The sequence below is a fragment of the Nostoc sp. genome (assembly GCF_036919895.1).
Lineage (GTDB): Bacteria > Cyanobacteriota > Cyanobacteriia > Cyanobacteriales > Nostocaceae > Nostoc.
In genome coordinates, this window is the sequence record NZ_JBALBW010000085.1 from 115,343 (window position 1) to 173,013 (window position 57,671).

Below are 57,671 nucleotides of genomic sequence, written 5' to 3' on the forward strand. Positions count from 1 at the left end.
GTCGTCTACCACAAACCAGCGGGTTTTACCGTCTGGGCGTTCTACGATCCCCAGACGGCGATCGCCTTGAACCCTAAATTCAACTAGCGTCCCCTTCTCCACAACTCTCGCACTTTAATTTTGGTGAACAGTTTAAATAGTTTCAAGTTAGGAGTTAGGAGTTAGGAGTTTTGATTCTTAACTCCTGTACAGACGCGTAGACGCTCAAAGAGCGGCTTCTCGTAAGAGTATAATCACGTCTCTCCTGTACAGACGCGATTAATCGCGTCTCTCCTCTTTTTAGCCTTCCGCATTGATAAATGGCAACAAGGCCACAATCCGCGAACGTTTAATTGCTAATGTCAACTCTCGCTGTTGCTGAGACGTAAGCCCAGTAATCCGACGTGGGAGTATTTTACCCCGCTCGGTGACAAACTTACGTAATAAATCAACATCTTTATAATCGATTGGATCTCCTGGCTTGATGGGAGAAAGGCGACGACGGAAATAACTCATCTCTACTTAATTTCCTTGTGAACAGTATGTTTGTTGCAGTGGGTGCAGAACTTTTTCAGTTCTAGCCGGTTAGTGGTGTTGCGGCGATTCTTGGTGCTGGTGTAACGGGAAACACCAGCAGAACGCTTATCTGAATTTGTCCGGCACTCGGTACACTCTAGTGTCACAATAATGCGGGCACCTTTACTCTTAGCCATAATCTTACAAACAGTGGAGCCTGAAGAGATTTAACACAAATGACTATCTTCTCACATTCCGCCGCATATTTTCAACTAATCTTTTAACTTTTATATCAAGTGAGTAGCCACGACGCGACGAAACGATGAAAGTTCCACAATAGCGATCGTGTAAAGCCTGCCGCATCTGGGTATCAGAGAAGGCAGTCGCACAATCAATTGCTAGGGGAAGTACTAGCAGTATAGCAGTGGGATTGGCTCTAATATTGCTCAAGGCAATTGAGACTAAAAGCGCCCCCAAGCCAACGATCGCTTCTCGCTTCACCAGTGAGAGCAAATCTGGGATTCTGCCCACGACTTCCCCATCTTCGACTTCTAACACCTTTAAATCGAATGCCCAACGCCCTAAACTTTGCCCTTGATTGTTGTATGGCACTAGCACCCGCAAAACTAGCCAAAATATTATAAAAACTAGGATTTGCATAAATTGAATCCCAATATCGCCGCCTCCTAGCAAGGAACTGACTAACCAGACACCAAGGAAATCAAGTCCTAATGCCATACCTCGTCGCCCAATTTCAGCCTTGGGATAGTGTTTTTGGGGAAGTCGTTCGATACTCATACAAAATAGGTATTTTTATTTAGGGGTTGGGGAATAACGATCGCTCATGTTTTTAATATTAAGGTGATGACTTGGCTTTGGCGTTTAAACTCTGTCGCACATCTATTGCACATAAAAGTTCCATAATCAGGGCGCTGATGTCGCCCAATCCACAAGAGTCTGTTTTTGATAAGTATTGTATTGTATGAGAAACTATTTGGAAGTTGTATCTATGACACATCTGTTTACTAAAAGAGCTATTAGGATGGTAGCGACTATTGCTTTAGTGTTAGCGATCGCTATAAGCACTCACAGCCTAGCTGATGCTGCTGAGTTCAACTTTAACTGGAAAGGAGATACTGGTTATTCAGCTAAAGGTATATTTAGCTACGACACAACAGATGCTCTAAGTGTCATTTCGGAAACGGGTTCGGGATCTACAAAGAACTTGCAGTCTCTCTCAATTTCTTTTTTTGATCCATTTAGGACTCTGATAAATAGTTTCACTCCAGTACTTAGTGGTGTATCTAATTACAGCTTTTTGAGATTTAACTTTGATAGCACTAAAGAGCAAATCTTTGGCCCCTTTGATGTTGGTAAGGATGATGAACTTCCTGGCGACACATGGCTTAATAATAATCTCGCACTTATAAACGAAGGTTTTAGCGATGAGGTTCTAGCTAAAGAATTTGGTTTTAACAATAGAGATGCAACAGGGACAAAGCAAATACTAGATTTGAGCAACAATTCCGTTCAGGTATCCAAAGTCCCCGAAGGAAGCATAATTATAGGTTTACTAGTAGTGTGTAGTTTAGGATTTACCCTCAAAGAGAAATTCAATCCAAAATCTAAAATCTAAAATTGGTTAGAGGGATAAAGTAAAAAGTTCGGAGGCGATCGCTATGGTATCAGTCAGCGATGCACAAGCAATTATTTTAAATTTAGTCCAACCGTTGGATTGTCAACGGGATACAGAAGTTGTAGAATTATTGACAGCCGATAGCCGGATTTTAGCAACGCCTGTCACCAGTCCGTTAGATTTTCCCCATTGGGATAATTCGGCAATGGATGGTTATGCAGTTCGCTACGAAGATGTACAGCACTCTAGCGCCGAACAGCCCACCGTTTTAGAAATTGTTGAAGATATTCCGGCTGGGTATCAACCCAAATCTACGATTCAACCAGGGGAAGCCGCGCGGATTTTCACGGGTGCGGTGATTCCAGCAGGTGCGGATACTGTAGTCATGCAAGAGAAGACACGCCGAGATGAAAACCGCGTGTATATTTTGGCTGCACCAAAACTAAAAGAATTTGTCAGACACAAAGCATCTTTTTACCAAGCTGGAACACAACTATTACCAGCCGGAATTAAGTTAAATACCTCAGAAATTGCTGTATTAGCGGCAGCACAGTGTCCAAAATTAAGTGTTTACCGCCGTCCACGTGTGGCAATTTTTTCCACTGGTGATGAATTGGTGAGTGTCGAGCAACCATTGCAACCAGGGCAAATTGTCGATTCTAATCAGTATGCGATCGCAGCTTTGGTAAAGGAGAGTGGCGCAGAACCATTACTGTTAGGGATTGTGAAGGATGATCCAGTTACCCTGGAGAAAGTTATTGCCCATGCGGTTGCGATCGCTGATATAGTTCTCTCTTCTGGTGGTGTCTCAGTGGGAGATTATGACTATGTTGAAAAAATTTTACAGTCCCTAAGCGCAAAAATCCACATTCGATCTGTGGAAATGAGGCCAGGAAAACCTCTCACTGTCGCTACTTTCCCAAGTAGAGACGCGATTAATCGTGTCTCTACCCACTCAGCGCTATACTTTGGTTTACCAGGAAACCCTGCGGCTGTGTTGGTGACATTTTGGCGGTTTGTGCTACCAGCGATTAAGAAAATTTCGGGAATTACTGAAGGTTGGGAGCCAATGTTTTTGAAAGTGCGATCGCATGATGAATTGCGATCGGATGGCAAGCGGGAAACTTACCTTTGGGGTAAATTACATTTAATTGATGGAGTTTACGAATTTCACAAAGCTGGTGGTAGTAATAGTTCCGGCAATTTAATTAATTTAGCTCAAACTGATGCCTTAGCTGTTCTCCCGGTGGGTAAAACATTAATTTCTCCACAAGAAGAGGTGCAAGTTTTGCAAATTAGTAACAGATAACAAAATAATTCGTAATTTAAGGAAAGAGGCTTAACCAAAGTTAATTACGTTAGCAAGTATTCGAGCATCATTACGAATTAGAAATTACGAATTAGTTAAAATGTCTGCTCAAAAGCCTCAATCAAGCTGTTAACTTCCTCAAGGGTGTTGTAATGCACCATACTCACCCGAACTATTCCACCTTGCGAGGCTAACCCCAGATATTCAATCAGCCGTTTAGCATAAAAGTCCCCGTAGCGAATCCCAATGTAATGTTGGTCAATTTTTGCCGGAATGGTTGAGCTATTGATTCCATCTACCACAAAAGATATAGTCGGTACACGGTATTGACGGTCAGCTTTTGATTGACCAATGACTCGCACATTAGGCTTGCTGTTGAGGTAATTTAGGAGGCGATCGCTAATTTTTTCTTCATGTATGCTAATTAAATCAAACGCCTGTACCATCTGATTTCTCAAATCAGGTGCAGTTTGATTGCCGTAATGGAGTTGTGCTAACTCACTTAAATAATCACATAAACCTAACATTCCATAACTTAATTCAAAATTGACATTACCTAACTGAAATTTATAAGGTATGTCTGTCTGTTGAATAAAATAATGGTTAAGACCAGGTAATCTTAATAAATGTTCTTCTTTGCCATAAAGTAAGGCATGGTGTGGCCCGTAAACTTTGTAACAACTCAAAGTATAAAAATCAACATCCAAATCTTGGACATCAACTAATCTGTGTGGTGCATAAGCTACACCATCCACACAAATCATCGCGTTGCGATCGTGTACAAATGCAGCAATTTCTTTGATCGGGTTGATGGTTCCCAGAACATTAGAAGCATGAGTCAAAGTTACCAGTTTTGTACGCTGGCTCATTAATGGTTCTAAATCTGCTAAATGGAGTTCCAAGGTATCTGGGCGAATTTCCCACACTTTAATCTTCATTCCTTGTTTTTCCAAAGCAACCCAAGCACCAATATTGGCTTCATGGTCACAATTAGTAACAATAATCTCATCACCAGGTGTAAAGGTTTGACCCAGACAAGTTGAGAGAACTTTCAACATCATTGTCGTAGATGGGCCCATAACTATTTCTTTAGAAGAATTGGCATTAATAAAAGTAGCCATTCCCCTAGTTGCTAAAGCCAATCGTTCTCCCGCAAGTTGAGAAACAGCATAAGAAGCTCCCAACTGGACATCAGAACTTAGGAGAAATTCGCTAATTCTATCTACTACTTTTTTCAGGGTTTGTGACCCGCCAGCGTTATCAAAAAAAGTCCATTCACCAGCTAGCGCAGGAAAATATTGACGAACTTTATCAAGATTCAAAAGCATAGTATAAGTTTTGTAGAGAATGTTATTTACCCTAACCTACCTTTTGGCAAGTCGCCCAAAGAGCATCTACACCGTCTTTTGCTATTTACAGCTTCTTCTACCAGATTTATTACTCTGCAAAAATCTCTCTAGAGGGGGTATACTTGGGAACTCCAGGAGGATATTACTGATATAGTTAACTTCCAGCAAGAGTTAATGTCTTGATTCTTCACAATTCTCGCCAATTTTATTTGATAAGTTTAAGGTAGAGTCAAATAAGCTATTATTTGGATTCTTAATTCCTTGATTTAAAACAAAGGAACGACTTATGAACACTACGGTTAAATACGACATCGAAGTTATCAAGGAAGAAGCACTTCAACTTGTTAAAAAGAGATTTGTTAACCGTCAACAGCCAATTTATACCCTTTGCAAATATATTCCTCATCGTGACTGGGTTAATTTTGAACTTGAGTTAGAAAAGAATGAATTTCTACTCAGAGATAGAATTATCGACCTACTCAATCACGAATCTTGGGAAGATGATGCAGACTGTATCTAAAAGCAGTGTCTAGCAGCATCCGATTTGATTTATGAAAAAATTTAAGTATATGTAGCGTGTGTTAGGCGTAAGCCGTAACGCACCTGATTCCAAGCTTTTTGGTGCCGTACTCTCCGTGCTAACACACCCTACGGATCTTTTCAAAAATCAAATATGAGTCCTATAGTTGTGGCAGGTAATAGCTCTTGAGTGGGCTACAGCCTCGCACTTTATGACAATTATTTACTGAAATAAGCAAGAATTAATTATACAAATACTAACTTCAGTAACTTGATATTAAACAGACAAATCTTGTAGCCCTATCCATTCGTTGATAGTTTGCCATTGGCTTGCGTAAACAGTAGTATTTCTACGTTTTCCTTTTTGAGTTTTTCTAGGTAGTTTTTCCATCACAGACTCGGTGAATGAACTGGATTTATTCAAATTATAAACAGGCATTTCTTGCCAGTAGTGGCGACAAAACCAGTAACTATCTGCACCACGTATATGTTCTAAAAGTAAACTTGAACAGCAAGGACAGTAATTCATATTTTCTCAAATCCTATTAATGAAAGTGTTATTGCAAATTAGGATGCCAGTTGACAAGCCTGTAGTTATTTAAAATCATGTGTCTATATTTTGACTATAGTGTAAAAAAATGAGGAACTTGTGAAGGAATTTAAGATACTTAACAATCCCTAAGTATTTATACATAATTTTTAAGTAATAACTTTAGGCGATTTAGAAAATGCTCAAACTATCTTCAGATAAATTCGTATAACTATAAATGTAAAAATTAAGAGCAGCCTAACTTATAGCGTACTACTAGTTATGAACTGAACAAACATGTCAAACCCTTTTATCTTCTAGCTTTTATCTCCTAGCTTATTGATTGAAAATTTTGCTGGACTTTATCAATAAAGCCGAAAGCACAAACTTTGTGGCGACGTTCGGTAGTAAGGTTTTTATATTTGCACTCATCAATTAATTTTAAATATTTCACACTCACAAGACTACCAAGACCATCACTTAGGGTAATCTTTTGAGATATCCGATCTATTATCTCTAATTTGACAATATAATTAGTTGAGAAACTATAAAATTCTATCTAACTCCTGGTTTAGTTACTAACTTGCATTGTGTCTCTTGTATTAGGTTTTCTAATCTTTACAGGGTAGATAGTTGATTGATAATTGATTGATTATCAATTGCAGCAAAATAATTCATGATTTTTTAACAATTTACTTACTTCAGTTTCTACAAATTTGTACTGATATCAAAGAGATCATTAGAATTGACGAATTAACTATGCGATTCAACGATCGTCTAATTAACATACCAAGCTTAAATAATGTTATTAATCGTTCTCCCATAACGATTAGTTTTGATAGTTTTGTAGTCGAAGCTATTGTTCTGATGAGTCAGGAAAGATGTAACAATTATGCACCTATTAGTTTAAATTCATCATTAGATTTCAGCTTTGTCAATCAATCACTAAATGGTTGTGTCTTAGTTTTGGAAGGAGAAGACTTATTAGGTATTTTTACAGAAAAAGATGTAATTAGACTTATAGCTTTGGGAATAGACTTAGCCACGATGACAATGGCTGAAGTGATGACGCAGCCAGTAGTTACCCTTAGACAATCAGATTCTAATGATGTTTTCATCGCTTTATCATTATTGCGTCAACACCAGACTGACTATTTGCCCGTTTTGGACGATCGCGGGCAATTGCTAGGAATCATCACCCAGACTAGCTTATTACAAGCCTTTGACCCGATAAAAATGGTTGGAGTGGTTGAAGGTTTGCAGCAATATTTACAAGAACCCACAGATGAATTCAGACAGGTTAATCTGCCAATTGAGATAGAGCAGGTGTGCCGCCAAACTGAAAACTACTTAAAAGTATGGGTTGAGGCCAAATCGGCTGAAATCATCCAAGTTAATCAGGAACTTCAGCTAGCACTCGAAGAACTCCAAGCGGAACGGACAGAAGGACTTGTTACGTCCAACGTTTTGCTGCAACACGAAATTACCGATCGCCAACGTACAGAAGTTGCATTACGGCAGAGTGAAAACCTCTATCGCCAACTAGTGGAAAGCCAAACTGACATAATTATCCGCATTGATTTGCAAGGGCAGATTACCTTTGCCAATGTGGCTGCCTGTCAAACCTTTGGCTGGAAACAAGATGAGTTTCATGGTCAGTCATTTTTCCAGTTTTTTCATCTAGATGACTTACCGAAAGTGATGGAAAGTATAACAGTTTTAGAATCTTCATCCCATCCATTGACTAATTGTGAGCGACGGGTATTCACAGTTAATGGTATTCGTTGGTTTGAATGGAATGCGATCGCAATTCATGATGACAAAGGAGAGGTTGTTGAAATACAAGGGGTAGCTAGAGATATTACCGAACAGCGAGCTGCATTAGAGGAACGCCAACTTGCCGAAGCAGCACTACGCCAAAGCGAGGAGAAATTTCGCACTTTTGCCGAACACACCCAAGCATTCATCTGGATTCGTAGCGCAGATACATTCCAACCTTTGTACATTAGTCCCGCTTATGAGAAGATTTGGGGTCGATCTTCTCAGAGTCTGTTTGAGGAGCCAAAATCTTGGGTAGACAACATTCATCCAGACGATCGCGATCGCGCCACCCAATTAATCGAGCAACTGCTTAATACTAATCAATCTATTTCAACAGAATATCGGATCTTACGACCTGATGGCTCGGTGCGCTGGATTTGGAATCAGGGCTTTGCTGTTTATGATGACCAAGGAAAAGTTAACTACTATGGCGGCATTGCTGAAGATATCACCGAGCGCAAACTGGCCGAACAAAAAATTTCCGAACAAGCCGCTCTACTTGATATCGCTACCGATGCCATATTAGTGAGAGATTTTCAGTCTCAAATATTAGTTTGGAATAAAGGCGCAGAGCGGATGTACGGTTGGCTGTCTACAGAGGTTATAGGAAAAAACCTCCAGGATATTTTGTACCCAGCCAAAACTCAGCACCAACTGGAAGTACCTCTAAAAAGTGTAATTGAAAGTGGATCGTGGCAAGGTGAGTTATCTAAAGTGACAAAATCCGGTAAAGAAATTGTCGTAGAAAGCCGATGGACATTGATGTGCGATCCTAAAGGAAAACCTAAATCTATCCTGACTGTTGACACTGACATCACCGAAAAGAAACAACTTGAAGAACAGTTTTTTCGCGCCCAGCGATTGGAAAGCATTGGTATTCTTGCAGGTGGTATTGCCCACGACTTAAACAATATATTGACACCAATTTTGGCAGCTGCTCAATTGGTACGGGGAAAATTTGTCCAAGATGAAGAGCGTTCCGGGCAACTGCTGGCACTTGTAGAAAGCAACGCCCAACGTGGAGCAGCTTTAGTGAAGCAAGTCTTGTCATTTGCGCGAGGATTTAAAGGAGAGCGGACAATTATCCAAATCAAGTACCTGATTTCAGAAATTGTCCAAATCGTTAAAGAGACATTTCCCAAATCTATTGAATTTTCCACGGTTATCCCAGAAGACATTTGTGCTGTCACTGTAGATACCACACAACTGCATCAAGTGTTGATGAATTTGGTAGTAAATGCCCGCGATGCTTTACCAAATGGCGGCAATATCAAAATTTCTGCGGAAAATAAGTTTATTGATGAAGCTTATACCAGAATGAATCTCGATGCCAAAGTTGGACATTATATTGTGATTAGCATTGCCGATAATGGAGTCGGGATACCGCCAGAAATATTAGATAGAATTTTTGAGCCATTTTTCACTACAAAAGAGATCAACACAGGTACAGGACTTGGACTTTCAACAGTGCTGGGCATAATTAGAAGCCATGACGGTTTTATCAAAGTGTCTAGCAATGTTGGTAGAGGTAGCAAGTTTGACCTGTTTTTACCAGCAGTGCAAGCAACCCAAGCCTTCGAGATCCAAGACCTGGATCTGCCCCCAGGAGAGGGAGAATTGATTTTAGTTGTAGATGATGAAGCTCAAATTCGGGAGGTTGCCACCATTATTCTAGAAAACTATAACTATAAGATACTAGCTGCCAGCAATGGCATAGAGGCGATCGCACTTTATGCCCAACACAAGCATCAAATCAATGCCGTATTGATGGATATAATGATGCCGGAAATGGATGGAGTCACTGCAATTCGCACCTTGCTAAAAATGAACAAGCAGGTTCAAATCATTGCCTGTACCGGGTTGAACTTAGTAGATGGTTTATTTCCTCAAGCTGCTGATACTAATGTGCAAGCAGTATTATTAAAACCCTATACGGGCAGAGAACTATTGAAAAGTTTACACCACCTATTGCGGGAACCCCGTGGAATCTAACTGCAACAGCATAAATTTTCAACACCCTTGCCCCCAGATATAACGAAGGTGATACACTACATCCATGCTAGGGGTGCCTACATAACCAGGCTGAGATCACACCCTTAACACCTGAGTCTGGGTAATACCAGCGAAGGGAAGCTGTTTATAGAGGAATCACAATATGCGGACAGAATGGGTTGCTAAACGGCGTGGGCAGGTTAATGTATCGCAAATGCACTACGCCCGCCAAGGTGTCATTACCGAAGAAATGCACTACGTCGCCCAACGAGAAAATCTCCCTACCGATCTCATTCGTGACGAAGTGGCGCGGGGGCGAATGATTATCCCCGCTAATATTAATCACACTAATCTAGAGCCGATGGCTATTGGCATCGCCTCTAAATGTAAGGTTAATGCTAATATCGGCGCTTCCCCCAACTCTTCTAATCTTCAGGAAGAAGTTGATAAGCTGAATCTGGCAGTAAAGTATGGTGCTGATACCCTGATGGATTTGTCCACAGGTGGCGGTAACTTGGATGAAATTCGTACCGCAATCATCAAGGCTTCAACTATTCCTATTGGTACGGTGCCAGTTTACCAAGCTTTAGAAAGTGTCCACGGCACAATCGAAAATCTGACTGCTGATGATTTTCTCCATATCATCGAAAAGCACGCCCAGCAAGGGGTAGATTATCAAACTATCCACGCTGGGATTTTGATTGAGCATTTGCCTTTAGTGAGAAACCGGCTCACCGGTATTGTCTCTCGCGGTGGCGGTATTTTGGCGCGGTGGATGCTGCATCACCACAAACAAAACCCGCTTTATACCCACTTCCAAGATATTATTGAGATTTTCAAAAAGTACGATGTCTCCTTCAGTTTAGGAGATTCTCTACGTCCCGGTTGTACCCATGATGCCTCAGATGAAGCACAATTAGCTGAATTGAAAACCCTGGGACAGCTAACTCGCAAAGCCTGGGAAGATGATGTCCAGGTGATGGTAGAAGGGCCTGGACACGTACCAATGGATCAAATTGAGTTCAATGTCCGTAAGCAGATGGAAGAATGTTCTGAAGCACCTTTCTATGTTTTGGGGCCATTAGTGACAGACATTGCTCCCGGTTATGACCATATTACTTCAGCCATTGGAGCAGCAATGGCTGGATGGTATGGGACTGCAATGCTGTGCTATGTAACACCAAAAGAACATTTGGGTCTACCAAATGCCGAAGATGTACGGAATGGGTTGATTGCCTATAAAATAGCGGCTCATGCGGCTGATATTGCTAGACATCGCCCCGGTGCAAGGGATAGAGATGATGAACTTTCCAAGGCGCGTTACAACTTCGATTGGAACCGTCAGTTTGAATTATCACTCGATCCAGAAAGAGCTAAGGAATATCATGATGAAACTCTACCAGCAGATATCTATAAAACTGCTGAGTTTTGTTCAATGTGTGGGCCTAAGTTCTGCCCAATGCAAACTAAGGTTGATGCTGATGCGCTGACAGAATTAGAGAAGTTCTTGGCAAAAGAGCCTGTGAGTCAAAGTTAATTGACGCGGGGATTAAAACAATGTAGAGACGTAGCACTGCTACGTCTCTACAATAAAAGGATGGGAGGAGGAGTTATGGAACAGACAGAAAAGCCAGGACAGATTATCATCCTGAATGGTACTCCACGATCGGGGAAGTCGAGCATTGTGGAAGCGATTCAGGAGACGTTTGATGGTGTATGGATGAACTTAGGTGTCGATAGGTTTATGCAAATGACTCCCGCACGATGCCAGCCTGGGATCGGTCTGCGGCCGGGGGGAGAACGCCAAGACCTCGAACCTCTCGTTCCCATTCTCTACAGTGCCATGTATGAATCCATTGCCGCCCACAGCCGCTTAGGGCTAAATGTCGTGGTTGATGTCGGACACCATGAAGCATACGCAATAAAGCGGGGCATACTGACCGATAGTGCCCGACGTTTAAACGGATTGCCGGTCTTGTTCGTAGGCGTTCGCTGCCCCATTGAGATAATTCTGGAAAGACGACAAAATACGGGGTGGAAAGTAGTAAGTGCAGCCGATTACCCAGTGCTACCTCCGGTTGAGTTATGGCAACGTGAAGTCCACATCCCTGGTATTTATGACCTTGAAGTTGATACCTCGTTGTTAAGTCCGGGTGCGTGTGCTGAGGTAATACGCCAGCATCTCGTAAATAGTCCAGTACCATCGGCATTCCAACGACTCGCTGCACTGTCTCACAAATGAACCGTATTGCAAGTTAGGAACTTCCAAGTTTTGTTTCTCTCAAAATATCAGGTTGGGTTTTGCTGTCGCTCTACCCAGCCTACAACTACTCTTAACCCAAGCGTATTGGCTTAAAATCCAATTTCAACGGTCAAGCTGCGAATCTTTCCTGTATCTGCGTTAGCTTTATCTGCAACTTCAAGTGTCCAGGTTCCTTGGGGATTTTTACCTTTAAAAGCAGCAAGTTTTGGGGTGTTTACCTCGTCATAAGTTGTTTTGATATTATCTGTAGCTCCGCCAAGGCGATCGTGCAGCATGATGGGAAGTATGCCTATTTGCACTGGAGGAAGGAGGGTAACGATAAGATCGCCAATATAAGTATGCTCGATGTCTACATTAACTTTGATGGACTTCATCAGACTGGTATTAGCGATCGCCAACGACAATGTTGATGTTTGCAAGTCGTTAATGGGGATATCTTGCACTGCCTTGAATATACTAATGGGCGATGTTTGCGTCGGCTTGGCCAATTCTACAGCTTTCAGAGCATTCATTCGACCATAACCGTAGAAAGGGCTGCGACCATTGGCATCATATTTACCTCCAGCTTGATCGATGCGATCGCAGGAGCGTTTTATAATATCTCTTACTTCATCCCAACGCAGATTTGGATTTCTGGCAATAATCAACGCTGCTACACCCGCCGCACCTGGACAAGAACTAGAAGTTCCGCCGAATTCGTTCGTGTAGTTACCTCCGGTGTCACCCAGATTCCGATTACCCGAATTATAACCAACTACACCAGCGCGATCGGTTGTCCAAATTCCTGGGGTTTGAGAACTATCACCATTGTTACTGGGGAAGGCACACCACACCGCCTGACCAAAGTCACTGTAAGCGCTTCTTGTGCCGAAGTCGTTACAAGCTGCCACAGCAATTACCTTTTGGTAGCTGGCGTAGCCGTCGTTATCCACGCTTTCGTTACCATTGCCAGCCGCGAATAAAATTACACATCCCTTACCGTTGCGTCCTTTATTGATTGCAAAGTCCATAGCCAATCGTGTGGAGTCAGGCAGAGGTACTTTTTGCTTGTGTAGAGGATCGTCTGGCTCAAACCAAACACCATCTGCTGGGCCCCAGCTACAAGAAATAACATCAGCACCATTTTGAGCCGCCCAAATAAAAGCATCTGCTTCATCCTGTGACCCCAACGATGAAGCTAAACGAATCGGCATCAGTTTTGCACCCGGCGCTACACCAGATGCACCAAATTTCCCGTTTCCACAAGCCACTCCGGCACAAGATGTCCCGTGGTTATTGTCGTTTCCCGGTCTGGGATTGTCACTTTTACGTGTGACATCACGCGGGGCAACAATCTTTCCAGAGGAACGGAACTCTTCATGATCGAGATCCACACCGTCGTCGATAATTGCAATAATTGCCCCAGTGCCATCGCTTAATTTCCAAGCGGCCTCAACGTTGGCATGGGCGTTAATTACCTTACCATTGATTGTTGTTTGCTTTAAGTGCCATTGCTGCGGGAAAACCTGACGTTGGCGTGATTCACGTACTAGTTCAGGATGACACAGTTCAACTGATTCTTCATTTAGAAGTCGCTCGGCAATGTCAAAGATGGCTATACCAGTATTTACAGGTGCATTGACAAAGTAAGCATTCCGTGCATATTCAAGTTGGCGTTTAATTGTTAAGTTGTAACGTCTTAATACCTCTTGGCAAACCCTTGCTTCTTCTTCGTTATCGAATTTAACGAAAAGGTTTTCGGTGTAAATTACCGGTTGTTTGGATAGTGGATCGATGAGGACACGTCCGGCAAATTGGACTTCAGACTCTTGGTTGAGAATTTCACGGGCGCGATCGCGCAGAGCCACTCCCTGATTCGGAATTTTCGCTTGCAGAATTTCTACACCCGCTTGCCGAAACCGCGTTGTTAACTCGAATTGATTGAGGATGCTACGAGATGTGGGTGACACAGGCGCGACTTCAAACGGTCTTGCACCGACAATAGTACTGCGGCTTTCGGTACGCACTACAACGTGTTCATCACTGATAGCAAGTTCATACTGTTTACCGTTTTGTCCACCATAGCGAACCTGAACCATATTTTAATCTCCTGGGATATTTATCTTGAAAATTGAGCATTGAGAAATCGTATTATGCACTACTACGCAGCGTGTGTTTACGTTTAGTTTATGGATGCTTTTTATTTCATGTGTTATATGTGTATTACGGCATTAAAAATATACAGCTTGAACAGGATTTAATCTCTCTAAAGTTCATACAAAGCTTCGATTTGTCTTTCCAGAAAAGAGAGGATTCAAAGTTAGGTTGCTTTAAGAATCTTCACTATCATTAGGGGCATATAGGTTGCATTGTGATCAAAAATTTGTATTCTATATCACTGAAAAACGCTATAACATCATGAGAACTTGAGAAAGATGTTTTATTTTCCGGCTGAGTATTTTCTCCAGGTGTACTCTTTACCCCCAATTGCTGAAGTGAAATTTCAAAACGACTATTTTTCTGAGTATCCTGAACAAATTCGGGTTGGTAGCAATGCCTCCAGCGGGCTACGCCTACACACTACTGGATCTTACACTCGGAAACCAGGGTATTATGCAATACATTACAATAATCAACCCAAGACAGTAGCAACAGGAGCAATTTTACAACTCAACGATGGTGCGATGTCTACGACGGGCTACGCCTACGCAGTTTTTTCAGGCGAACCAAATTCATCAGAACACAATACACTGACTCCAATTTACACACTCCAACCCAATGGTTCTTTCGCTGTACCAACTGGACTGGTTTTTATCCGCTTTGCTGAAGGCGTTGATGTGGAGTCGCAACGTGAGCTAATTAATCGAGCGGGTTACGAAGTAGTACAAATCCTTGACTATGCACCTCATGGTGCTTGGTTGCGTGCTACATCGGGTAATATTGCCGATGCGATCACTAAGATTCCTCAGCTAGAAGCAATACCTAAAGTTGAGAATATCGAACCTCAGATGCTTATGGAAAGAGGTTTGAGACTAGAGCGTTGATAATTCGTAATTCGTAATTATATAAAAAAGATGTTTAAGAACAGCAATAACTCTGAAGATAGTATTCTCTACAGACATGGCGACGTTTTGATCGGGCATATTGGTAGCTTACCTGTCGGTGCTAAGAAGCGTGTAGGTGCTAGTCTTGCTCATGGTGAAGTTACAGGACATAGCCATCGCATTCAGCAATCCAATGCTGTTCAGTTGTGGGTACATGGTAGTGAGCTTTTTCTTGAGGTTAAAGAACCAAGTGCTACTTTAGTTCATGAAGAACATCGGGCGATTGAATTACCCCAAGGGCTTTACCGCATCTGGAAACAACGCGAATATCGCCCTGATGCTTACGTCGAGGTGATAGATTAATGCTCAAAATCATGTCGAATGGACGTGTACCGAATAAACAAGTTTTGCAGCGCCCAAACCAAAGTCACGAGCCGATATCTGCTGAATATGCTCGAAAACTTATCCTTGAGCATCACGCCTGGGATGGGATGCGCGTTTTAGGCCATCTGGATTTAAGCGGTGCGTTCGATATTTACAATCTCCCTGAAAATCTCACCTGTGAAAGTCTTGATATCAGCGACTGTGTAAACCTCACAACTCTTGCCAAAGGACTCCATGTTACCTCTTGGATTGAGTTGGCCGGAAGTGGGATTAACAGCATATCTGCGGGGCATGGTTTTGTCTGGCGCTGGCGAGGCGTGCAGGTGACAGATAAGATTGCCTTTGAATCCCAGTCTCTAACGGGACAAGATATCCTTAATGTAGAGAATGTTGAATTGCGCCGCGTGCTGATTGAGCGTTTGGGATACGAGACATTTTTGCAGCAAGTGGGAGGATTGATCCGCGATCGCGATCGTGATAATGGTGGAGAACGTCAACTAGTCTACATTCCTTTTGAGGATGATGAGCCGTTTATGGTTTTGAAAGTCACCTGTCCATCTACAGGACATGTTCATATCTTGCGCGTCCCCCCTCACATGCAGAGTTGCCATCAAGCAGCCGCTTGGATTGCAGGTTTTAATAATCCAGATGATTATAACCCTGCGATCGAGGCTTAATAGAGCCGTAGGAACTTCCGCCATACCTTCAGCGAACTCCAAGAAATATTGAGATATTTTATTACTTAGAAGTCTCTTACAGCGCTTCCGGCTATTATGCAATACAGCTTTTCTCCTTTCCCCTATTCTGTCAAGGTTTTCAGCTTTAAGGCATACCTTATAGCTGCTGGAAGTGCTGTAAACGTCAATACAGTTCAGTTAAGGATTTCTTCCTTCTTTTCCTTCTCTTCCTTTGCGTCCTTTGCGGTTTGTTAAAAAATAGACTTTGACAAAGACTTTTAGCCTTAAATGAACCGTATTCTCTTAAAGGTATCAGGCGTACCTACTTACTTTTGGTTCAGCATAAGAGGCGAGAAATATCAACTAAACCTCCATGTAGACTAACAACATTTGAAACCTCAGAATACATGCTTCCAACTTTACCTGATTGATGGGTAAATAAATTATGACACCCCACAATTATCAGTAGTTCTTGAGCGCGAGAAAATGCAACATTTACCCGTTCTGGTTTCTTAGCAAATCCCACATCTCCTTTACTATTGTTGCGAACCATACTCACAATTACAACAGGTCGTTCCATTCCTTGAAATCTATCTACAGTACCAGTACGAATCTCTAATGAAGGGAAAAGTTCAGATTGCAGACGTTCATCAATTTTTCTTAGTTGAGCGCCATAAAATGTAATTACAGCGATTTCTTTTTTTGGCTCACCATTGGCAACTTTCTCAGCCCAAGTGTTCTCAAACTGCTGACACAAACGTTCAATCGCATCAATTTCTAGAGTATTAAAGTAAGAAGTTCCATTTCGTTGCTCTAAAAACTGATTTTCAATAGGCGTTTTTACCCAAATAAGATGCTGAGATTCTTGGATAATTTCGCTTGCTAAATGATGTGCGCGTTTTGTATCTGGCTCCAAAATACCAGATTCTAGTTTACCATCATAAAACTGATTGATTGCTCCCATAATAAATGGATGCATTCGATATTGTGTAGTCAGCATTTGTTTAATGCTTTCATCAGCAGATTCAAACTGACTTTTAAACAGTGATTCTTCTAAAAATTGTAATTCGTCTCGTGTATTGCCCATTGTCTGAGCAACTTCTTCAACAGTGCTAGTATCAAGCATGGGTGGTAATTGCCGATGATCGCCTACCATGACTAACTTTTTGCCTTTTAAAGCTGGGATTAATAATTCTGGTGGAGTACACTTACTAACCTCGTCAATGATGACGACATCAAAAGATTTGAATTCTTCCGAAAAACCTCTACTTGCAGCTTGAACACAGGTGATACCGACGACGTTGGCATTATCTAAATAAATGCGTCTTAAATCGTCGCGATCGCGCTCATTTGGCTGTCTTAATTTTTCTATCCAATCTTGTACGAAACTCTGATATTTATTGAGATAAGTTTCGTCTTGCTGGAGTTGTTTTTGCCAAGTTTCAAACTGAATATTGATACCGCGCAATAATTCTATATTAAACAAGTCAGCAGCAAAATTTTCTGGTTTAAACTTATCTGGGATTCTTTGCCGTTCTATCAACCACCAATTTCTTTCTTCTCTTAAACTATCTGATAGCTGTGGTTGTAATTTCTCTTCTATTTCGCGTAAGCTAATTTGTAATTTTTGAAGCTGCTGTAGAGAAGTTTTAGTTTCTTCTTGTAGCTTTGATAAATGTTCATGTAGAGAATTTTTAATCATCTCTAACACAGCAAAAGGTTCTAATGATGAAATTAAAGTTTCTAGTTGACTGATGGAAGTTGCCCAATAATTAACTTTATTTGAGAATTCTTGCGGCTGCTCCCAAATATTTGATTGGGTTGCGAGATATTTTTCAGTTAAAATCCGTAATTGAGCAGGGATGTTTTTTTGACTAAGTTCTTGCAAGAGATTAATAACTCTTCCAAGTTGCAAATTAGCGTCTTGTTGTGATTTTTCTACCTCAGCTTGAGTCATAGATATTTGCTGTTGGCTAACTTCATTTTTTTGAAGTTCATTTAATTGTCGTTGTAGATGCTGTAGCTGTTGTTCAGTTTCGGTTTTGACTTTTAAAACGCATTGACGGGCATTTATAAGGATAGTATCTAGCAATTCCTGGGTAATTTGGGTGAGAGTAGAATCGATGTTATTCCATTCCCATGATGCGCCATAAGTCCGTTGCATTCTAATTAAGAAAACCTGGGTATTTTCAACCAGTAATTTTCGCTGTTTGGGGTTGAGTAGCTGATAATTGCTAAACTGTTGATAGGTTTCTTGCCATTGGGTGCGGTCGATCTTTGATAGCACCATTGGAATCTGACTAAAGTTTTCTTGTAAGAAATAGCTAAAATTATGCTGTTTACCCCGTCTATCAGTAAAACCTCCGTCTATTTCATAAGCGATCGCTTTCGTTAATAACTCCCATTGTGGTAAGTTTATTTTGTAAATCTTTGGTACTATTGGTAATTTTAATGTATTAGCAAACATCAATAAACCTAGTGGTAAGTCCACTAAATTCTCTGTGAGTGGTAAACCTGATTGCTGACAATCTTTTAAAGTTTGATACAGATGAGAAAGTGCTGTAGATTTCCATTCTTTCACTGCTGAGATAATATAATCGATTTCGCGTTGGCGGTTTTCCCAAATCTGGATTGTTTGTTGTAGGTTTTGCAGTTTGGCAAGATATTTCTGATAATCTGGTTGTGCTTGATTTAATAATGCAAAATTCTGTTTGACAACCTCTACTGATGCTGCAACTTCTAAGATGGCTTTACTTGCTTCTTCAGCATGAGTCAAAGCAGTTTTTAATCCTGACTTTTCTCTTGCTACAGTTTCACGCAACCAAGCCGCTAAACCAAAAGCGCCAAGCGCTGGACGCACCAAGCCAAGCTCATTAGTATATTTGATAGTTTGACGAACATTTGCTAAAAATTCTTCTACTAAACTATTACCTTCTGTGTATGGCTTCAAAAGTGGCAAGAAGTCTGTAACTTCTGGAGCTTCCCAGTTAATATTTGGCGCAGTATTGAGTATATTTTCCAGACCTGCAATTAGAGATTCAACGTTATTCTGTTTTTCTACAGTTTCGTTGTAAGATTGTTCTTGGATTTTAAAATTAGTTTCTATCTTTAACTTATTTTTATTGAATTTAGTTTGTTGTTGATTAAATTCTTCCTCGGCTTGAAAGTATGGTGTGAATCTTTGCGCTGATGCCAGTAATTGGCTGAAAATTTTAATATTTTCGAGCCGTTGTGTAATATTATTTTCGCAGTCAGAAGCTGTATTTTCTAGCCATCTGCCAATCACTTGATCTTCTAAAAATGGCTGTCCTTCTTCACCAACTTTTTCGGCTCTCCCCTTGCGTACAGCCCGAATCACTGGGTTGTGAACTAATCTACTTAGAGCGTTATCTACTGCTAAATTGGCTTGAGAAGCGATTAGGGTACGCCCACCGCGAAGGGCAATTTGATAGCAAATCTCGGCAATTACAGTAGTTTTACCAGTACCTGGCGGCCCTTGAATGAGAACAAGATCCTTAGCGGCAAGTACCTTTTCTACTGCTGCTTTTTGACCGGGATTAGCAGAAGACAATAATAAATCTTGTGGTTGAAGTTCAACAGTGCTTTTGATTTGTCTCGCCTGAGCAGCATCGAATAAAAAGTTGCCCAAATAGGGATTTTGGGTGTAGCCATTGTTCAAATCATCTAAAGCTTTTTTCTTGCGCTGAATTTGCTGAATATCACCAATTGCCTCGAAACACAAAAATCCTGTATCTGGTAATTTATAACGCTCTGTTGCCATGAATTCAGCTAAGTCGCGTTCTAGTCGGAGGCTGATAATACCACGGTTGATATCAACTTCTTCAACAGTTCCTAATTGACGGCCACTAATCCAATTTTTCCCGACAGGAGCAGTTTCAAAAAGCTTTAAATCTTCGTTTTTTGTGCGTCTGGCTCGTTCCCAAAAATTCTCTATATCGAGGGAGTTTTGATAAAAACCGTCAAGGGTGGCTGAGGTTACATCAATTTCAAAACTAATCCGTCTTTTGAAGTTATAGTTATGACTTACATAACGCACACAAAATTGACGGGCTTTAGCAATTTTTTCCTCAATTTGCAAAAATGCTTTCCAAGCTTTAAGCTGATCTTCTGTAGGCACATTTTCGCCACAAACTGGCGCGGCGGCGATACGTTTTAATGTCGCCGCCGGAATGTCGAGATGATGCTGATGATTAGGTAGCAGACGCAAGCGACAAGGTATAGCATAGCTATCGGCGTGTCCCCGTGAGGGTTGTAACAACTGAGCCGAAAGTATTTTTATACCGTCACGTCCATCTTTTTGTACGGCTGCTCTAAATCCTAATGTTTTTCTGAGCTTCTCAAGTCTTACCGGTAATGGAGAATCATCGGAGTCTGTCGCTATTGTTAAATCCCAGATTTCCTCTCTTGTCTCTTTTCCCGCGCCTTTGCGACGCACATAAAATAGAGAAGGCTTTTTACCGACACATTCCAACATTAACTCATTGGCGCGATCGCGGCGCTCTCTAAAATCGGAATATGATTTCAGAGCAGCCTCACCTTCAAGATGGCGGATGAAACTATCAATTGCTGAAGCGATAAACGTATAGCCCCAATCTTCAGAGTTTGTTTTAGTTTTCGAGGATCTTGCTGTTAGTTTACTTATCGCTACACGAATTCGTTCTGCATCGGATTCTGGAATTGCACTGTTATGGCTTTTGACTGCAATTTTGAGTTTTTCACAAATTACTAATAGCTTCTTGCTATCTAAATTTAATTCTTTTGCTAGTTCGTAGACTCTGAGTTTGCCGTTGTTCATCCAGTTAACAATTGGGGGTTTAGATTTAAACGGAGAGAGGCGCAAAGGTAAGCGCAGAGGAGTATAAAGTATTATTTTAATGCGATTCCCTACAAATTAAATTTGGTAACACTCTGCGTTCCTCTGCGTTTAAAAACTTTATGACTATAGTTTGTACTGATGATAAACTTCACTAGCGGCGCGATGCAGCAGGGAATGTCGCCAAACTAAAGATTTCATATCATCAGCATAACCCCCGCCAATGACGCAAGCGACGGGATAACCGCTACTCATACAAGTACTTAAAACCTGCATTTCCCGGCGGAAAATGCCAGCATCGGTAAGGGCTAATTTGCCTAAGCGATCGCCTATATGCGGATCAACTCCTGCATCATAAAATACTAAGTCCGGCTTGACTTTAGACAATAAATCTGATAGGTAATTCGCTAAAGTTTGCAAATATGCATCATCCTCCATTCCCACCGGCAAGGGAACATCCAAATCGCTGTTTTGTTTAGTACCGGGGAAATTGACTTCGCAGTGCATGGAGAAAGTAAAAACGCTGTCGTCGTCTTGGAAGATAAAAGCGGTGCCGTCTCCTTGATGGACATCCAAATCTACAATCAGGATTTTTTGGACGAGTCCGAATTTTTGTAAAACGCGACAAGCGATCGCTAAATCGTTGAAAATACAAAAACCAGATCCATAACTAGGAAAGGCATGATGAGTTCCACCAGCCGTATTACAAGCTAAACCTTGACTTAGTGCCAGTTTCGCAGTGAGTATTGTACCACCTACCGCTACACAGGTACGATTTGCTAATTCTGGACTCCAAGGCAAACCAATGCGGCGCTGTGCTTTGGGGTCTAGGGTTCCTTCACAATAAGCTTTAACATAGCTTGGGGTGTGGACTAACTCTATCAATTCTAGTGGCGGGCGTTCGGGGGTGTGAAATTGTTCTTGATTCGCTACGCCATCGGCTAACAGCAATTCGTAGAGTTGTCGGAATTTAGACATCGGAAAACGATGTCCTTCAGGTAGAGGAGCAATATAATCTGGGTGGTAAATAATAGGCAAGTCCATAAGGAAAGAAAATCTCAAGCAGCTAATCCGACAACTAACAAGCTAAAATTTAGCCATAATGACAGCAATAATGCTGCTCTGATGAATCTAAAACTCAAAATTTAAAATTGATATGATGGAATGGATTACACCGATAGTGTTTATTCTAGCTGGCTTCCTGGCTGGAATAATTGGTGAAAAAGTTATCTTCAAAAAACTCGAAAGATTCGTTAATAATAAACAGATTGCCGGGGGTAATATTATATTTCATTCCCTGCGCCGGATGACATTTATTTGGTTTGTCATTGCCGGTTTTTTTTGGGCAATCCTGAGTTCTCCCATCAAACCAGATATAGCGATCGTACTACAAAAAGTTTTAACGATCGCACTGCTGTATTCAGTAACCCTAGTTTTAGGAAGATTGACTGCTGGTTTTGTTAATTTATTTATTCGCAGAGCAGAAGGTGTTCCCACATCACTAATTTCTAACCTTGCTAAGACTACTGTTTTAGTTTTAGGAACATTAATCATATTGCAAACGGTAGGTGTTCAAATTACACCAATAATCACAACTTTAGGTATTGGTGGTTTAGCAGTTGGTTTGGCACTTCAAGACACACTAGCAAATTTGTTTTCTGGCTTTTACTTAGTTATTTCTAAGCAAGTTAGAACCGGAGATTATGTAAAATTAGATGCTGGACAAGAGGGATATGTCATAGATATTTCTTGGCGCAATACGACAATGAGGGAAATTTCTAATAACGTAATCATTGTTCCCAACTCTAAATTGTCTTCGGCCATTTTCACCAACTATCATTTACCCGCCAAGGAAATTACTTTAACAATGGATGTAGGTGTTAGTTATGATAGCGATTTGGAACAGGTTGAAAAAGTGACTGTAGAAGTGGCCAAAGAAGTCATGCAAGAAATTGCACCGGATTTAAAAGAAAGTGAACCATATATCAGATTTCATACTTTTAATGATTTTAGTATAGATTTTACGCTTTATATGCGGGTCAGTGAATACTTCGATCAACGGATTGGGAAACATCTATTTGTGAAAAAATTACACAAACGCTATCAGCAAGCAGGAATTGAAATTCCTTTTCCGATTAGACAAGTGTATATGCAAGATAATTCAGCTATGGAACAAAATTAGCCCTGGCGACTAGAAGTCGCGGCTACACAGACGAAACCCGCTTGTGCGGGTTGAAAACTTTGATTTTGCGTTAGTTTGCATAGCCACAATCTCTAATCGTCAAGGCTTAAATTGCTAATGCTCGTTTTTCTAATGGTAGTTCAAAGCGATCGCCTGGTTTCGGCTCAAGTATCCGCGTCGCCAGATTGTTTTTCTCAAGTAACGAACGAAATTCTTCAGCACTTCCTTTAGTCTGAATGAATTTCATCAGCAATCCTTCAAACGCCACATCCCCACCAGCCGCCGTAGGTATTATTACTTGAGGCTGTAAGGATTTCACGACTTCTAAAGCACTCTTTTGTCCTTTTATAATCGGCCCAAGCAAAGGTAGCGTCATATCAATAAACGGCGTAATCACTACATCAATAGGTGCAGATTGCTGAAGTTGTGGGGAATGATACCCATGAGGTTCGTAGTATACGGTTAAACCACTCGCCAATTCTTTCAGGAGATAACTATTTTCTACCAGAGTGGGGCCAATGGGCGAACCGGGGAAAGCTTTGATTTCAACTTGATTATTTAAAGTGAAAGTTTCACCATGAGCGAGAGTAGTTATCTGGGTGTAACCTAATTGCTGTACTACCTTGGCTGCATTGGGAGAAGCTACAACCTTGATGCTGTGGTCGAGTAGCTGAAGTGTTGGTGGGTGAGTATGGTCTTCTAAACCCTGAGATAGCAGGATCAGATCGATATTATCTGGGATTGGTCGATTTTGCGATCGCGAACCTTTAAATAACCAATCCAAATTGCTGAAAATTAACGAACCAACCAGCCAAGGGTCAATTAATATTCGTTTCCCGCCGATTTCCAGTAACCAAGAATTGCTGTCGAACCAAGTTAAAAACATAAACTTTGTGAAGATAACGCCTACCTTCATTATCAATCTTGTCAGGTTTCTTGGCAGCTTTTCGCCCCGCTTGTTGGCGTATCTCTTCGGTTCTACCTTTTGACAGATCCCAAAGAAAGCGAACCCATAAAAAGCAAGATATTTAAAAGATTATTCGCAGCAGGTACACTTTTTACCTTGCTTGTGGTTGCTAGTAGCAGCAATAAACCAGATCCGATACCGGGGTAAATTTACTACTTATTAATTAGCTGTTGTAAATAATCTTCCACAACTCGAAATGCTTCAGGACTTCTGCCATAACTAGGATTACTCCTATAAAAGACTTTTTTCTCTTGATTGTCTAAACATACTGAAATAGAATAAGGATAATACCTTTTGTCAGTGGCTGCGCCATACTCTGCTGCTAAATTCATAAAACCACTTGATTGAATCAGGTTTTTAAGTTTATCCAACTGATAGTTAGTAAGTTTTTTGTTTTTTATCTGAGTTGTGACTTGAGTGGGTGTTGCAGATATTGGATTTTTATATGATTCAATTCTTTGGTTCCAAATTAGTGACAAATTCTGAACTGTAATCGAAACAGTAGGTGCAGAATATTTAACTACAAAATTTTCTGCAAGCTTTTCACACTCAGGATGAGGCAAACTTTTCGCCATCATTAAATCAGTCGTAACAGGCTCAAAACCTTTTACAACTAATGCCTGTGCCATATTTGAGAAATGAAAAATAATTGCTAGGGAAAATAAGAATAATTTCATGCTGATATGTAATAAGCGGGAAAGTCTTATGAAAGCACGTGATATGCTTTTTATCGTTGCCAAACATGAGTTAGGTAATGACGATCTCTCCAATAGGCGATGTCTATCGACAAGCCGTTGCACGTCTACGCACAAATATATCCGAAAGCACTAAACTTTACGATCAATACTACCATGCTCAAACTATTGCCTACATTTGCAATTGCGATCGCAACTGCTGCTCTTAGCACTGGTGTAATTGCAACAAGTCTTGCCCAAAACTCTACTATTAGTTATGACTTCACAATTAATGTCACTAAAGGATCGTTAGCAGGCAAATCATTCAATGGCAGCTTCAGTTACGATAATTCGACCTTAAAAGGTATTGGAGTTGAAGAGTTGGGAGTTACTCAGGGATTAAAGGCTTGTTTTAACTATCTTGGACGTAACTATAGCGAGAGTGATGATCGTGACTATCCTACCTTCCCGAAACTAGTTTTTGAGAATGGCAAAATCAAACAACTAGACTTCTGGTTACAACCCGAAAAGCGTGTTGTCTGGTGGAATTTACCTGGATGGGAAGTTAAGTATACTCAGCGTCAAGCTTCTGCCCCTACCGTTCTAAATTGCCAAAAACGCTAAAGCGATCGCACTCATCCGTCAGTTGAGATTTCCGGCGTTGCCAGACATAAGGCTCTAAGGACAGCAACCGGAGATTTCCCTTGTTGCCACAATTGACGATAATTAAAATAATTAAGAAATATTTGTCAGCGTTTCCAATTCACTTATCTTGAAATTATCTGTAGGGCAGTATTTTGAGGTTGTCGATGGGGCGATGGCACTGGTTCTATTTTAGAAGGGGAAAAATACTAATGCCAGAAAACCCAGGACTGTTTACCCCAATGAGACTAGGTTTGCTTGACCTGACTAACCGCATTATCAACTCCAATCCCAGGTTCCATCAGTTAGTTTTACTCTTAAAGTGCTGATAACCATTCTCATAATGAGAATTGCTGGCTTTCTTGGAGTGGAGCAAGCAAGAGACGCGATTAATCGCGTCTCTTAAAAAAATGGTATTACTTATTACCAGGAGTCCGTCCACCTTCATCATTACTACCACCGATGGGAATTGCCTGGGTCACAGCCCTCAATACCATTACCAATGCCTTGGTTACAATGGCGACGCGGTTTAATGTGTTCCTCTGAAGTTTCAGTCTGCTCGTCAGTTGCAACTTGTTGTTGTCCAACGACATATTCCGAGGAGATGTTTGCTACCTTTCCAGTGCTAAATAGGGCTTGGTATAGCAAAGCAGACACTTCAGACCTGGTTGCTACCTGTTCAGCATTTAGCAAGTTCACATTGGGATAGTTGACGACTATACCGCGTTGTGTCAAAGCAGCAATTAAACTGCGATATTCACGAGGAATAGTATTTGCATCGCTGTAAACAGATAGGATTGTATCCGTATAACCACTAGCTTGATAATTTAATATCTGCGCTAATGCTACCAAAATATCAAGGCGAGAAAGCTTTTGGCTGGGGTTGAAATCCTTGTCAACAACAGGGTTTAAAAAGCCCATTTGATAAACTTCGCTGATGGCATTGTAAGCCCAATTTTGAGTTGAGACATCCTTAAAAGCGTAGACGCGCAGTGGCTTGTTGTTAGACATCGCTTGGCGAATTTTCCCCTTAGCAAAAGCTTTCCGTAGCATTGCTGCAAATTGGGCACGAGTTACAGCTGCATCAGGGCGGAAAGTCCCATCAGGAAAACCTTCGAGAATTTCCATTGCTGTCAATTTGGTAATAAAACTTTTAGCCCAGTAGTTTACCGAAACATCAGAAAAACCAACTTGCAGACTGCGAGACATACTGATTTTGCGATAATTCGTTAGCATTTGGTTAATGTCGTAGCTAGAGTTATCGCTGACTTCAGTCACCTGCACCAAACTACCTGGATTAGCTTGCAAAACCTCTGCTAAATCGGAACTAAAGATGTTAATAAACGACTGGCGCACTAAAGCAAACTCACCTTGAGTAAAAGAGAGAGGATAAACACTGGTTGCTGAAATTGGTGACAAACCCTCTACCTGGAACTGATTACCTTGGAAGGTTTGAGAACTGCTCAGGAAAATAACCCGTTGGTTCCTGACTTGAGTGAAGTAGTCGTAAGTGGTTTTACCTGCATCAATAGTGCCATCTTGGTCAGCATCAATACCATAAACAGTGCGAACGACTTGGTATTCATTAGGTTTGGCTGACAAAATCAGGTTAACTGTGGTATTTGCCGACAAACATTCAAATTCGCTGTAGCCAATAAAGCGGTTTTGAGTATTATATAATCGCACGACGATGCGATCGCTAGCTTTTAATCCCTTAACAAATTTTGCTTTTTGCCTAATCTTGTACTTGTAATCGCCCAAAAACCGCTCTTGTAAATAATTCTTATCGCTTTTACTCTTGACAGAAACACGGGCAATTACTTCGGAAAAATTATTTGCTGGTTGCCAAATTGCCAGGCTAAAACCTGTTTTTTTGCCTTTTGCCGAAACTTTACTACTACTTACCTGAGTGTGACTCCTTCTTTCTACTTTTTTATCGGCTAAAAGTTGTTGACCTGTGGAGGAATTATCAGATATTTGGGCGATGGTGGTAGAGAACCCTAAAGCGGCAGATGCAGAAGCTATTGGCGAAAATATGGCCACAGAGGTTACAGCCAAAACAAATTTGCTCATTTGAGCAAAGTAACTTTGATTGATGTATTTCATCTAAAACTACCATTCGTCTAAAAAGTCAAGGGGTATTTAATGTCCCTTGACTTATTAATCCCTTGGTATATATGGAACTAACATTTAATCATTCCTGGGTGAGGAGTTATAAGGTCAGAGAACATTACTATATTAAAGAAAGACTTTATTAATCTTCATAATGACTGTAACTACACAGCAGCTTGCAACCCAAGACGCTTTTGAGAAATTCTTTTGGACTTGGCAGGGCTACAAAATCCAGTACACTGTCATGGGTACTGGACGACCTCTAGTACTGGTTCACGGCTTCGGTGCTTCCATTGGACACTGGCGCAAAAATATTTCAGTTTTAGCTGATGCTGGCTACCAGGTGTTTGCTATAGACCTTTTAGGTTTTGGTGGTTCCGAGAAAGCGCTGATTGATTACAGTGTGGAAGTTTGGGTAGAATTGCTGAAAGATTTCTGCACCGCACATATACACGAACCGGCTGTATTTATTGGCAACTCCATCGGCGCACTTTTGAGCTTGATTGTACTGGTAGAACATCCAGAAATTGCTGCTGGCGGTATTTTAATTAACTCTGCGGGTGGTTTGAGTCATCGTCCCCATGAATTGAACCCGCCGCTACGGATGGTGATGGCAGCTTTTAATCGGTTTGTGCGATCGCCAATTACAGGTAAATTTGTCTATAACCGCATCCGTCAAAAAGCCCAAATTCGCCGGACTCTCTACCAAGTTTACCGCGATCGCCAAGCTGTCACCGATGAATTAGTTGATTTACTTTATACTCCTTCTTGCGACCCAGGAGCGCAACAAGTCTTCGCATCTATTCTCACAGCCCCTCCTGGTCCCAGTCCAGAGGAACTTTTGCCCAAAGTCGAACGCCCCTTATTAGTAATTTGGGGTGCTGACGATCCCTGGACACCAATTACCGGGGCCAAGATTTATGAAAAGGCGCGGGAGAATGGCAAAGAGATTAAAATTGTTCCCATTCCTAATGCCGGTCATTGTCCTCACGACGAGGTTCCAGATGTTGTTAATGCCCAGATTGTCGATTGGCTAGCGCAAAGGTGATAATTTCGCGCCAAGATGCAAAACTTTCTGCCAATGCACCTTGGCTCAGGCGTGGTAAAAATGGGGCTAGCAATCTGGGTGAGTCGCAAGTGATAAATTTAAAACAGTACGATTGTTCTACTATAAACTGATTAAAGATAGTATTATTAAGGACTGTTTCATAAGAAACTCCTTCTTCGCCGCCCAATATGTCAGACAAACAGCTAGCAGCATCCTTGAATGGCCATCTTCCCGACCCCAGCCACAACAGCCAGAATACCATTCGGATTCGGGGTGCTAGGCAGCATAATCTGAAAAATATTGATTTGGAATTGCCACGCGATCGCCTAATCGTATTCACTGGCGTTTCTGGCTCTGGTAAGTCTTCCCTAGCCTTTGATACGATTTTCGCTGAAGGTCAACGCCGCTATGTGGAATCCCTCAGCGCCTACGCAAGGCAATTTTTAGGACAATTGGATAAGCCGGATGTGGAAGCCATTGAAGGCTTAAGTCCAGCAATTTCCATCGATCAAAAGTCAACGTCTCATAACCCCCGTTCCACTGTGGGTACGGTGACGGAGATTTACGACTATTTGCGACTGTTGTTTGGTCGGGCTGGCGAACCCCATTGTCCGATATGCGATCGCTGTATTGCACCCCAGACAATCGATGAGATGTGCGATCGCATCCTGGAATTACCAGATCGCACCCGCTTCCAAATTCTTGCACCCGTTGTCAGGGGTAAAAAAGGCACACACCGTAAGCTTTTGTCAAGTCTCGCTTCTCAAGGTTTCGTCCGCGTGCGGATTAATGGCGAGATCCGCGAACTGTCAGATTCCATTGAATTGGATAAAAATTTTACTCACACCATCGAAGTGGTAATTGACCGCTTGGTGAAAAAGCCTGATATTCAAGAGCGTTTAGTTGATTCCTTGTCTACGTGTCTCAAACAATCGGGTGGGATTGCAGCCATTCTGGTGAGTTTGCTTGGTGACGACGGACAAGAAAAAGAAGAAGAATTAGTATTTTCGGAAAACTTTGCTTGTCCAGAACATGGCGCGGTAATGGAGGAACTATCACCGCGATTATTCTCCTTTAACTCGCCTTATGGTGCTTGTCCAGACTGTCACGGAATCGGGACTTTAAGGAGATTTGCGCCAGACTTGATAGTACCCGACTGGGAAGCGCCAGTTTATGCTGCGATCGCGCCTTGGTCAGAAAAAGATAATTCTTATTATTTGGAATTACTCTACAGTGTCGGACAGATTTATGGCTTTGAATTACAGACAAATTGGGGCAAGCTGACAGAAGAACAGAAACAAATTGTTCTGTATGGGGAAAAAGATGAACGAGCCGCAGAAGCACAGAGAAAGCAGAGTTTTAAAGGTGCAATTCCAATTTTGCAACGGCAATATGAGGGCGGTTCGGAATTAGTTAAGCAAAAATTAGAGCAGTATTTAATCGATCAGCCGTGTGAGGTTTGTAAAGGAAAACGGTTAAAACCGGAAGCCTTGGCGGTGAAGTTGGGACAATATGGAATTTTAGAATTGACTACCGTATCAATTCGGGATTGTCGGGAGAGAATTGAGAAATTTGAGTTGAGCGATCGCCAGTTACAAATTGCTGATTTAGTCCTGAGAGAAATCAAAGCCAGATTGCAATTTTTGTTAGATGTCGGTTTAGATTACCTCACCCTCGATCGTCCCGCCATGACCCTTTCTGGTGGCGAAGCCCAACGAATTCGTTTAGCAACGCAAATTGGTTCTGGTTTAACAGGAGTTCTCTATGTTTTAGATGAACCGAGTATTGGTTTGCATCAACGAGATAATGGCAGGTTGCTCAAAACTTTAACGAAATTGCGCGATTTGGGTAATACATTAATTGTCGTTGAACACGATGAAGAAACAATTCGCGCAGCTAACTATATAGTTGATATTGGCCCTGGTGCAGGAATTCACGGCGGAAATATTGTCGCCCAAGGTGATTTTCAGGCGTTGTTAACAGCAGAAGATTCCTTGACGGGTGCATATTTATCAGGAAGACGGGTAATTACCACACCAACAGAACGCCGAGAAGGAAATGGGCGCAGTTTGGGAATTAAAAATGCCCATCGCAACAATTTACAAAATATAGATGTAGACATTCCATTAGGTAAACTTGTCTCCATCACTGGTGTGTCTGGTTCTGGCAAATCTACCCTGATTAATGAATTACTTTATCCATCTCTGCAACACCATTTAACCAAAAAAGTTCCTTTACCCAGACACTTGGATAAAATTCAGGGATTAAACGCGATTGATAAAGCGATCGTTATCGATCAATCTCCCATTGGACGCACACCACGTTCCAACCCTGCAACTTACACAGGAATTTTCGATGCCATTCGGGATGTATTTTCCCAAACAGTCGAAGCTAAAGCTAGGGGTTACAAACCCGGACAATTTTCCTTCAACGTTAAAGGTGGACGTTGCGAAGCTTGTAGCGGACAGGGTGTGAATGTTATTGAAATGAACTTTCTCCCTGATGTTTACGTGCAATGCGAAATTTGTAAGGGTGCAAGATACAACCGCGAAACTTTGCAGGTGAAGTACAAAGATAAATCAATCTCTGATGTGCTGAGAATGACAGTTGAGGAGAGTTTAGACTTTTTCCAGAATATACCCAAAGCGATCGCGCGTTTGCAAACTTTATTTGATGTCGGCTTGGGTTATGTCCAATTAGGACAACCTGCGACTACCTTATCTGGTGGTGAAGCGCAACGGGTAAAATTGGCAACCGAACTATCTCGACGCGCCACCGGAAAGACACTTTATTTAATCGATGAACCGACAACAGGGTTATCTTTTTACGATGTCCATAAATTATTAGATGTATTGCAAAGATTGGTAGATAAAGGCAATTCAATTTTAGTAATTGAACACAACTTAGATGTAATTCGTTGTTCTGACTGGGTGATAGATTTGGGGCCAGAAGGTGGCGATAAAGGAGGAGAATTGATTGCTGTAGGGACACCAGAGGAAGTTGCAAAAAATCCCAGGTCTTATACTGGGCAATATTTAAAGCAGGTTTTGAAACAGTATCCGGCTATGAAATCTTAGTCTTTTTCAAGTAGAGGGTCATATCCAGGCAAAAAAGTGGAGAACGTTGTAGCAAACCTATTATGAAACTTCCTAACCCTGAATGTGCGATCGTTGAAATAGATAAAATCGCGGGTTACTGTCTCAACCCAGAACATCCAGAGGGAAAACACAAAGCCCGTGTATTTAAATCTGCACTAGACTTAAATTTAGATGATGCAGAAGAATTACAAGCGATCCTTTTACAAGCAGTAGCAAATTATGATGCTATCCCTGGTAAAAGAAATCCATACGGTCAAAAATATATTATTGATTTTCCCCTGAATCGTTTAGAGAAACAAGCAATTATTCAAAGCGTTTGGATAGTGCGTAATAATGAAGGCTTCCCCCGCCTAATCACCTGTTATGTAATCTAAGTAATGAGGTAATACCAATGAAATTATTAGATGTGGTTGCCCTAACTGAAAACTTACCAGAATTGGGATTGCATCGCGGTCAAGTAGGAACGATTGTAGAAGAATATGAATCTGGAGTTTTTGAAGTAGAATTCAGCGACTTAACAGGAAAAGCTTATGCCATAGAAACTTTAAATGCTAGCCAGCTAATGACTTTATATCATCAACCAATTGGTGGGAAAACATTATTGGTTTAACTCCTGCCCTACGAGCCTTTTCATGTCGGTTTATTTCAAGTAATTCGCGCCACCTTCGTTAAACACGCCACAGCCAGGGGTAAAAGTCCAGAAGAATTAGCTTTAGAAAGCTAATTCTCTACAGTAAAATCCTCAGATTTTTTATACAACAAAGGTTTTGTCAGTTCATAAAAAAATTATCTTTAGTACAGTAAGAATACTATTGGATAAAAAAGCTACTGCTATAGAGAATAGATACAGAAAACATTGAGGCGTTAGTAATGAGTACAAAAAATGATGACAATAATTTTGGAGAAGCAGCAGGATTTGCAGCAGGTGGTGCTGTGCTAGGAGGTGGTGCTGCGGCCACATTAGGGGGTATTGGTGTACTTGCTCCTGCCGCTGGTGTTGCGATTGGTATTGGGGCAGCTCCAGTTGTAGCAGCGGGTGCTGTTATAGGGTTGGCAGCTTATGGCATCAAAAAAGCGTTTAACTGGTAACTTTTAAAGCAGTATTTTTCACATAATAAAACCCTCAAAGACTAAGCACTCTGAGGGTTTTGTCGGTATTGGACTGTATAGGGAAAAGAAAATCAACAAACTTGTGTGAACATGAAAAATTTTCCTAAAGCCTGAGCTTGTTATTTTGTAATTGCTAACTCGCCGTTAATGACTTGGATAATAATCTTGCTCGAACCAAAAATTTCTACCAATTAAGCTGATAGTGCTTATCTTCAAAATCCTCAATCAGTTTTACCAAGAATTCCAACAAAGCATCTTCTTCAGGAGTTATATGAGAACGAGAAAGTAGTTCTTCAACAGTTTCTAAAAACTTCTCGTTTTCCTCTTCTGTCTTAATAATCCGAGGTTGATGTTGAGACAGTAGTTGGCTGTAAATATCTGAGTTAAAAGTTAGGGTCATTTTTCCAATAGCTAATTAGCCATCTCTCCCCTTTGCCAAAACTGTTTTAAAATCTCGCCAGGTTTACGATCCCAGGTGTCGATATGCTCGTATATCAAATTATCTTGATTTAGCTTATATGTTGAATAGCCATTAAAAAGCAAACCTGCTTTCCAAGGAACACGCAACACTCCCCGCACTGTCCACTTTGCTAAAATCGTGTCTTCGGCTGACTGAGATACTTCATGCACATCAAAGTAAATTTGGGTAAAAAATAGCCGAGCGTGGAATCGTAAAGTCCAAAATATAATGCGATAGTTAAATTTGTATTTGAATGTATTTACCGGGTCTTTAAAATAGATATCCTGTGTATAAATGTCATAAGAAATATCTTTTTCAAAAAGTGTTGGTAAATCCTGTTTGAGGATTTTAATTACTTCTTCCACTGAGAATTTAGATTCCACGCGCATTTTTCCTTAAAAAATCTTTTTTAACAACCTTTGCCAAGTAGAAGATGTCTTCTTGTTACTCATGCTACCCGCGCTCAAATCTGACAGAGTGGGAAATGATGCAGACTTAGCATAAGGGCCATTTCGCAAAACTTTAGCTAGGGTATTGTTATTTTCGCGCAAACCTTCGTGAAAAAAGAATACCTCTCCTTGAATGCCAAGTTGGCGATTGTATTCAATTGCCTGCACCAGATATTCTGGACTAATGCAATAACTGCCAAGCTTCATCAAAATTCCCGGTGCTAACCTGGGCAGTGTCGCATCAGTAAACTGCTGGTTTACTAGTTTATCAGCGATCGCACAATAACTCTTAAAGTCACGGCGATAAATCTGTGGCTGAATCATATCGACTATTCCCCGCTTCAGCCATGCGGGTGAGTCTTGCAGATATTCCCGAAATGCCCAATCATGGATATTAGGTGCGATCGCTACTAGCAAATTAGGATTCACCCCTTTCACCTCCCCGTAGAGACGCGCCATAAACTCAGTCAAAATATCTGCACGCCACTGTAACCATTGCCTATCCTTGGGATTCTGTGGTGGATTGCGATCGAATTCCTGGCGATAGCGGGTGACAGTTCCCACATCATAGCCACCTTCACAGGGGAATGCAGGGAAGCGATCGTCTCCTTGAACACCATCCACATCATAATTCTTTACAACTTCCAGCAGCAAGCTCAACAAGAATTCTTGCACCTTTGAGTCGAGTGCATTCAACCACTCAAAGCCGTTTTTCTTCAGTAAGTTACCATTACAATCACGCGCAGCCCATTCCGGTTTTTTCTGTAAAAGAATACCACCATTCAAATTGTAAGAACTGGCAAAACCGTATTCAAACCAAGGAATGACTTTCAACCCAACTCGCCGCGCCTCAACCACCACTTCTTCTAAAGGGTCACGACCTACAGACAGATGGTCAATTTCGACACCAAAAGTCTTCTGCATTGTTTGACTAGGATACATAGTTACTCCCTTGTTCCAAACAACAGGAAACACCACATTAAATCCTGTCTCAGCCAGGAAATCCATCGCCTCAGCAATGCGTTGCTTTGATCTGAGAACTTTACTATCAGTTGTGGTCAGCCAGACACCACGGGTTTCTACTATACTCATTAGTGTATTAAAAATTATATTATCCAACTTGATATAGGACTCATATTTGATTTTTGAAATACACGTGGGGGAGCCAGTCGTGTGGGCGGGTTTCCCGACTTGGGCGTTCGCTTTTAGCATCTCGTAGAGAGCATCACTGGCGTTGTGTTAGCCGCACTAAAAACCTTGGAATCGGGTGCGTTACGGCTTACGCCTAACACACCCTACATATACTTAGACTTTTTCATAAATCAAATATAAGTCGTGAAAATATCCGATTTCTCTCTCTGCGTTCTCTGCGCCTCTGCGGTTAATTTATTTTTATAGATGATTTGAGACTAGTATATATGGTTACTTATAAATATGAAACTCTGCTAATTTCTGACCAGCATCTATCCAAAGGATAATTGTAGTTCTAAAACTATCTCCTAGCAGATGTTTTGAAAAAACCTATCACACATAATGAATATCACCAACAAAAAACACAATACATGACTGTAATCGAACCGAGTTGGAAACACGAATATATAACTACCAATGGGGTCAAACTACATTATGTTACCCAAGGTGAAGGCCCCTTAATGTTGATGTTGCATGGGTTTCCTGAGTTTTGGTATTCTTGGCGGCATCAAATACCAGAATTTGCCCAAAATTTTAAAGTTGTCGCCATTGACTTACGGGGCTACAACGACAGTGATAAACCAAGCGAGCAATCCGCTTATGTAATGGATGAGTTTATCAAAGATGTGGAAGGAGTAATTAAAGGATTAGGATACCAAAAATGTATATTAGTCGGACATGATTGGGGAGGTGCGATCGCTTGGAGTTTTGCATACACTCACCCCGAAATGTTAGAGCAATTAATTATCCTTAATCTGCCTCATCCTGCCAAATTTGCCCAAGGCTTACGCACTCCCCAACAGTTGCAGCGTAGTTACTATATCTTCCTCTTTCAACTTCCCTGGATGCCAGAATTATTCTTACAATCTTCAGACTACCAAGCAATTGAAACAATTTTTAAAGGTACAGCAGTTAACAAGAGTGCTTTCACCAAAGCGGATATTGACGCTTATAAAGATGCTGCTGCAAAACGTGGTGCCCTCACAGCAATGTTGAACTATTACCGCAATATTTTTCAGCAGAGAATGCTAAATTCAAGTTGGGGCGTTCTGGAAGTGCCAACACTAATGATTTGGGGAGAAAATGACACCGCACTTGGCAAGGAACTAACCTACGATACCGCAGCTTATGTTCGGGACTTTCAAATCAAGTACATTCCTAATTCTGGCCATTGGGTACAGCAAGAACAGCCTGAACTGGTTAATCAGTATATACGAGAATTTATAAATATTTAAGCTAAATTTGCTAATTTGCGATCGAATCATTTAATCTAGTATAAATACTTATTAAGATAGCCAACTTATGGCGAGTACTGCAAGCTCTGAAAAAGATTTAACAGAGATTTAACACTATCAGCTTTTTCGGATTTATCGGGTAAAAATAGACTATAAACAGGATATATGGCATTTTTTATCTCACGATTGTAGCTGTTTCACATCGTAACCAACTTGTTAGTACATAGATAGATTGACCTTACGAAGTTTAGTGAGATAATAGAGTTGTGAGGGACAGAACGGACGCAACTTGATTATTAAGGGGGAAAATATATGAAACTCCAGCTATTAGCGGCCATGGCCTTAGCAACTCCCCTATTTTTCGCTAGCTCGGTTAGAGCCGAAAATCAGCAGGATTTACAAAAGCTGCTTTCAACTGGGGAATGCATCCAGTGTAACTTATCGGGAGCTAACCTCAGTGGCGCTCATTTAATTGGTGCTGACTTGAGAGGCTCGAAACTCCAAGGAGCAAACCTCGTAGGGGCTAACCTCGAAGGTGCTGACTTAACAGGTGCTAACTTGGCAGGTGCTAACTTAACATCAGCTTATGTAAGCAATGTGAATTTGAAGCAAACCAATCTCAACGGAGTAAATTTTACTCGCGCCACGATTCACGATTCTAATGTGTATAAAGCATCAATGAACGATCTAAATCTCACGGATGCCGAAGTATTTAACACTGGAATTGGGATTGGGGGAGAAGATGCCGAGATTCCCGATTGGAAATAGGCTGAACTAAGTAGGCAGGTTAAAAAAACACAACATCAGAGAAACTGGTTGTTTGCCAGTATTATCTTTAAAATCTGCCTATAAAAGAATAAAAAATGAACCCCCTCTGTTTTGTAATCACTTTACTATGACGCAAGCAGAGGGGGTTTCTTATTAGGATTGAGTCGGTATCCAGACGAAAAAATCACAAATAGTAACAATCAGTCAATCTGGTTCAGTTAGTGATTAGGGACGTTGCATTGCAACATCTCTGTGGAGACGTTGTTTAATTTACAGCAGCACTGACTAAACCATTGTGCCTGAGTAAAGCGATCGTACTTGGTTCACGACCCCGGAAAGTTTTAAACACCTCCATTGGATGCTGACCACCACCAAGCGCCAGCACCGTATCCCGATAACGCCGACCTGTAGCTTTTATAGCCTCTTCATCTTCTAGCCCAGCTTCTTCAAAAGCGGCAAAAGCATCAGCGCTCAGTACCTCAGCCCACTTGTAACTGTAGTAACCCGCCGCATAACCACCCTCAAAAATATGTCCAAAAGCACATAAAATAGCATCTTCTGGAAGTGGCTGTAAAACGGTAGTAGTCTTGGCTATGCGATGGCGCACATCTGATGGAGTTTCATTACTACCAGGGTGATAGCGGTTGTGTAGTTCTAAATCAAGACTGCTCAGGTGAATCTGCCGCAACATGGCAGTACCACTCATATAATTATGCGCCGCTAGCAGCTTTTGATAATAATGCTCCGGTAGGGCTTCACCAGTTTTGTAATGCTTCGCCATACCAAACAAAGTGGGTCGCTCATAGCACCAGTTTTCCATAAACTGACTAGGTAGCTCTACTGCATCCCACTCCACATTATTGATGCCTGCGGCTCCGGGATAGTCAACCTTAGTAAGCAAATGGTGCAGTCCATGACCAAATTCGTGGAACAAAGTCTCTACTTCATAGAAGGTCATTAAACTAGGTTTACCATCTACGGGAGGACTTTGATTACACACCAAATAGGCTATTGGTAAGCGGATGTCAGTGAGACCATTTTCAGTGATTTTGCCCCGATTGATGCACACATCCATCCAAGCACCACCGCGTTTTTCTGCTGGACGGCTGTAGGGATCTAAGTAGAAATAGGCTATGGGAGAACCAGTTTCATCAGCAATTTGAAAATAACGGACATCCTCATGCCAGACTGGGGCTTGACCATCAGCAGGAGTCACAGTAACACCAAACAGCCGCTTGACTAGTCCAAATAAACCGTCTAATACTTGGGGAAGCGGAAAGTAGGGACGCAATTCTTCTGCGGTAAAGGCAAATTTTGCTTCTCGTTGGCGTTCTGCCCAAAAGGTGATATCCCAGTGTTTTAAGTCTTCAGCTTCTGCTGCTCCCTGTGCTGCTGCAAAAGCTTTGAGTTCTACCAAGTCTTTGACAGCAGCATCATAACTAGCACGGCGTAGTTCTTCTAATAGGGCGTTGACTGCCTCAACATTGGGAGCCATTTTACTAGCAAGGCTCAATTGAGCAAAACTTTTAAAGCCTAGTATATCTGCGAGTTCTTGACGCAACTTCAAAATACGCTCAATTAAGGGGTTGTTATCCAAATCGCCAGATGAAGCGCGGGTGATATGAGCTTTGTAGAGTTTTTCACGCAAATCTCGACGGGTGCTGTGCTGCATGAAAGGGCCATAGCTGGGAAAGTCTAAAGTAATCCGCCAGGGGCCATTTTCTGGTGTGGCGTTGCTTTCGCCGGCTGCACGAGCAACTTGGGCTGCTAGACTCACTAAGCTGGGTGGTAAACCGTCAATTTCTGCTTGTGTTGTTAGGGTTAAGCTGAAGGCTTTAGTGGCATCAAGTACATGGTTAGAAAATTTGGTAGAAAGTTCCGCTAACTCCATTTGTATAGCGTTGAAACGCTCTCTCGCCTCTCCTTCCAAGCCAACACCAGAAAGTTCTGCATCCCGGATGGCAGCTTCTACAATGCGCTGTTGGGCTAATTCTAAAGTTGCCCAATTATCGCTGGTACGGAGTGCTTTAAAAGCATTGTAGATAGGTTGGCTTTGACCGAGCTTATTGATAAATTGTACGACTAGTGGCTGTACTATTTCATGAGCTTCGCGCAGTTCCGGGCTATTTTTAACACCCATTAAATGATTCACCACCCCCCAACTCCAGGTAAGCCGTTCTGTAAGCTTTTCTAAGGGTTCTACTAAACCACTCCAAGTAGGTTGTACATTAGCCTCTAGGGTGGCAAGCTGCTGGTCAAGTTCTGCCAACAACTGATTAAAAGCTGGTACTACTCGTTCTGGTTTAATCTCTGCAAAGGGAGGTAAGCCAACGCCTTGGAGTAAGGGATTTTCGGAAATAATGGTACTTGCACTCATAGTTTTGTGTGAACTGCGAACTAATAAAAATCAATAATGATTTTTATTTATATATCTTCTAATGTAGCGATCGCTGCACTAAATAATCTTGCCATTCTGAACAAAAAGGCAAAAAAAGCGAGAATTAATCATAAATTTATCCTAATACAGCTATTTTGTTTCGATTGTGAACAATATCTGACAGGGTGACATCAAGTTGAGTTCATGCGATCGCTTAAAGACATCATCATGTACTATGTCAAACAGGTAGCTCGGCCGTCAGTCAGCATGGGCGTTGCCCTGAAAGTACGGTTTCAGTTCAAGAATCTTACGCTTTCAAGCCGTGGGAGTGTCTAATTAACTGAGTGCGATCGAGCGTCCTTACTGAACCGAGAAAGGAGGCTCTACTTTTATGATTTTATTTGGCAACTCATCTTTTTACTCGTAAAATCGAAGACAAGATCAAGGTCAGTAGAAAAAGAGTCCCTAAATTAATGAATACGTTAATCAGTCAGGGTGGAAGAGTTATCCCCAAACCTCAGATGCTAGATCGGATAAATGATATTGGTTGGCAAGCTCACCAAGGTAGCGTTGCTGCGATTATTCAGCTATTGAATGAAAAGCTAGCTAAGTCTGGTGTCAGAACTAGAGCCATTTTTTCTGATGGTGTCTTACAACTTCTGTGCGAAGCGGCTAGGATAGAGCAACTTGAGCAATCCCCTCTCGTAGAACAAATCCAGCAAATTCTTGAGTCTATCGCCCCGCGCCACATTCGCCGGGTCAATATCAATGGTCGGATTGTTCGGGAACAACAATTACTGTGGTTAAAAGAAATAGATAGCGATCGCGACAACCAATTGCTTTGGTCGCAGGAAATCGCCTTAATTCAGCCCAATATTGTAAAGCAACTAATTAAAGATTTCACAGACGCTCAAGCTGAACTAGGAAAACCAAATTTTCCTAAAACCCCAATCTCTCGTCCTTTGGTACTTATTAACAAAGAGAAACACAATAATAAACCTAAAACCAAGGTATTAGCAGCAGTTGGTTTATGCTCACTGTTGTTGCTTAGTTGGATTGTTTATGCCCAGTTAGGGAATAAACTGAAAAACCTAATGCAACTAGGAACTTCCAAATCTTTAACTACAGAAAATACTAGCCAGAGAAAAGCCCAAATACCATCTCGTGTTCTTAACAATAGCTTTGATGAACCATCTGACGATCCATTTGCAATATCTGTGCGAATTGCAAATCTTGCTTCTACATCTGGTAAAACAGCCACAACCTCAACTCAGTGGCTAGAGATCGCTGCTCAGTGGCAACGGGCTTCAGATTTAATGAGTAAGGTGCCACAAAATCACAGCCGTTATCAGGAAGCTAAAATTCGGACTCAACTATATAAGAAATACAGTGAAGCGGCGCAGAAAGAAGCCGATAAGAGTAAATCTTAGTTTTTTCTTATTACTGGAGTTTAGACTAAGGCATACAAAATGACTCAGCAGGGCTGAGTTAATCAGAGACGTAGCAAAAGTATGAGTAATCTTAGGTATTAAACAGCAACAGATGCTTCTTTACGTGGCCGTGTTCCTGTTTTTTAACAATTTTGTATCGGTTTTTACAGTCAAAACAATTTTGCTAATTATCATGAAAAAAAATTGCAACCTGTATAACGCTCTTCTATGACTCTGAAGAGAGAATAATCCAAGCGATTAGAAATCGCGGCTACACAAACAAAGTCCGCCTACGCGGACTAACGCCAAAATAGGGTTTCAAATTTAATCTGACGAGAGTAATAAAAGAGCGATAATTAACGATGTTGCTCATAATCATCATCGAAAGAGAGCGCAATGATTGCCCTACCGGGAGTTGCCATTCAAAGCAAAATCTATGAGAGTTCGGCATCTTTGGTGTATCGGGGCATAAGGGTACAAGATAATTTGGCGATCGCCGCAAAAATCCTCAAACAAGATTATCCCTCTCCCCAGGAACTCACCCGCTACAGACAGGAATATAAAATTACTCGTTTCCTCAACTTGGAAGGAGTTATCAAGGCATACAGCCAGCAGGACTATCAACGCACTCTGGTGATTATCTTAGAAGACTTTGGCGGAGAGTCTCTAGAGCAATGGATGCACAAGCGCCCAGATATCTTTTGCCCCATGCCCTTGTCCACTTTTCTAGGTCTTGCGATCGCCCTCACAGACATTCTTGGTAGAATCCATACAGCTAGTGTCATTCATAAAGATATCAATCCGGGAAACATTGTTCTCAATCCAGATACTGGCGTTGTCAAAATCATTGACTTCGGGATTGCTACCCAATTTAATCGCACGAATCCGACTTTCAAAAGTCCTTATGTGTTAGAAGGCATGCTTGCCTACTTATCTCCAGAGCAAACAGGGCGCATGAACCGTTTGCTTGATTACCGCACCGATTTTTACTCACTTGGTGTAACTTTCTACGAACTTCTAACTGTGCGTTCGCCGTTTCCCACAGTGGATATGCTTGAGCTAGTCCATTGTCATATTGCTAAAGCGCCTGTTCCACCTCACCAACTGAATGCAGCGATTCCCAAACCAGTTTCAGATATCATTGTCAAACTGATGGCGAAGAATGCAGAGGATCGCTATCAAAGTACTTGGGGAATCAAAGCAGATTTAGAAGTTTGTGCTGACTATTTAAAAGAAATCGGTCAAATTGATAGTATTCAATTAGGTCTGCAAGATGTTTGCGATCAGTTTCAAATTCCCCAAAACTCTACGGAAGAGACAATGAAGTTGCCATGTTATTGGCGGCTTTTGACCGCGTGACTTCTTCACAAAACTATACACAAAAAACTGCACAACAGGAACAAAAGGACAACCGAACCTTCAAAGTCGAAATGATGCTGGTTTCTGGCTATGCTGGAATTGGGAAATCAGCGTTAGTGCAGGAACTCTATAAACCAATCACCCAAAAGCGCGGCTATTTTATTTGGGGTAAATTCGATCAATTTCAGCGCAATATTCCTTACAGTGCGATCGCAGATGCTTTGCAAAAATTGGTAAGACAAATACTCTGTGAATCAGACGAGCAAGTGCAACAATGGCGATCGCGTCTGCTTGCAGCTTTAGGAAACAATGGACAAATCATTATTGATGTCATCCCAGAAGTTGAGTTAATTATTGGCAAGCAGCCACCTGCACCGGAGGTTGGCGCAACTGAAGCTCAAAATCGCTTCAATCGGATTTTTCAATCGTTTGTGCGGGTGTTTTGTTCAGAGTCACATCCCCTAGTTATTTTTCTAGATGATTTGCAGTGGATAGACTCAGCAACGCTGAAGTTCATCGAGTTGAGCCACTTGTGAAGGTAATTTTGTCAATGAGCCATACATTCAACACAACCAAACTCAATCGATTTTCTGTTTGCCACTGCTGAACCAAGGTAAGCTCGTGGGCGTATTGTATCTAGAAAATCAATTAGCAACTGGAGCATTTACACCAGAGCGATCGCAAGTTTTGCATCTCCTATCTACCCAAGCAGCGATCGCCATTGAAAATGCCAAACTCTACTCGAAGTTACGAGAGAGCGAAAGTCAGATGGCTCAATTCCTGGAAGCAGTTCCCGTAGGAATTGGAGTTGTGGATACACTTGGTCGCCCTTGCTACGCCAATCAACAGGCAATTCAACTATTGGGCAAAGGGATTATTCGTGGTGCGACACCAGAGCAACTTGCAGAAATTTATCAACTTTATCTGGCGGGAACAGATCGACCATATCCCATTGAGAACTTGCCAGTGATGCGGGCGTTGAAAGGCGATCGCACAAGAATTGACGATTTAGAAATTCGCCAAAACAATGTAACCATCCCGGTTGAAGGTTGGGGGACACCCATCTTTGACGAACAGGGCAAGGTGATTTATGCGATCGCAGCTTTTCAAGACATCACCGAGCGCAAACAAGCAGAGCAACTGTTAGCCAATTACAACCGCACCTTAGAACAACAGGTAGTAGAACGAACAGCAGCTTTACAGCAAAGCGAAGCCACACTGCGCCAGCGAGAACAGGAGTTACGTCTGATTACCGACGCTCTCCCCGCTTGTATCTGTTATGTAGATACAGATCGGCGCTATCGATTTGCCAACCGAACTTATGAGGACTGGTATGGCTGTAGTCGAGATAAGATTTTGGGTAAGCAGGTTCGTGAAGTCATGAGTGAGGCAGCTTATCAAATTATTGAACCATACATCAATTTTTGAAACTTTTCAGAGCAGTATACAAATTACTTATGTATTCAGTAGTATATAGCACTTTAATTTACGTAACTGTGATTAGCGCTTGCTCTTTGGGAAAAACTTTTTGGTTTACTGATAAAAACTGCTGTAATTTTGGAGGGATGCACAACGATCGCTGCTTCTGATTTGAACACAGTACTTTGCTCCTGGTTGTAAGATATCTGCACTTGCTGCCTCACAACTTTGAAAACAGCATATTTAACCCTTCGGTCATCGTGGGATGAGTCAATACGCCATCTCGCAAAACAGTGTAGGGCATTTGAGCTTGCATCACCATCTGCACCGTCGAAATGATTTCACCCGCTGTATGACAGAAGAGGGAACAACCAAGAATATATCCTGTCTCGGTATCCACGATCGCCTTCAGCAGTCCATCGGTTTGACCGAGTGTTTTCGCTCTAGGAACGGCTGACGCATCAACCTTCGCCACGCGGATGGCATATCCTTGTTGCTGTGCTTCAGTTTCAGTCAAACCCACATGAGCCAGTTCTGGATCGATGAACAGACAGGATGGCACTAAGCGATCGCCTGTATTGCGATCGCCCCCATCAATTAAATTAGCTTTTATAATGCGATAATCGTCGAGCGATATATGGGTATATTGCGGCCCGCCATTGATATCGCCTAACGCCCAAATTCCGGGTACATTTGTCTCCAAGCGATCGTTGACTTGAATAAATCCCCGTATATCAGTTGCCACACCAGCAGCAGCTAAATTTAAGCTTTCGGTGTTGGGCGCACGACCAACAGCTACGAGTAAATGCGACCCCTGGAGGCTGAGGGAGCGATCGCCAGCTTGGATTTGCAGGATGGTTTCATTACCAGTGCGATCGACTCTCAGCACCTTCGCGTTTAACAAGAATTCAATGCCGTCTCGTTCCAGTAGCTTTTGTACCGCGATCGCTATATCTGGATCTTGCTGTGACAGAATTTGCTCACTTTGCCCAATGACAGTAACGCGAGAGCCAAAGCGGCGAAACATCTGGGCAAACTCTAAACCAATATAACCACTACCGAGAACGATCAGGTGTTCAGGTAGGTATTCTAGCTCCATAATCGACTCACTGGTTAAAAACTCAACTTCAGTGAGTCCGGGAATGGGTGGAATTAACGGTCGTGTGCCTGTATTGATAAACAACCGTTCGGCGGTGAGTAAGCGATTGTTACCCTCAGTCGTCGTTACTGCGATCGTTTTGGGAGCAACAAACTTTGCTTCGCCAATAATCAAGTTGTTATCCAGAGCCGTTTCTAAATTGTGCAAGTTCATTTCACGCGCAGATTGCACAACCGATCGTTTTCGTTGGATCACCTCTGCTAAATTAACGGTGGGTGTGTTGCTTTGAACCCCATAAGCGGCACTGTTTCGTACTGTGTTTGCTACATTCGCACTCGCCACCATAGTTTTAGTAGGAATGCAGGCGATATTGATGCACCCGCCACCAATCATGTTTAAACTGCGTTCAACCAGAGCGGTTTTACGTCCGTCAGCAACCAGCGCTGGTGCAAGTGTTTTACCCGCTTTGCCGCCGCCGATAATAATGTCGTCATAGTGTTGAGTGTCCACTTTCATATCCTTTGAGTTTGTTGAAGAAGAAGTCAGAGCTTAGGAATCAGAATTCAGAATGGGCTAAACGCCCATTCTGTACGTCAATTTTTCCTACAAGTTTTCTGCATCAAGATACGGTTATTTTTATAAACCTCTAAAGTTCCAGATTGCGGGTTATCCAACGTGCCATCCCAAACCCAATATTCATAAATTCCATTCCGAAACTTATACACTCGAACACCTTCTGTTGCTTTGCTAGTTCCTTTGCCCAAACTTAAATTACCGTTGGGACTAGTTGCGCGATAGAGCAGCTCTCCGGAATTATACTTCTGCCAAATATTGATGTTGTAACCACCCTGGCATTTCGTACTCAAGACGATGCCAGCAGTAGAATCAGCAGAAGCAGGTAAGGAACAATTAGCTAATACACTAATTGGCAGAGCAAGGAATAATGCGGATATTTTGAGTAGTATTTTCATTGTTTTCAACACTCTTGAAAAACTAATTAAACCGAATTGGCGATATACCTAAAGTTTATCAGTACTGCGTTAAGTGCAAGTGCTATCCAATTCTTAAAGATTGAGGTTAGACAATCCGGGACGATGACCAAGTATCCAGTGGTATTTGCGATCGCGTTCGCGTAGCGTCTCGCAGAGAAGCGCAGATCGCCTCCCCGTTGTAAGATTGAATACTTCACTTCTGTTCAACGGTAATAATTTGCATCCGAGTTCCACACGCAAGGCTTTCATCTGGCGATCGCTGAAGATATTTGCTGTGAAACGATACCTGTGGTTTTAATTAAATCGGCTGCTTTTTCGCCGATCATAATAGTAGGTGCATTCGTATTTCCAGTGGTGACGGTTGGCATAATCGAGGCATCAACAACACGCAACCCCACAACCCCATGTACCCGCAGTTCCGGGTCTACAACTGCCATTGAATCGATACCCATTTTACAGGTGCCTACAGGATGCCACACAGTGCTGCAACCGTTTCGGATGTAAGTTTCGAGGGCTTCATCACTTTGAACATCCGCACCTGGAGCGATTTCCTGACTGGGGAACTCATCAAAAACACTGTTCTGAAACAATTGGCGGATTAGTTTAATTCCCTCAACCAGCTTCTGCACATCAGCTTGACTTTGCAGATAGTTCATCCGAAACATCGGTGTATCTTGAGGATCAAGGGAACGCAAACTGACACTACCAGTATTTTGGAGGCAGGTCAAAGAGACTGCACCCGTAAATCCCGAATCCGAGTGAGCATAACCAGGCGGTGCGAACAGAATAGGGCCAAAGAATAACTGTAAATCTGGTGCAACATCAAGATTACCCTGGCTGTGTAAAAACAATCCGGCTTCGATTCCATTACTGGTAATAGCAGGGTGTACATCTTGAGTAGTCTCATGAACTACAGTAACAAGAATATGGTCTTGGAGATTTTGACCGACACCTGGTAAATGAACGACCACAGGAATACCCAATGCTTGCAGGTATTCTGCATCACCAATGCCGGAAAGCATCAACAGCTTGGGCGAATCAAATGCGCCCGCACTTAAAATCACTTCGGAATTGACTCTCGCTTGGTGCCGCATTCCTTCATGCAGATATTCCACCCCAACAGTGCGGGTACCCTCAAACAGTAACCGAGTTACTAATGCACCTGTCATTGTGGTCAAATTGGGGCGCTGGAGAATGGGCATAAGGAATGCAGCCGCAGCACTATGCCGTTTACCATCTTTGACCGTCAACTGATAGTACCCTACACCTTCCTGTTGCTCGGCGTTGAAATCAGGATTGTGGTCATATCCCATTGCCACACATGCGTCTACAAATTTTTGGGATACGATCGCTCTTGAAACAATATCAGTGACGCTCAACTCTCCATTTATTCCGTGATATTCGGAGGCTCCACGTTGCTGGTTTTCAGATTTTTTGAAATAGGGCAATACATCCTGGTAACTCCAACCGGGATTCCCTAATGCCTGCCAGCGATCGTAATTGTCAGGATTGCCTCTGACATACATCATGAAATTAATCGAACTGCTGCCCCCCAAGACTTTCCCACGGGAACAAAACATTTTGCGATTATTGAGGTATGGTTCTGGTTCAGAGAAATAGCTCCAGTCCACCTCTGTTCCGAGTAGGCTGATGCATTTCGCTGGGATTTGAATCTCTGGTTTTGTATCTGGGTTGCCCGCTTCAAGTAATAACACGGTTGTTGTCATGTCTTCTGTCAGACGGTTGGCGACGACGCAGCCTGCCGAACCTGCACCAATCACAATGTAGTCATAGTGAGTCATATTTGCATTTTTGTTTTGTGAATCAGTTTTTTATGTCTTTCGCCTGTGCCAAGAGACTACTTTTATCGGTCGTAAAACAGCATTCCAAACAAATTAGAACTACTTCACAGAGGCAGTTGCAGCCGCTTCGATTAGTTTGGTAACTTCTTTTGGATGAGAAATAAAGGCCACATGGCTGGATTTGATCTCAGTGGTCTTGGCACCGATGCGTTTTGCCATAAATCGCTGAAGCTCAGGGTTGATGGCTCGATCGTTTTGAGTCACGAGATACCAGGAAGGAATCGTCTTCCAGGCTATGTCATTCACTGATTGCTCAAACGCTGCACTAGCGATCGGCTTTTGTGTTGCTGCCATCACCCGCGCCTCAGCCTCCGATACGTCCTGGGCAAAAAGATTGTGAAACTTCTGACGATCTATGTAGAGGAAGTTTGCCGCATCAGGCACAATTGCCGTGCTGATCGGAGCTGCTTTGTATTTGCTATTCAAATCGCTAGTCTTTTCGCCTGAATCCGGTGCGAAAGCATTGAGATAAACGAGAGCTTTCACTTGCGGGTTGCCAGCCGCCGCACCCGTAATCACGTTTCCACCGTAGGAATGTCCAACTACAACAACGGAACCCTTCTGAGCATCAATCACACGCTTAGTCATTGCAACATCCTCTGCAAGTGAGGAAAGGGGAATCTGCACAGCAGTCACTGTATAGCCATCCTGTTCTAAAAGTGGAATGACGTGTTGCCATGATGTACCGTCAGCGAAGGCACCATGAACAAGAACAATTGAGGGTTTAGATTTGAACCTTTGGGATAATTCTTTTGAAATGGCTACTTCTGGACGCATCAATACACTAACCAAAACGCTGAATGCGAGTAGCAACAGCAAAAACCTTTGAACTTTTTTCCATGTAAAAACTAGCATTCTTATAACCTCTATATTAAGGAATCCTCGCTCATTTAGGACGAGGATGTATGTCAAACTACTGCCTAAATGCTGTTTCAAAAACGCTAATGTGCGATCGCGACTGATTAGACAGGGATGGGTTGCAGCCGTGACTTGAGAAATTGAGCAATATGGTTTGCGATCGCGAAATGCAGATCGCCTTGCCGTCTTCCTCTAGCGCGAAGTGTCCGGTATCAAACAAGTAAAGACTATAGTGTTTCAAGCCGAATCTATTTCACATCCTGACGACGACTTTGCTCCCGGAAGTAGTCGCGCCAGCTTTCGGGTAAGGCTTCAAGTTGAGCCGCTTGGTGAAGTAACTCTGGATTGTTCTGCTCATGAGTGTAAAGCTGAGTGATATTAGCAACAGTAATATTGTTATCGTCCCGGCTCACCAACTCTAAAGTGTCTCCAGCACCGACTTCGCCCTCTTGCAAAACACGAAAGTAAAATCCGGTTCGACGACTTGCAAGAAATCGTTTAATGATATCAGGTCGTCCAAACCGAATCCCAAGTTTGTAACAGGGTAGGCGAGGTTGTGTCACCATCAGTTTTACAGTGCCGATATGAAAGCGATCGCCAATGTTCACTTCCTCTTCTCTCAGTCCAGTGGTTGTGAAATTTTCACCAAATATGCCTAGCGGTAGCTCTGTGTCAGGCAATTCACCTCGCCAGTAATCGTAATGCTCGAAGGGATATACATAGACTGCTTTGTCTGCTCCTCCATGAACGGTGAGATCGGCTTGCCCATCACCGTCTAAATTGAGCGATCGCAGCATCACCCGTTCGCTGACTGGTTCTTTGAAAATTCCAGTACTAACTGCTTTCCCTTTCCAGGTTACTTCACGCGGCAGTCCGACGTTTACAGAAATGAGTTTCATGAGAATTTTAAATTGGGTCAAAAAATAAGTTACAGCAGTTTTTTATCAAACCCACCACAAAAATAAATCCTAAAACAAAGTCCAATATTGGTTTTAGTACTTTTAACTGTGGCACGTTTGATTAAAATTCGCTGTAATTAAAGAGTGCTTGATGAATTAAAGGTGCAATGATAGCGATGTTCTTCACCAACTCATCGGAGAGAGAAAATCGCTGTTTTAAGTAATTAGGATCGTTGTAACTCACCCACACCTTGCCGTCAGTCGCTTCCCATGCCAGTACTTTCAGAGGTAAATCCAGGGCGATTGTTGGTTCTGCCACCATGAGGGGAGTTCCGGCTTTCGGGCTGCCAAACAGCAACAACTGCGTCGGACACAAGCTTAGTCCGACTTTTTCAGCTTCAGCCTGTTGATCGATACGGGCAAAAATGGTGATGCCTTTTGCTTGAAGGATGGCTGCAAAGCGATCAATAGTTTCAGTCACTGCATACGGGCTGAGTTGGTTGATGATGCCGTTGTTTGCATTCATAGCATTAGGCTGCTTGCAGGATAAAAACTGGGTAATATAATCGTTGATCGGGCTTCTCAAAGATTGAGGTCTGACAATCCGGGATGATTATCGGGACGACGACCCAGTATCCAGTGGAATTTGCGATCGCATAGCGTCTCTTTCGGAGAATCGCTCTCTTGAATTGGTAGGTCGTTGATGCTGGCAATACGCCACCGCATGAATCCGTGTTCGTCGAACTCCCAATTTTCATTGCCGTAGGAACGGAACCAGTTACCGGAATCATCATGCCATTCGTAAGCAAAGCGGACAGCAATTCGGTTGTCTTGAAAAGCCCAAAGTTCTTTGATCAGACGGTAGTCCAATTCTTTAAGCCACTTACGTGTCAAGAACTGTACGATTGCCTCACGACCAGATAGAAATTCTGAGCGGTTGCGCCAAACGCTATCAGAAGTGTAAGCGAGTGATACTAGTTCAGGATTACGTGTGTTCCAAGCATCTTCTGCGATTCGGACTTTTTGGATGGCGGATTCACGATCGAAAGGCGGCAGGGGTAATCGAGGATTTTCGGCATTGTTCATATTTAGTATAAAATATCATGAAAATGTGTGCCTACTTATCGCTCAGGATTGGGCAACGTGAACGTCACCGTTTCGCTGGTGATTACTTTGTGTGTAGGGTCGGCTAGTTCGATCAGTACCTTGTGTGGGCCAGGTTCCAGTCCGACCAAGATGATCGTTTGGCCGCTGGCATCTACAAAGTGCCACGGCAAATCGTCAACGGTGATGTGGATGTGACCGATGCGCGGCGATACTTCCAGAGCGCCTTTGCCGAACACTGGCAAAAGGCGCAGATTCTCCGTCCGGTACTGGATGAAAACCCGGCCTTGGGTCAACGGTTCGGGAAGCGGTGGATCAACAATCAGCTTGGGTAGTGCTTCATTTTCGATCGCGATCAACGGTGATAGTCCGATAATATCCCTGGCGCTCTGGGTGGAGGCACTGATGTCGAAAGGGGTCTGGTGTTCAGGGTGCATTTATTTACGATCTCCTTTGCGTTTGACGTTACGCCATAGCTGCTACAACGTCATCTGTGGAAAGAACTGCGTTAGCGACATACCCAAAGTTAATCAGTGCTGCCTTGTAGCCGTCACCTAGCTCTGGATGGTGTGGGGCAGCCGTTGCATCCTTGACGACAAGCACCTCAAAGCCCTGTTCAATTAGGTCACGCAGGTGAGCTTCGACACAGAGATTTGCCAGCATTCCCAGGAGAATGACTTTGTTGATGTTGCGCTTACGCAATTGCAAAACGAGGTCGTTGCTTTGCGGTCCATAAACCTTATGGGGACTGACAACAATCGTTTTGCCATCCTCAATGAAGGGCTTGTAGCGATCGAGCCAGTCGGCACCCGATCCTAAGAAACCATCCAAGCTTAAGGGCCCAGTGCGAACAAACTCCTTTACCCCAAGCATCATCTGCTCCAAAGTTCCGGCAAATTTCCAGTTGTAGTCAGTGGGGTAGTAATAGTGGGGAGAGATGAAAACCTCAAAACCATTCTGCTTTGCGGCTTTGAAGATACGCTCGATGTTCTCGACCGTCTTGTTCTCCTTAACACTGTCACCCACCAAATCCCAGGAAACTCCTGTTTCACTCAAGACATCGTTCTGCGGATCGATAACGACGATTGCAGTGTCATTTTTGTTGATGTTCATGTGTCTTTTGATGTGTTCATGTTCACATTTTTCTCTGTTCTGGCGCGATCGCACTGAATTTTCTCAATCCCCTTTCCCGAACTCTCAAATGTGAACTGTAGAGCTTATCTCTGACTTACCCAACGAAGATTGAATAAGTCAGAGCAATCTCAAGCCCACAACGCCAAAACCTGGCAAGAACGAAGATTCATTGGAACTGGCGGTTAAAGAAACGATGTCTGCGGTGGTAAACTACGCATCCTATTGCAGATGTTTCTTCAGTTCAGCGGCTGCATGGACAAAAAGAGAACGAACTGCCGGAACCTCGGCTAAACCATTCAGCAGTCCAAAGTCATGAATCATACCGTTGTAACGCACGGTTGTTACTTTTACCCCAGCTTCATCCAACTTCCGACCATACGCTTCGCCTCCATCCCGCAGAATATCGCTTTCTGCAACCTGAATGAGCGCCGGGGGTAATCCTTGCAGTTGCTCAACCGTAGCCTGTAGGGGAGAGGCGTAGATTTCTTTGCGTTTTTCCAGGTCGGTGGTATAAAGGTCATACATCCACTTCATCAACGGTGTAGTCAGGAAACGCTGATCGCCAAATTGGTGATAAGACTCTGTTTCAAAACTAGCGTCTACGATCGGCCACATCAGGATTTGCAGCTTAATGTGCGGCCCTTGTTTTGCTTTCGCCATCAAAGTAGTTACAGCCGTCATATTACCGCCCACACTGTTGCCTACAACTGCCAGATTTTTGCCGTCAACATCAATTTCTTCACCATGCTCGGCAACCCATTTGGTCGCGGCATAGATTTCATTAATAGCTTGTGGATACTGAGCGTCTGGCGTGCGAGTGTAGTTGACAAAGACAGCCGCAAAACCTGAAAGCACAACGAGATCGCGAACCATGCGCTTGTGCGTTGGGTAATCGCCCAGTACCCAACCGCCGCCATGAATAAAGATGAAAACAGGCAATGTGCCTTTGACCCCTGAAGGTCGCACAATGTTGAGCGTAATTGGATAACCGTCAGCATTAATCGTCTTCTCAGACTCCTCAATGCCTGAAAGATCGACTTTAACGGAAGCCTGTGCATCCACAAGTACTTGACGTGCTTCGAGTGGAGTTAATGTCTCTAACGCCACACCCCCTGAATTCAGAACTTTCAAAAATTCCTTCACTTCGCTGGAAAGACGCGGATCATCTGCGACTTCCAAAACTTTGTTCGCTTGCGAGTTTACTTGAGCAACCATGATGTTCTCCTTTTGACGAATAGTAAACTAAGTACTTGGACAGAATTAATTACACAATGTCATTGCGAATGAAGCGTTCGCAGTAGCGTCTCGTAGAGAAGCGTAATGAAGCAATTCGCTTGCGGTTGGGATTGCTTCGCTCTGCTCGCAATGACTGTAAATATTTTTGTCCAACGACTTATCTGTTGAAATGGCACTGTTAAGCTAATTAACTTGACAGTGTTAATTGATGGGCAATGATTGTAGATAATAATAATTTTCTATCGACATCGCTTCCCAGTCGAAATTATTTCCTATTGGTAGCTAGTATGGTGTCCTCATTCATAACGTGAGTGGTCAGAAAGCGACGGATATGGTCTGCGATCGCATCTCCTTCTTCTTCCAAGGCAAAATGTCCGGTATCGAGTAAATGCAACTCTACGTCTTTTAGGTCGCGCTTGTAGGGATGAGCGCCTTCTGGGGGGAAGATGTAGTCATTCTTACCCCAAACAATCAGGGTTGGTGGCTGATATTTGCGAAAATACTCCTGCCATTGCGGATATAATGGCGGATTCGTACCATAGCTATACAGCAGCGCCAGCTGAATCTCATCGTTTCCTGGGCGATTGAGGAACTGTTGATCCATATTCCAGGTATCAGGGCTGATTGCTTCGAGATTGCGAACGCCGTTGGTATATTGCCATTTCGTCGCTTCCAAGTTTACAAGGTGTTTAAGCTTGTCAGCATTCTCAGGAGAACGGTCTTGCCAGTAAGCTTTGATTGGTTCCCAAAATTCGCGCAGACCTTCCTCGTAAGCATTCCCGTTTTGGACGATGAGTGCTTCCACTCGCTCTGGATATTTAGCCGCAATTCGATAGCCAATGGGAGCGCCATAATCCATCACGTAAAGGCTATAGCGTTTGAGATCGATCGCGGTAATAAATTTCTCCACGATCTCGGCTAGGCGATCAAAGGTGTAGTCAAACTCATTTACGGTTGGCATTGAACTGTTGCCGTAACCCGGATAATCGGGTGCAACCAGATGGAAGCGATCGCCAAGTGCAGACATCAGATTGCGGAACATGTGAGAGGATGTTGGGAAGCCGTGCAACAGTAGAATTGTCGGATTACTGCGGGAACCAGCTTCTCGATAAAAGATATCTAAACCATCGATGGAAACTGTGCGAAATGTGGTCATGACTTTACTCCTGGAAATGAACTTTAGCTTGAGGCTGTTGCCTTTGCTGCTTCAGTAAAATGAAATGACGGTTGCTCCGATCCGCTTCGCCATAAAACGCTCTAGTTCTGGTGAAATTATGCGATCGTTTGCAGATGGGCTTCTAAAAACCACAACCGCTTGTCTATCGCCCGTGAAATCTCAATAAAGAGATCATTGGTATCCATATCACCTAGTTCATTTGTTTTATTAATGTTTTTACGGAGGGATTTAGCGTAAATTGCCAAGCGATCGGCAAGTGCAACGACATGATCTATACCATCAACAGCATCGAAGGGATACTCAGGCAGTTCCGATTCCTTGGCAGCAATCCGAGCAGTTCCTAACGCTTTTCCCCCTAATGTTGTGATCCGTTCGGCAATCAAATCAATAAATTCTTCAACTTCGGTAGCAATTTCATCAAACAGTAGATGCAGTTGGTAAAAGTCTTTACCTTTGACATTCCAGTGAGCATATTTGATTTGGGTTTTCAAGTCGATCGCAGTTGCCAAACTTTGATTGAGTAGTGTATTAACTTGCGATCGAATTTCTCCGGGAATATCAATTCGGGTTGAGTAAACTAAGGATTTAGTGTCATTTTGCTTAGTCGTTGCAGCCATAAGTCCTACTCCCAACATGTTGTTTTGTAATGAGTAAACGTTTAGGAAAACACAAGTTTAGATTCAGCTAAACTGGGGACTCGATTTGCAACTGTAAAGATGTTGCCGTGCATCTTTGCGCTGGTGCTGGATATGGAGTCCTCCGCAAGCATATTCAAATTTGTGCCATACCACCATCGACGAATAGTTCGATGCCGTTCACAAAGCTGCTGTCATCCGAGGCAAGGAAAACAACCGCCTTAGCGATTTCGTCCGGTGTGCCTACCCGCCCAAGGGGAATAGTGTCAACCTGGCTGTCCACAAATCCCTGCACCTGTTCCTCACTCAATCCAAGGAGATTGTAACCGGGAGTAGGAACCACACCGGGGCTGATGGCATTGACGCGAATTTTGCGGTCTTTGAGGTCGAGTGTCCAGTTACGGGCAAACGATCGCACAGCAGCTTTAGTCGCGCTGTAAACGCTGAATGCTGGAGTCCCCTTAATCGAAGTGGTCGAGGCATTGAGAACGATCGATGAACCCTCTGGCATCAACGGCAGTGCTTTTTGGACAGTGAAGAGTAAACCCTTGACATTGGTATTAAAGGTCTTATCAAAATGCTCCTCGGTAATCGAGCCGAGTGGGGCAAGTTCACCGCCTCCAGCGTTAGCGAAGAGGATATCGAGGTGTCCTTTCTCCTGCTTAATCGTAGTGTAAAGACGATCGATATCTGCGAGATTCGATGCATCAGCCTGAACAGCAGTGACGTTTTCTCCAATCTTCTTCACCGCAGCATCAAGTTCGTTTTGACGACGACCAGTGATAAAGACGTAAGCGCCCTCTTGTACGAAGCGTTGGGCTGTAGCGAGTCCGATCCCACTGTTACCACCTGTGACTAATGCGATCTTACCTGTAAGTTTACCCGCCATAAAATTTCTCCGTTTGTGTGAATTTTGCTTTGACGTTGATGTTTGCCTTCAATGCGCTGTGGGGACTTCTAAGAAATAGATTATCTAAATAGACGAACCACAGAGACGCAGAGAACACAGAGAGAAGAGGAATAGAGAGGATTTTTGTGTCAGTTTTGGGATATTTTTTTATTTGGAAGTCCCCTGGACAAGTACGCAATCTGTCTTGTTCTATGGGAAACTATGAAAGTCGCTAAACGATACGCTTATTTGGTGCGATCGCCTGTCGTGGGTAATGGTATTAGTTTCCCTTGCAGCAACAGGCGTACTGTTCCCAGAGCAATACTGCCGATCGCAATATTTGCGCCAACGAATAACAGTATTGCCAGCTTTTCCATGACTCCGGTCATGCCGCGTTCAACAAAGCGCAGAGATGCCAGCGACAGGGCGGCAATGCCGAGGGTGAATGCCCAGTAAGAGGCTGCAAAGGGTTGTTGAAATAACCACGGTAGCAGTCGCAGTAGAATCAACGCCTGCAACATTCCATAGCCGAAGAGAATCTGGGCGAAGGCATCGGGCTGACCACTGGTGATACTCAAATAGGCAACACAGCCGACGACAGGGGGTGCTAGTTGAATGCCCAGTGTTGGACGCAGTGGTTTAGGCAACGCTTCCAATAAATACAGGCGATTCATGATGATGGACTCCAGTGCTAGCCACGAAAACAGCCCCGCTCCAAAAAACAACGTACCCCACTCTCGATAACCAAGAGCACTGGCAACGATCGCGCTGACAAAACCACCCGCAACTGTCGGTAGGTAGAGAATGGGTGTGATCGTTTCTGGCTTACGCTCTTCCATCCATAGCCGACCGGAACGATACACGCCAAAGCCCAACTGACCAATTGCACCCACAACGAATAACGCAACGGCGATCGCACGGGAGTAGGGCGCGATCACCAGCGCCACAAGCACCGTAGAAACAGGCACTAACCCGATAAAGCAACACAAAACAGGATGCTCAAACTCAGCTAGGGCATCTGCTCTCGCCCACAGCCATTTGCCGACATAGAGCAGCAACAACACGAGCCAAATTGCAACTGTAAGCAGCATAATTGTTTCGCCAATCCAGGTAGGCAGGTGCCAGAGTTTAGCAGCTACTCGCCAGCAGCTGCCCAACCCGACTAAACCCAGAATCATGCCGAAAAAGGAAGCAGGAATTGTGATGCGATAGTTTTTTAATACAGTAGGCTTTAGACGCGATTTTCTCATAGTTAAGCTTCCTGGCTGCATTAGTTGTTAAAGATGCAAACTTGCTGTCCTTGAGCCAATATCGTCTCATGTAGGGGGTAGTTCTCCGGGCAAACCCAGCATTTCGTCGCCGATCTCGGTGGAAATGCGCTCAAATAGTGCCATGTCCGGTGTTTCTGTCTCATCCAGTGTACCAACTGCTGCGATTAGCCGAGCAAAGGAACTTGGCGCAGCAACGACCAACCCGCGAGTTGGCTGATCGCTGAGTGCAGCAACCACATGGGGTGTGCCAGCAGAAATCAGAAAGCTGTCGCCAGCACTCAGCAAAATCTTGTTCTGACCCGCCCAGACCGTGAACTCCCCTTCTAGCACGTAGAGTTGTTCGGAATAGCGCGTGTGGCGATGGGGGGGTGTTTGTGTGCCGGGAGGGAAGTAGCCTTCGATTAGATCGTACTGACCTCCGGTAGTGGTGTGGTCGGCAATGATATTGAGACGAGTGCCAAAAAGCCAGAGAGATTGTGCCATCAGATTGCTCCTGTTGATTAATTGCTTGCGTAATAAGCAGTAATTTTGGTTGCGTGGTTAAGAATCAGGAAACTTAATGATTTGCAGTGACAATAGCTGCCATCAACTGCTCAATGTTCCACCGTTCGCTATACCGAATTCCATTAATAAACAGTGCTGGAGCAGCCGTTACTCCACTGTGTAATCCACTTTGAATATCTTCATTGATGCGTTCAACGTACACTTGTTTATGTATATCTTGTAGAAATTGAGAAATATCAAGTCCTAGATTATTGGCATACTCCACCAAATAGCCGTTTCCCAATTCTTGTTGATGGTTGAACAGCATTTCATGCATTGGCCAAAATTGACCTTGGACAGCAGCCGCTTCAGCCCCTTCAGCCGCACGTTGAGCATGAGAATGGATCTGTATCTGTGGAAAATGACGGAAGATGAAGCATAAATAATTTTCTCCCAAAGAAACACTAAGCTGTCGTCCAATGACTTTAATCAGCCTGTAAACGTCCGCACTCTGAGAACATTGATAGTCCCCATACATCACCAGCACCACTGTGGCATTCAGTACACCTTTTATGTGATCTTGTGTTGAAGGTGGGACGAATAACAAGCTGTGGTCACGGTCAAAACTCACTGATACCTCCGACGATTGTATGTTCAGCGCTAGCGACGAGCATACAACC

Annotated in this window: 54 protein-coding genes, 1 pseudogene and 1 riboswitch (1 of these 56 cut by a window edge); of the genes and pseudogenes, 21 read left to right on the forward strand and 34 right to left on the reverse strand. The window is 42.8% G+C overall.

The features are described from left to right. From V7K55_RS17425 to V7K55_RS17440, 4 genes are all read right to left on the reverse strand, one after another. On the reverse strand, positions 1 to 102 hold the 5' end (the start) of the coding sequence (locus V7K55_RS17425) for a ribonuclease catalytic domain-containing protein (protein WP_334833437.1). 1,959 nt of this gene lie to the left of the window's left edge; the window shows 102 of its 2,061 coding nt (coding positions 1-102); the start codon lies at positions 100 to 102; its stop codon lies beyond the left edge, outside the window. Positions 103 to 279: 177 nt separating this feature from the next. Beyond that, positions 280 to 495, reverse strand: a complete 216-nt coding sequence (gene rpsR / locus V7K55_RS17430) for a 30S ribosomal protein S18 (RefSeq protein WP_094333177.1) — start codon at positions 493 to 495, stop codon at positions 280 to 282. Positions 496 to 497: 2 nt separating this feature from the next. Then, positions 498 to 692, reverse strand: a complete 195-nt coding sequence (rpmG, locus tag V7K55_RS17435; RefSeq protein ID WP_094333178.1) for a 50S ribosomal protein L33 — start codon at positions 690 to 692, stop codon at positions 498 to 500. A 43-nt stretch (positions 693 to 735) separates the two neighbouring features. After that, positions 736 to 1,293, reverse strand: coding sequence for an RDD family protein (locus V7K55_RS17440; RefSeq protein WP_334833439.1), 558 nt, complete (start codon positions 1,291 to 1,293; stop codon positions 736 to 738). 211 nt (positions 1,294 to 1,504) lie between these two features. Between V7K55_RS17440 and V7K55_RS17445 the strand changes: the two genes are divergently transcribed. Further along, positions 1,505 to 2,131 carry a PEP-CTERM sorting domain-containing protein gene (locus V7K55_RS17445; protein ID WP_334833442.1) on the forward strand — a complete coding sequence of 209 codons (627 nt, stop codon included), beginning with the start codon at positions 1,505 to 1,507 and terminating at the stop codon, positions 2,129 to 2,131. A gap of 43 nt (positions 2,132 to 2,174) precedes the next feature. Continuing rightward, positions 2,175 to 3,440, forward strand: coding sequence for a molybdopterin molybdotransferase MoeA (locus V7K55_RS17450; protein WP_334833444.1), 1,266 nt, complete (start codon positions 2,175 to 2,177; stop codon positions 3,438 to 3,440). Positions 3,441 to 3,535: 95 nt separating this feature from the next. Here V7K55_RS17450 and V7K55_RS17455 read toward each other — a convergent pair whose 3' ends face one another. Further along, on the reverse strand, positions 3,536 to 4,768 hold the full coding sequence (locus V7K55_RS17455; protein WP_334833447.1) for a cysteine desulfurase-like protein: 1,233 nt from the start codon (positions 4,766 to 4,768) through the stop codon (positions 3,536 to 3,538). 307 nt (positions 4,769 to 5,075) lie between these two features. Between V7K55_RS17455 and V7K55_RS17460 the strand changes: the two genes are divergently transcribed. After that, positions 5,076 to 5,309 (forward strand): DUF4327 family protein, encoded by a 234-nt coding sequence (locus V7K55_RS17460; protein ID WP_334833449.1) that lies wholly within the window; start codon positions 5,076 to 5,078, stop codon positions 5,307 to 5,309. Positions 5,310 to 5,585: 276 nt separating this feature from the next. Here V7K55_RS17460 and V7K55_RS17465 read toward each other — a convergent pair whose 3' ends face one another. After that, positions 5,586 to 5,837 (reverse strand): hypothetical protein, encoded by a 252-nt coding sequence (locus V7K55_RS17465; protein WP_334833451.1) that lies wholly within the window; start codon positions 5,835 to 5,837, stop codon positions 5,586 to 5,588. A 759-nt stretch (positions 5,838 to 6,596) separates the two neighbouring features. On the opposite strand from V7K55_RS17465, the gene V7K55_RS17470 reads away from it, so the two are divergent. The 3 genes from V7K55_RS17470 to V7K55_RS17480 all read left to right on the forward strand — a co-directional run bounded on the left by V7K55_RS17470 (position 6,597) and on the right by V7K55_RS17480 (position 11,892). Continuing rightward, complete coding sequence (locus tag V7K55_RS17470; RefSeq protein ID WP_334833454.1) at positions 6,597 to 9,650, forward strand: PAS domain S-box protein; 3,054 nt, start codon at positions 6,597 to 6,599, stop codon at positions 9,648 to 9,650. Positions 9,651 to 9,709: 59 nt separating this feature from the next. Beyond that, positions 9,710 to 9,806: riboswitch (TPP riboswitch) on the forward strand. A gap of 7 nt (positions 9,807 to 9,813) precedes the next feature. Continuing rightward, a complete protein-coding gene (thiC, locus tag V7K55_RS17475) occupies positions 9,814 to 11,187 on the forward strand; it encodes a phosphomethylpyrimidine synthase (RefSeq protein WP_334833456.1) in 1,374 nt (457 codons plus the stop codon). 60 nt (positions 11,188 to 11,247) lie between these two features. Continuing rightward, positions 11,248 to 11,892: a chloramphenicol phosphotransferase CPT family protein gene (locus tag V7K55_RS17480; protein WP_334833459.1), complete on the forward strand. Its 645-nt coding sequence runs from the start codon at positions 11,248 to 11,250 to the stop codon at positions 11,890 to 11,892. Between the two features lie 110 nt (positions 11,893 to 12,002). Here V7K55_RS17480 and V7K55_RS17485 read toward each other — a convergent pair whose 3' ends face one another. After that, positions 12,003 to 13,991 carry a S8 family serine peptidase gene (locus tag V7K55_RS17485; RefSeq protein WP_334833461.1) on the reverse strand — a complete coding sequence of 663 codons (1,989 nt, stop codon included), beginning with the start codon at positions 13,989 to 13,991 and terminating at the stop codon, positions 12,003 to 12,005. Positions 13,992 to 14,327: 336 nt separating this feature from the next. Here V7K55_RS17485 and V7K55_RS17490 point away from each other — a divergent pair, with 336 nt between their 5' ends. From V7K55_RS17490 to V7K55_RS17500, 3 genes are read left to right on the forward strand one after another with little or no spacing between them, the layout of a single operon-like run. Continuing rightward, a complete protein-coding gene (locus V7K55_RS17490) occupies positions 14,328 to 14,936 on the forward strand; it encodes a hypothetical protein (protein ID WP_334833463.1) in 609 nt (202 codons plus the stop codon). A gap of 30 nt (positions 14,937 to 14,966) precedes the next feature. After that, positions 14,967 to 15,299, forward strand: coding sequence for a hypothetical protein (locus V7K55_RS17495; protein ID WP_334833465.1), 333 nt, complete (start codon positions 14,967 to 14,969; stop codon positions 15,297 to 15,299). Beyond that, positions 15,299 to 15,997, forward strand: coding sequence for a DUF6745 domain-containing protein (locus tag V7K55_RS17500; protein ID WP_334833467.1), 699 nt, complete (start codon positions 15,299 to 15,301; stop codon positions 15,995 to 15,997). Before V7K55_RS17495 ends, V7K55_RS17500 begins: the two co-directional genes overlap by 1 nt. A 337-nt stretch (positions 15,998 to 16,334) precedes the next feature. Here the strand turns inward: V7K55_RS17500 and V7K55_RS17505 are convergent, their stop codons facing one another. Further along, a complete protein-coding gene (locus V7K55_RS17505) occupies positions 16,335 to 20,813 on the reverse strand; it encodes a translation initiation factor IF-2 N-terminal domain-containing protein (RefSeq protein ID WP_334833469.1) in 4,479 nt (1,492 codons plus the stop codon). A 144-nt stretch (positions 20,814 to 20,957) separates the two neighbouring features. Next, positions 20,958 to 21,875, reverse strand: a complete 918-nt coding sequence (locus V7K55_RS17510; RefSeq protein WP_334833471.1) for a histone deacetylase family protein — start codon at positions 21,873 to 21,875, stop codon at positions 20,958 to 20,960. Between the two features lie 112 nt (positions 21,876 to 21,987). On the opposite strand from V7K55_RS17510, the gene V7K55_RS17515 reads away from it, so the two are divergent. Further along, positions 21,988 to 23,013: a mechanosensitive ion channel family protein gene (locus V7K55_RS17515; protein WP_334833473.1), complete on the forward strand. Its 1,026-nt coding sequence runs from the start codon at positions 21,988 to 21,990 to the stop codon at positions 23,011 to 23,013. Between the two features lie 106 nt (positions 23,014 to 23,119). Here V7K55_RS17515 and V7K55_RS17520 read toward each other — a convergent pair whose 3' ends face one another. Together V7K55_RS17520 and V7K55_RS17525 are read right to left on the reverse strand one after the other, a co-directional pair. Beyond that, complete coding sequence (locus V7K55_RS17520) at positions 23,120 to 23,899, reverse strand: MBL fold metallo-hydrolase (protein WP_334833475.1); 780 nt, start codon at positions 23,897 to 23,899, stop codon at positions 23,120 to 23,122. A gap of 233 nt (positions 23,900 to 24,132) precedes the next feature. Beyond that, positions 24,133 to 24,609, reverse strand: a complete 477-nt coding sequence (locus tag V7K55_RS17525) for a hypothetical protein (RefSeq protein WP_334833477.1) — start codon at positions 24,607 to 24,609, stop codon at positions 24,133 to 24,135. 147 nt (positions 24,610 to 24,756) lie between these two features. On the opposite strand from V7K55_RS17525, the gene V7K55_RS17530 reads away from it, so the two are divergent. Further along, positions 24,757 to 25,278 carry a hypothetical protein gene (locus V7K55_RS17530; RefSeq protein ID WP_334833479.1) on the forward strand — a complete coding sequence of 174 codons (522 nt, stop codon included), beginning with the start codon at positions 24,757 to 24,759 and terminating at the stop codon, positions 25,276 to 25,278. Positions 25,279 to 25,749: 471 nt separating this feature from the next. Here V7K55_RS17530 and V7K55_RS17535 read toward each other — a convergent pair whose 3' ends face one another. Continuing rightward, positions 25,750 to 27,402, reverse strand: a complete 1,653-nt coding sequence (locus tag V7K55_RS17535) for an S-layer homology domain-containing protein (protein WP_334833481.1) — start codon at positions 27,400 to 27,402, stop codon at positions 25,750 to 25,752. Between the two features lie 160 nt (positions 27,403 to 27,562). Between V7K55_RS17535 and V7K55_RS17540 the strand changes: the two genes are divergently transcribed. The 5 genes from V7K55_RS17540 (at position 27,563) to V7K55_RS17560 (ending at position 32,643) form a co-directional block, all read left to right on the forward strand. Next, positions 27,563 to 28,456 carry an alpha/beta fold hydrolase gene (locus tag V7K55_RS17540; RefSeq protein WP_334833483.1) on the forward strand — a complete coding sequence of 298 codons (894 nt, stop codon included), beginning with the start codon at positions 27,563 to 27,565 and terminating at the stop codon, positions 28,454 to 28,456. A gap of 188 nt (positions 28,457 to 28,644) precedes the next feature. After that, a complete protein-coding gene (uvrA, locus tag V7K55_RS17545) occupies positions 28,645 to 31,533 on the forward strand; it encodes an excinuclease ABC subunit UvrA (protein WP_334833485.1) in 2,889 nt (962 codons plus the stop codon). A gap of 62 nt (positions 31,534 to 31,595) precedes the next feature. Continuing rightward, on the forward strand, positions 31,596 to 31,928 hold the full coding sequence (locus V7K55_RS17550; RefSeq protein ID WP_334833487.1) for a DUF6883 domain-containing protein: 333 nt from the start codon (positions 31,596 to 31,598) through the stop codon (positions 31,926 to 31,928). Positions 31,929 to 31,945: 17 nt separating this feature from the next. Next, the gene (locus tag V7K55_RS17555; RefSeq protein WP_334833489.1) at positions 31,946 to 32,164 is read left to right on the forward strand and encodes a DUF4926 domain-containing protein; all 219 of its coding nucleotides are present in this window, start codon (positions 31,946 to 31,948) and stop codon (positions 32,162 to 32,164) included. 260 nt (positions 32,165 to 32,424) lie between these two features. Next, complete coding sequence (locus tag V7K55_RS17560) at positions 32,425 to 32,643, forward strand: hypothetical protein (protein WP_251958846.1); 219 nt, start codon at positions 32,425 to 32,427, stop codon at positions 32,641 to 32,643. Between the two features lie 205 nt (positions 32,644 to 32,848). On the opposite strand, the gene V7K55_RS17565 is transcribed toward V7K55_RS17560, so the two are convergent. From V7K55_RS17565 to V7K55_RS17575, 3 genes are read right to left on the reverse strand one after another with little or no spacing between them, the layout of a single operon-like run. After that, positions 32,849 to 33,064 (reverse strand): transcriptional regulator, encoded by a 216-nt coding sequence (locus tag V7K55_RS17565; RefSeq protein ID WP_334833493.1) that lies wholly within the window; start codon positions 33,062 to 33,064, stop codon positions 32,849 to 32,851. 11 nt (positions 33,065 to 33,075) lie between these two features. Further along, a complete protein-coding gene (locus V7K55_RS17570; RefSeq protein ID WP_442949097.1) occupies positions 33,076 to 33,513 on the reverse strand; it encodes a DUF2358 domain-containing protein in 438 nt (145 codons plus the stop codon). 6 nt (positions 33,514 to 33,519) lie between these two features. Further along, positions 33,520 to 34,665 (reverse strand): glycoside hydrolase family 10 protein, encoded by a 1,146-nt coding sequence (locus V7K55_RS17575; protein ID WP_334833497.1) that lies wholly within the window; start codon positions 34,663 to 34,665, stop codon positions 33,520 to 33,522. A gap of 470 nt (positions 34,666 to 35,135) precedes the next feature. Here V7K55_RS17575 and V7K55_RS17580 point away from each other — a divergent pair, with 470 nt between their 5' ends. Together V7K55_RS17580 and V7K55_RS17585 are read left to right on the forward strand one after the other, a co-directional pair. Then, positions 35,136 to 35,999, forward strand: coding sequence for an alpha/beta fold hydrolase (locus V7K55_RS17580; protein WP_334833499.1), 864 nt, complete (start codon positions 35,136 to 35,138; stop codon positions 35,997 to 35,999). Between the two features lie 312 nt (positions 36,000 to 36,311). Next, positions 36,312 to 36,767: a pentapeptide repeat-containing protein gene (locus V7K55_RS17585; protein ID WP_334833501.1), complete on the forward strand. Its 456-nt coding sequence runs from the start codon at positions 36,312 to 36,314 to the stop codon at positions 36,765 to 36,767. A gap of 265 nt (positions 36,768 to 37,032) precedes the next feature. On the opposite strand, the gene V7K55_RS17590 is transcribed toward V7K55_RS17585, so the two are convergent. After that, positions 37,033 to 39,144 carry a M3 family metallopeptidase gene (locus V7K55_RS17590; protein ID WP_334833503.1) on the reverse strand — a complete coding sequence of 704 codons (2,112 nt, stop codon included), beginning with the start codon at positions 39,142 to 39,144 and terminating at the stop codon, positions 37,033 to 37,035. 473 nt (positions 39,145 to 39,617) lie between these two features. Here V7K55_RS17590 and V7K55_RS17595 point away from each other — a divergent pair, with 473 nt between their 5' ends. The 3 genes and pseudogenes from V7K55_RS17595 (at position 39,618) to V7K55_RS27570 (ending at position 43,361) form a co-directional block, all read left to right on the forward strand. After that, positions 39,618 to 40,574, forward strand: coding sequence for a hypothetical protein (locus tag V7K55_RS17595; RefSeq protein WP_334833505.1), 957 nt, complete (start codon positions 39,618 to 39,620; stop codon positions 40,572 to 40,574). 396 nt (positions 40,575 to 40,970) lie between these two features. Then, positions 40,971 to 42,457, forward strand: a pseudogene (locus V7K55_RS27565) (ATP-binding protein); the annotation flags it as partial. A gap of 70 nt (positions 42,458 to 42,527) precedes the next feature. Next, complete coding sequence (locus V7K55_RS27570; RefSeq protein WP_442949098.1) at positions 42,528 to 43,361, forward strand: PAS domain-containing protein; 834 nt, start codon at positions 42,528 to 42,530, stop codon at positions 43,359 to 43,361. Positions 43,362 to 43,572: 211 nt separating this feature from the next. Here the strand turns inward: V7K55_RS27570 and V7K55_RS17605 are convergent, their stop codons facing one another. From V7K55_RS17605 to V7K55_RS17690, 18 genes are all read right to left on the reverse strand, one after another. Further along, positions 43,573 to 44,967: a mercuric reductase gene (locus V7K55_RS17605; protein ID WP_334833508.1), complete on the reverse strand. Its 1,395-nt coding sequence runs from the start codon at positions 44,965 to 44,967 to the stop codon at positions 43,573 to 43,575. A 77-nt stretch (positions 44,968 to 45,044) separates the two neighbouring features. Beyond that, complete coding sequence (locus V7K55_RS17610) at positions 45,045 to 45,422, reverse strand: hypothetical protein (protein WP_334833510.1); 378 nt, start codon at positions 45,420 to 45,422, stop codon at positions 45,045 to 45,047. Positions 45,423 to 45,515: 93 nt separating this feature from the next. Then, the gene (locus tag V7K55_RS17615; protein ID WP_334833513.1) at positions 45,516 to 45,692 is read right to left on the reverse strand and encodes a hypothetical protein; all 177 of its coding nucleotides are present in this window, start codon (positions 45,690 to 45,692) and stop codon (positions 45,516 to 45,518) included. Then, complete coding sequence (locus V7K55_RS17620) at positions 45,689 to 47,245, reverse strand: GMC family oxidoreductase (RefSeq protein ID WP_334833515.1); 1,557 nt, start codon at positions 47,243 to 47,245, stop codon at positions 45,689 to 45,691. The genes V7K55_RS17615 and V7K55_RS17620 overlap by 4 nt, the downstream gene beginning before the upstream one ends. Positions 47,246 to 47,344: 99 nt before the next feature. Further along, positions 47,345 to 48,160, reverse strand: a complete 816-nt coding sequence (locus V7K55_RS17625; protein ID WP_334833517.1) for an alpha/beta fold hydrolase — start codon at positions 48,158 to 48,160, stop codon at positions 47,345 to 47,347. A 58-nt stretch (positions 48,161 to 48,218) separates the two neighbouring features. Beyond that, entirely contained in the window at positions 48,219 to 48,404 is a 186-nt protein-coding gene (locus V7K55_RS17630) for a hypothetical protein (protein ID WP_334833519.1), read from the reverse strand. 7 nt (positions 48,405 to 48,411) lie between these two features. Then, positions 48,412 to 49,062 carry an MOSC domain-containing protein gene (locus V7K55_RS17635; RefSeq protein ID WP_334833521.1) on the reverse strand — a complete coding sequence of 217 codons (651 nt, stop codon included), beginning with the start codon at positions 49,060 to 49,062 and terminating at the stop codon, positions 48,412 to 48,414. A 121-nt stretch (positions 49,063 to 49,183) separates the two neighbouring features. Then, a complete protein-coding gene (locus tag V7K55_RS17640) occupies positions 49,184 to 49,543 on the reverse strand; it encodes a DUF302 domain-containing protein (RefSeq protein WP_334833523.1) in 360 nt (119 codons plus the stop codon). A 101-nt stretch (positions 49,544 to 49,644) separates the two neighbouring features. Continuing rightward, on the reverse strand, positions 49,645 to 50,148 hold the full coding sequence (locus tag V7K55_RS17645; protein WP_334833525.1) for a nuclear transport factor 2 family protein: 504 nt from the start codon (positions 50,146 to 50,148) through the stop codon (positions 49,645 to 49,647). Between the two features lie 35 nt (positions 50,149 to 50,183). Continuing rightward, the gene (locus V7K55_RS17650) at positions 50,184 to 50,603 is read right to left on the reverse strand and encodes a DUF6130 family protein (RefSeq protein WP_334833532.1); all 420 of its coding nucleotides are present in this window, start codon (positions 50,601 to 50,603) and stop codon (positions 50,184 to 50,186) included. A 28-nt stretch (positions 50,604 to 50,631) separates the two neighbouring features. After that, entirely contained in the window at positions 50,632 to 51,279 is a 648-nt protein-coding gene (locus tag V7K55_RS17655; RefSeq protein WP_334833534.1) for a cysteine hydrolase, read from the reverse strand. A gap of 240 nt (positions 51,280 to 51,519) precedes the next feature. After that, positions 51,520 to 52,515 carry an alpha/beta hydrolase gene (locus V7K55_RS17660; RefSeq protein ID WP_334833537.1) on the reverse strand — a complete coding sequence of 332 codons (996 nt, stop codon included), beginning with the start codon at positions 52,513 to 52,515 and terminating at the stop codon, positions 51,520 to 51,522. A 286-nt stretch (positions 52,516 to 52,801) separates the two neighbouring features. After that, entirely contained in the window at positions 52,802 to 53,692 is an 891-nt protein-coding gene (locus tag V7K55_RS17665) for an alpha/beta fold hydrolase (protein ID WP_334833539.1), read from the reverse strand. A 116-nt stretch (positions 53,693 to 53,808) separates the two neighbouring features. Then, positions 53,809 to 54,330: a DNA starvation/stationary phase protection protein Dps gene (gene dps, locus V7K55_RS17670; protein ID WP_334833541.1), complete on the reverse strand. Its 522-nt coding sequence runs from the start codon at positions 54,328 to 54,330 to the stop codon at positions 53,809 to 53,811. 154 nt (positions 54,331 to 54,484) lie between these two features. Further along, positions 54,485 to 55,237: a glucose 1-dehydrogenase gene (locus tag V7K55_RS17675; protein WP_334833543.1), complete on the reverse strand. Its 753-nt coding sequence runs from the start codon at positions 55,235 to 55,237 to the stop codon at positions 54,485 to 54,487. Positions 55,238 to 55,482: 245 nt separating this feature from the next. Further along, the gene (tehA, locus tag V7K55_RS17680; protein ID WP_334833545.1) at positions 55,483 to 56,487 is read right to left on the reverse strand and encodes a dicarboxylate transporter/tellurite-resistance protein TehA; all 1,005 of its coding nucleotides are present in this window, start codon (positions 56,485 to 56,487) and stop codon (positions 55,483 to 55,485) included. Positions 56,488 to 56,553: 66 nt separating this feature from the next. After that, positions 56,554 to 56,991 carry a cupin domain-containing protein gene (locus tag V7K55_RS17685; protein ID WP_334833547.1) on the reverse strand — a complete coding sequence of 146 codons (438 nt, stop codon included), beginning with the start codon at positions 56,989 to 56,991 and terminating at the stop codon, positions 56,554 to 56,556. A 73-nt stretch (positions 56,992 to 57,064) separates the two neighbouring features. Continuing rightward, the gene (locus V7K55_RS17690) at positions 57,065 to 57,622 is read right to left on the reverse strand and encodes a DsbA family protein (protein WP_334833549.1); all 558 of its coding nucleotides are present in this window, start codon (positions 57,620 to 57,622) and stop codon (positions 57,065 to 57,067) included. Positions 57,623 to 57,671: the final 49 nt, after the last annotated feature.

Excerpts from the sequence above, each read along its gene's own strand:
- rpsR (WP_094333177.1), bottom strand. The coding sequence starts at position 495 with ATGAGTTATTTCCGTCGTCGCCTTTCTCCCATCAAGCCAGGAGATCCA.
- rpmG (WP_094333178.1), bottom strand. The coding sequence starts at position 692 with ATGGCTAAGAGTAAAGGTGCCCGCATTATTGTGACACTAGAGTGTACC.
- V7K55_RS17440 (WP_334833439.1), bottom strand. The coding sequence starts at position 1,293 with ATGAGTATCGAACGACTTCCCCAAAAACACTATCCCAAGGCTGAAATT.
- V7K55_RS17445 (WP_334833442.1), top strand. The coding sequence starts at position 1,505 with ATGACACATCTGTTTACTAAAAGAGCTATTAGGATGGTAGCGACTATT.
- V7K55_RS17450 (WP_334833444.1), top strand. The coding sequence starts at position 2,175 with ATGGTATCAGTCAGCGATGCACAAGCAATTATTTTAAATTTAGTCCAA.
- V7K55_RS17455 (WP_334833447.1), bottom strand. The coding sequence starts at position 4,768 with ATGCTTTTGAATCTTGATAAAGTTCGTCAATATTTTCCTGCGCTAGCT.
- V7K55_RS17460 (WP_334833449.1), top strand. The coding sequence starts at position 5,076 with ATGAACACTACGGTTAAATACGACATCGAAGTTATCAAGGAAGAAGCA.
- V7K55_RS17465 (WP_334833451.1), bottom strand. The coding sequence starts at position 5,837 with ATGAATTACTGTCCTTGCTGTTCAAGTTTACTTTTAGAACATATACGT.
- V7K55_RS17470 (WP_334833454.1), top strand. The coding sequence starts at position 6,597 with ATGCGATTCAACGATCGTCTAATTAACATACCAAGCTTAAATAATGTT.
- thiC (WP_334833456.1), top strand. The coding sequence starts at position 9,814 with ATGCGGACAGAATGGGTTGCTAAACGGCGTGGGCAGGTTAATGTATCG.
- V7K55_RS17480 (WP_334833459.1), top strand. The coding sequence starts at position 11,248 with ATGGGAGGAGGAGTTATGGAACAGACAGAAAAGCCAGGACAGATTATC.
- V7K55_RS17485 (WP_334833461.1), bottom strand. The coding sequence starts at position 13,991 with ATGGTTCAGGTTCGCTATGGTGGACAAAACGGTAAACAGTATGAACTT.
- V7K55_RS17490 (WP_334833463.1), top strand. The coding sequence starts at position 14,328 with ATGTTTTATTTTCCGGCTGAGTATTTTCTCCAGGTGTACTCTTTACCC.
- V7K55_RS17495 (WP_334833465.1), top strand. The coding sequence starts at position 14,967 with ATGTTTAAGAACAGCAATAACTCTGAAGATAGTATTCTCTACAGACAT.
- V7K55_RS17500 (WP_334833467.1), top strand. The coding sequence starts at position 15,299 with ATGCTCAAAATCATGTCGAATGGACGTGTACCGAATAAACAAGTTTTG.
- V7K55_RS17505 (WP_334833469.1), bottom strand. The coding sequence starts at position 20,813 with ATGAACAACGGCAAACTCAGAGTCTACGAACTAGCAAAAGAATTAAAT.
- V7K55_RS17510 (WP_334833471.1), bottom strand. The coding sequence starts at position 21,875 with ATGGACTTGCCTATTATTTACCACCCAGATTATATTGCTCCTCTACCT.
- V7K55_RS17515 (WP_334833473.1), top strand. The coding sequence starts at position 21,988 with ATGATGGAATGGATTACACCGATAGTGTTTATTCTAGCTGGCTTCCTG.
- V7K55_RS17520 (WP_334833475.1), bottom strand. The coding sequence starts at position 23,899 with ATGTTTTTAACTTGGTTCGACAGCAATTCTTGGTTACTGGAAATCGGC.
- V7K55_RS17525 (WP_334833477.1), bottom strand. The coding sequence starts at position 24,609 with ATGGCACAGGCATTAGTTGTAAAAGGTTTTGAGCCTGTTACGACTGAT.
- V7K55_RS17530 (WP_334833479.1), top strand. The coding sequence starts at position 24,757 with ATGTCTATCGACAAGCCGTTGCACGTCTACGCACAAATATATCCGAAA.
- V7K55_RS17535 (WP_334833481.1), bottom strand. The coding sequence starts at position 27,402 with ATGAAATACATCAATCAAAGTTACTTTGCTCAAATGAGCAAATTTGTT.
- V7K55_RS17540 (WP_334833483.1), top strand. The coding sequence starts at position 27,563 with ATGACTGTAACTACACAGCAGCTTGCAACCCAAGACGCTTTTGAGAAA.
- uvrA (WP_334833485.1), top strand. The coding sequence starts at position 28,645 with ATGTCAGACAAACAGCTAGCAGCATCCTTGAATGGCCATCTTCCCGAC.
- V7K55_RS17550 (WP_334833487.1), top strand. The coding sequence starts at position 31,596 with ATGAAACTTCCTAACCCTGAATGTGCGATCGTTGAAATAGATAAAATC.
- V7K55_RS17555 (WP_334833489.1), top strand. The coding sequence starts at position 31,946 with ATGAAATTATTAGATGTGGTTGCCCTAACTGAAAACTTACCAGAATTG.
- V7K55_RS17560 (WP_251958846.1), top strand. The coding sequence starts at position 32,425 with ATGAGTACAAAAAATGATGACAATAATTTTGGAGAAGCAGCAGGATTT.
- V7K55_RS17565 (WP_334833493.1), bottom strand. The coding sequence starts at position 33,064 with ATGACCCTAACTTTTAACTCAGATATTTACAGCCAACTACTGTCTCAA.
- V7K55_RS17570 (WP_442949097.1), bottom strand. The coding sequence starts at position 33,513 with ATGCGCGTGGAATCTAAATTCTCAGTGGAAGAAGTAATTAAAATCCTC.
- V7K55_RS17575 (WP_334833497.1), bottom strand. The coding sequence starts at position 34,665 with ATGAGTATAGTAGAAACCCGTGGTGTCTGGCTGACCACAACTGATAGT.
- V7K55_RS17580 (WP_334833499.1), top strand. The coding sequence starts at position 35,136 with ATGACTGTAATCGAACCGAGTTGGAAACACGAATATATAACTACCAAT.
- V7K55_RS17585 (WP_334833501.1), top strand. The coding sequence starts at position 36,312 with ATGAAACTCCAGCTATTAGCGGCCATGGCCTTAGCAACTCCCCTATTT.
- V7K55_RS17590 (WP_334833503.1), bottom strand. The coding sequence starts at position 39,144 with ATGAGTGCAAGTACCATTATTTCCGAAAATCCCTTACTCCAAGGCGTT.
- V7K55_RS17595 (WP_334833505.1), top strand. The coding sequence starts at position 39,618 with ATGAATACGTTAATCAGTCAGGGTGGAAGAGTTATCCCCAAACCTCAG.
- V7K55_RS17605 (WP_334833508.1), bottom strand. The coding sequence starts at position 44,967 with ATGAAAGTGGACACTCAACACTATGACGACATTATTATCGGCGGCGGC.
- V7K55_RS17610 (WP_334833510.1), bottom strand. The coding sequence starts at position 45,422 with ATGAAAATACTACTCAAAATATCCGCATTATTCCTTGCTCTGCCAATT.
- V7K55_RS17615 (WP_334833513.1), bottom strand. The coding sequence starts at position 45,692 with ATGAAAGCCTTGCGTGTGGAACTCGGATGCAAATTATTACCGTTGAAC.
- V7K55_RS17620 (WP_334833515.1), bottom strand. The coding sequence starts at position 47,245 with ATGACTCACTATGACTACATTGTGATTGGTGCAGGTTCGGCAGGCTGC.
- V7K55_RS17625 (WP_334833517.1), bottom strand. The coding sequence starts at position 48,160 with ATGCTAGTTTTTACATGGAAAAAAGTTCAAAGGTTTTTGCTGTTGCTA.
- V7K55_RS17635 (WP_334833521.1), bottom strand. The coding sequence starts at position 49,062 with ATGAAACTCATTTCTGTAAACGTCGGACTGCCGCGTGAAGTAACCTGG.
- V7K55_RS17645 (WP_334833525.1), bottom strand. The coding sequence starts at position 50,148 with ATGAACAATGCCGAAAATCCTCGATTACCCCTGCCGCCTTTCGATCGT.
- V7K55_RS17650 (WP_334833532.1), bottom strand. The coding sequence starts at position 50,603 with ATGCACCCTGAACACCAGACCCCTTTCGACATCAGTGCCTCCACCCAG.
- V7K55_RS17655 (WP_334833534.1), bottom strand. The coding sequence starts at position 51,279 with ATGAACATCAACAAAAATGACACTGCAATCGTCGTTATCGATCCGCAG.
- V7K55_RS17660 (WP_334833537.1), bottom strand. The coding sequence starts at position 52,515 with ATGGTTGCTCAAGTAAACTCGCAAGCGAACAAAGTTTTGGAAGTCGCA.
- V7K55_RS17665 (WP_334833539.1), bottom strand. The coding sequence starts at position 53,692 with ATGACCACATTTCGCACAGTTTCCATCGATGGTTTAGATATCTTTTAT.
- dps (WP_334833541.1), bottom strand. The coding sequence starts at position 54,330 with ATGGCTGCAACGACTAAGCAAAATGACACTAAATCCTTAGTTTACTCA.
- V7K55_RS17675 (WP_334833543.1), bottom strand. The coding sequence starts at position 55,237 with ATGGCGGGTAAACTTACAGGTAAGATCGCATTAGTCACAGGTGGTAAC.
- tehA (WP_334833545.1), bottom strand. The coding sequence starts at position 56,487 with ATGAGAAAATCGCGTCTAAAGCCTACTGTATTAAAAAACTATCGCATC.
- V7K55_RS17685 (WP_334833547.1), bottom strand. The coding sequence starts at position 56,991 with ATGGCACAATCTCTCTGGCTTTTTGGCACTCGTCTCAATATCATTGCC.